The organism is Kingella pumchi, assembly GCF_022288825.1.
In the GTDB taxonomy this organism is placed as follows: Bacteria; Pseudomonadota; Gammaproteobacteria; order Burkholderiales; family Neisseriaceae; genus Kingella_D; species Kingella_D pumchi.
The window spans coordinates 324-57994 of the sequence record NZ_JAKOOW010000008.1 but is presented as its reverse complement, the minus strand read 5'-3'; the positions used below and the strand labels follow the sequence as shown (position 1 = coordinate 57994).

Sequence of the window (57671 nt, the reverse complement as noted above, 5' to 3'; positions counted from 1 at the left end):
GTGTGCGGCGTTACTTCCAATCCGGCGATTTTCCAAAAAGCCTTCGCCGGCGACGAACTCTACCGCGCCGACATCGCCCGCCTGAAAGAGCAGGGGCTGGCACCGGCGCAGATTTACGAAACGCTTGCCGTGGCCGACGTTCAGGCTGCCTGCGACATCTGCCTGGGCGAATTTCAGCGCAGCGGCGGCAACAGCGGCTGGGTGAGCCTGGAAGTCGCCCCCGAGCTGGCGCACAACGCTGCCGGCACCATCGGCGAAGCCCGACGCCTGCACACGCTGCTCGCGCGCCCCAACGCCATGATCAAAATCCCCGCCACCGATGCCGGCATCCAAGCCTTTGAAACGCTTACCGCCGAAGGCATTAGCGTTAATCTGACCCTGCTGTTTTCCCGCGCGCAAACGCTCAAAGCCTACGCCGCCTACAGCCGCGGCATCGCCAAACGTGCCGCCGCCGGCCAGCCGGTGGGTGCAGTGCGCGCCGTTGCCAGCTTCTTTATTTCCCGCGTCGATGCCGCGCTGGATGGCAAGCTGCCTGAAAACCTGCGCGGCAAAACTGCCATCGCGTTGGCCAAAGCCGCCTATCTCGACTGGCAAAACCATGTGGCCGGCGCCGAATTTCAGGCTGCCGCAGCCGCCGGCGCTGCACCGGTCAGCCTGCTGTGGGCATCCACCGGCGTGAAAAACCCTGCCTATCCCGACACCCTGTATGTGGACAGCCTGATCGGCGAGAACACCGTTAATACCGTGCCCGACGCCACGCTGGCCGCCTTTATCGACCACGGCAGCGCCCGCCCCACCCTTACCGAAAACCAAGAGCAGGCGCTCGCCGATCTGGCCGCCGCCGAAGCGGCCGGCGCCGAATTGGAAACGCTGGCGCGCCAGCTGCAGGCCGTCGGTCTGCAGCAGTTCAAACAGGCGTTTGACCAGCTGCTCGCCGCATTGGGCTAAACCGTTTTCAGGCTGCCTTGCGGTGTAAAAAACGAAAAGCAGCCTGAAAACCCGTTTTGGCGCTTTCAGGCTGCCTTCTATGCCAACCGGCTGTTGTGATTGCAGCCGGTTCCGCATGATCCGCGCCTGCGTTTTCAGGCGGATTTCGGGTAAAATGCCGCTTTTTTCAGGCTGCCTGTGCCTGCACCGTTTGTCCGATACATCAAAAAGCAACGAACCGCCATGAAACCATCCAAAATTTCTGCCCTTGCCGCCCTGTTTCTCTGCGGCTTTGCCGGCGCCGAGCCGCAGCCGCAGGTGAAAGACAGCCAGCTTTTCGGCGAATGGGCGTGCAAAATCGCAGAGCAGCGCGATCCCATCCACACTTTCGCGCCGGACTACATCGTTTTTGTCGAAGAAAAAAACCTGCCCGCGCATCTATATGTCGCTTACTTTGAGCGCACCTTGAACGACGGCAAGGACAGCGGCAAAACCGCCAAGCCGCTGCGCTACCGCGAATACTATTCTGGTTTTTGGAACATCAAAGACGGCAACCGCGTGCTGCTGACCCTGTCGCTCGACAGAGTCGAGCGCCTGTACAAGCCTGAAGACATCAAAGACACCGCCCTGCGCAAGGAAGAAAAAGAATACATGGACTTTATGGAAGAAAGCGCACGGAAAAAAAGTTTCAAATCCACCGATATGCGCGTGCTCGGCATACGCGGCAACAAAATGGCCATCACCGATGACGAATCGCTGCTGTTTTGCACCAAGCAGCCTGAAAGCGGCACCGCCGAAACCGATACCCAAAAAGGCAGCCCAAACAATCCGCAGCAGCCTGAAAATCCGAAAACCAACCGCAAAGACCTGAAATGACCACCCCCTACACCCTCAAACAAGCCTCCGAATTATTACAATCCAAACAAATCTCCGCCGTAGAGTTGGCGGGCGAATACCTTAAAGCCATTGCCGCGCGCAATGCCGCCATCAACGGCTACATCACGCTTGACGAAGAAAAAACCCTCGCCGAAGCCCGCGCCGCCGACGCGCGCATTGCCGCCGGAGAAGCCACCGCGCTTACCGGCGTGCCAATCGCCTACAAAGACATCTTCTGCCAAACCGGCTGGCGCAGCGCCTGTGCCAGCAAAATGCTCGACAACTTCGTCTCGCCCTACACCGCCACCGTGGTGCAAAACCTGCTCGACCAAGGCATGGTAACGCTCGGCCGCACCAATATGGACGAATTTGCCATGGGTTCGGCCAACGAAAATTCCTACTACGGCGCGACCAAAAACCCGTGGAACACCGCCCATGTGCCCGGCGGCTCGTCCGGCGGCTCGGCAGCCGTGATTGCCGCCCGCCTTGCCCCCGCCAGCTTAGGCTCCGACACCGGTGGCTCCATCCGCCAGCCCGCCTCCCATTGCGGCATTACCGGCTTAAAACCCACCTACGGCACCGTTTCCCGCTTCGGCATGATTGCCTACGCCTCCAGCCTCGACCAGGCCGGCCCAATGGCGCAAACCGCCGAAGACTGCGCCATCCTGCTCAACGCCATGGCAGGCTTTGACGAACGCGATTCCACCAGCCTCGAACGCGAAAACGAAGACTACACCCGCGACCTAAACCGCCCGCTCAAAGGCCTCAAAATCGGCCTGCCCAAAGAATACTTCGGCGACGGCTGCGAAGCAGACGTCAAAACCGCCCTGCACAACACCATCGCCATCCTGCGCGAACAAGGCGCCGAAACGGTAGAAGTCTCCCTGCCGCAAACCGCCCTCTCCATCCCCGCCTATTACGTGCTCGCCTCCGCCGAAGCCAGCACCAACCTCTCGCGCTACGACGGCGTGCGCTACGGCCACCGCGCCGCCGAGTTTGCCAATCTCGAAGAAATGTACGCCAACACCCGCGCCGAAGGCTTCGGCAGCGAAGTCAAACGCCGCATCATGATCGGCACTTATGTACTGAGCCACGGCTACTACGACGCCTACTACATCAAAGCGCAAAAACTGCGCCGCCTCGTCGCCAACGATTTTCAGACGGCCTTTGCCGATTGCGACCTTATCCTCGGCCCCACCGCCCCATCTTCCGCCCCGCAAATCGGCAGCCACGGCGGCGACCCCTTGAAAGCCTACCTCTCCGATATCTACACCATCGCCGTCAACCTCGCCGGCCTGCCCGCCCTCAGCCTGCCCGCCGGCTTCTGCCGCAACGGCCTGCCCATCGGCGTACAGCTTATTGGCAACCACTTTTCCGAAGCCCGCCTGCTCAACGCCGCCCACCAAATCCAGCTTGCCAGCGACTGGCATACCAAAGCGCCTGCGTTGTAAAACCCAAACGGAAACGGATTGGATGGAACAAAGCAGCCTGAAAACGCAGTTTGGCGTTTTCAGGCTGCTTTTTATCCAAAGGACAGGAACAGACAGGCATCATCCGGAAATCTCTCCCCACAACCGGCAGGCTTGCACCCTTGCACCAGGAAAAGAAAACGGCATTTCCCGTAAGAAATGCCGTTTGATTTTTGCGGCTGCTTAGTTGCCCAATTCGGCCAGCAGGGCTTTGGCCTGGTCTTGGATGCTGCTGCCGTTTGACTCGGCAATCAGCTCGCGCAGGGTTTCGCGGGCGGTAGCGGCATCGTCGATTTCCAGATACATTTTCGCCAGCTCCAGCTTGGCTTCCAGCGGGGTATCCATATCGGAAACCTCGGCGCTGGCGATGGCATCGTGCGTCTGGTAGTTGGGCACTTCCGCTGCCGGCGCGGTAAATTCGGCCAGCGCATCGGCGCTGAGACCTTCCGCTTCTGCAGCAAACGGCGCGGCAAACGGATCGGCAGCGGCAGCGGAGATTTCAGGCTGCTGTGCCTGCTCTACTTGGGCAAAATCCAAACCGTCGTCGAAGGACAAATCGGCAACAGACAAATCGGCAACCGGTGCCGCCGGCACATTCAAATCGGCGGTTTCGGCAACGGCCGGCGTATCCAGCGCGAAATCCAAAGCAGAATCGCTCTGCAGGGCAGGCTCGGCCAAAGCGCTTTCGATATCGGCCACGGTCTGCTGCGGGCTTTCAAAGTCCGCCGCAAAATCCAAGGCGCCAAAGTCATCTGCTGCCTGGGTAACTGCCGGCTGCGGTTCGGGCTCGCCAACCGGCGCGAAATCGGCTACGGCATACTGCTCAAATGTCGGCTGCTCAAATGCAGGCTGTTCAAACACCGGTTCTGCAACGGCGGCAGGCTGTTCAAATACGGGCTGCTCGAATGCTGCCGGTTCAACAGCGGCAGGCTCGGCAAACTGCACTTCTTGCTCGCCAACTGAGAAAGAAGTTTCAGGCGGCATGCTTTCGGGTTCGTCCGGCTGGATGAAGTCGAAATCGGCCATCCAGTCGTCCTGCTCTTCGCTGGCGGGGGCGGCGGCAACTGCTGCTGCGGCGCTTGCCGCGGGTTTGGCTGCAGCCTGCGTGGCGGGAGCGGCTTCGACTTCTTCCCAGTTCCAATCACCGGCATCAAATTCGGTAGCCGATTGCGATGCCGCGCGCGCCAACTCTTCCGGACGGTTTTCCTCGACAACAGTTTCGGTCTTGGTAACAACTTCGGGCTGGAAGCTGTCTAAATCGAATGTAGATGCCTGGGGTTGAACCTGCGGCTGGGCGGCAGGAGTCACGCTCTCGGCAATATAGACTTCGTCGTCATCCTCAAAATCGGCTTCGTCATCTGTCGCAGTTTGTACTGCAGCCTGAGCCGCAGCATTTTGTGCGGCAGCCGAATTCCATTTGACGCGGCTGGCCGCTTCGCTGGCGGTCGGCAGATCGTCTTCTTCGCTATCCGCTTCTTCCTTACGGCGGCGGCGGTTATTGAAGAGATAAGCGGAACCGCCCAGCACCAGCGCACCGGCGGCGCCCATCGCCGCCCATTTGGTCCAATCGACTTCTTCACCGGCTGCACCGTCTTGGCCGGCAACATCCTGCTCGGCAGGCGGTGGAACCAGTTTCGGATCAGGATTCGGCACAGGCACTTCGGAAGCCTCGCCCTGTATTTCGGGCGGAATGGCGATTGTGCCTTCGGAAGCCTGCTGGCCGGCCGGAACATTGCCTGCCGAAGCGGGCGGAGTTTCAGGCTGCGGCGGCTGTACCGGCGGCATAGGCTCTTCAGGCTGCTTCGCCTGCTCCGGTTTGGCCGGTTCGGGTTTGGTTGGCTCGGGCTTAACCGGTTCGGGTTTCACCGGCTCCGGCTTGACTGCTTCGGGTTTGGGCTGCTCTTGCGGCTTAACGGCATCCTGCTGCGGTTTTACCTGCTCACGCGGCACTGCCACGTCGTTTTTCACTTCGCCGTTCCGTCCGGCCTGGTTGTCGGCCTGACGGCTCCAATCGCTGCGGGCGGCGGCACGGGCAGCGCGCCGGTCGGCAGCGGCGGCGTAAGCCTGCCATTGCGAGGCGGACGGAATGTACAGATTGGCATTGCGGTGGATTTCATCGACACGACCGCGGCGGAACACGCCCGGGTTGGCCGCCATCAGCGCCTGTATCGCGCGGCGCTGGCTGATGCTGTGCGGACGGTAGCGGCGGGCGATGGAGGCAACGCTCTCGCCGCGTTGGACGCGGTGGTAACGGCTTTTGGCAGAAGCGCCCTGGCGCTCGCGTTCGCCGGCGCCTTCCGGACGCAAAACCCTTTCCTGCTGCAAAGCATCGCCTGATGCGGGATCGGCGATGGGAGTCAGCGTACCGCTTTTACGCGGGGCTTTGCTTGCTTTGGGTGCGGAGGCTTTGGCAGGGGTGTAACGGGGCGGATTGACCATGGCTGTGTATTGACGTGTTTGTTTGCCGGCGGAAACGGTAAAGGTCAGGATGGGTTCGTGAACGGCGGAAGAAGAATGCAGGTGCAGCAGCACATTGCCGTTGCCCTGCGGAACCACCGTTCCCTGAAGGTTGGCACCGGAAATACTGATGTTCCGGCTTTGCATTACCGCTTCGGCTTCCCGGCCGCTGATCACGATGCTGCCTGAAAACGGCTCGCCCAAATTGGATTGGACATTCAAACCGCCCAAACCGGCAAGCGCCGGCACGGAAACGGCCAAAGACAGCGAAGCGGCGATTATTTTGTTTGTTTTCAAAGTAAGTCTCCATTAGCAAAGCCCCGCCAAGGGGCGCAAACCCGATGCGGATGCTTAAAAAATTTTCGGTATGATAGCGGTTTCTTAACCTTTATGCCAAGCCAAACGGCGGTTTTTGCAGCAAATACTTGCCCTTTGGCCGTGAAAAAACGCCGTTTTTCGGCACCCGCAGCCCAAAAAACGGCACATTTGATATTAGAAACAACAAAATAAATACTTTAGCGCTTCTTAACCCATTTTATGGAAGTTTTATACAAAAAAGCTGCAGCCGCCGCCATTGCAAGCCGCGCGGCGGTTCTTTCAGGCTGCCTTTGAAGCATAGTTTAAAAAGTATTAACATAGCGCCCTTTTCCCACCCCGCAACGAAAGACAGATTATGAAAATATTGCTGCTCGGCGCCCCCGGCGCAGGCAAAGGAACACAGGCACAGTTCATCACCCGCGCCTTCGGCATTCCGCAGATTTCCACCGGCGACATGCTGCGCGCCGCCATCAAAGCCGGCACGCCGCTGGGTTTGGAAGCGAAAAAAATCATGGACGAAGGCGGCTTAGTACGCGACGACATCATCATCGGCATGGTCAAAGAGCGCATCGCCCAAGACGACTGCCGCGACGGTTTTCTGTTTGACGGCTTCCCGCGCACGCTGGCGCAGGCCGAAGCGCTGCAGCAGGCCGGAATCGCGCTGGATGCGGTGGTTGAAATCGACGTGCCCGACGCCGTGATTCTCGAGCGCATCAGCGGCCGCCGCGTGCACCCCGCTTCCGGCCGCAGCTACCACATCGTCCACAACCCGCCCAAAGTCGAAGGCAAAGATGACGAAACCGGCGAAGACCTGATCCAGCGCAGCGACGACAAAGAAGAAACCGTGCGCAAACGCCTGGATGTTTATCACGGCGAAACCGCCGTTCTAATCGGCTTTTACAGCGGCTTGAGCGGCGAGCACGCCCCGCGCTACGTGAAAGTGGACGGCACCCGTCCGGTGGACGACGTGCGCGGCGAAATCCTGGCCGCGCTGGGCAAAGCATAAGCCCCAAAGGCAGCCTGAAAACGCCTTTTGCCGTTTTCAGGCTGCCTTAAGCCTTCGCCGTTTCCCATATTGATATTCAGGACAGGAGCAGAACATGAGCAAAACCGCATACGGATTCCTACTGGCCGTTGCGCTCTGCGGCAGCGCTGCCGCCGAATCGCTGACCGAAAAGCGTTTCGACCAAATGGGCGGCGGCCGCCTTGAAACCGAAAACTTCAGCGAAAGCAAGCTGTCGCTGCCCGCCGTGCCCGATCCGGCCGACCCCGAATGGCTCGACATCTACGTTTCGCCCACCTTCCGCGGCAAACCGCGCATCCTGCTCTCCAGCATCACCACCGCCGCCGACGGCAGCGTGCGCTATCTGCTGAACAACCGCTCGGCCGCCGGCTACGACAACATCAGCGCCGAAGGCCTGCTGTGCGTAACCGGCAACAAGCTGCTCGGCTCCGAAGGCGCCAAGCTCAAAACCTTTGCCTACGCCGATTTGGAAGGCCGCCGCTGGATCACGCCGCGCCAGTCCGACTGGAAAGTCATCGGCGGCAAAATCAACGGCAGCGACCCCGTGCGCCGCGAGCTCTACATCGCCCTGTGCATCGACGGACGCGCCAAAAACGACCAGGCATTGCGCCAGCGCGTTGCCGAACAAATCGGCACCCGCCACCAGCGTGAATACAGCAAATAAACCCGGCGTTTTTCAGGCTGCCCCGTACAGGATTAAGGCAGCCTGAAAAACACTCTGCCTTTGGCATCCCCCGCCCCCTTTTTCCCTACTGCGAGCCCGTCATGACCACCCTTTCCCTGAAAAAAATCTACTCCGGCAAAGTGCGCGACCTTTACGAAATCGACGACAAAACCATGCTGATCGTCGCCAGCGACCGCCTCTCCGCCTTCGACGTCATCCTGCCCGAACCCATCCCCGGCAAAGGCGAAATCCTTACCCAAATCTCCAATTTCTGGTTCGGCAGACTCGCCCACATCATGCCCAACCACTTCACCGGCCAAAGCGTGTACGACGTGCTGCCCGAAGCCGAAGCCCGCGCCGTCGAAAAACGCGCCGTCGTCGCCAAACGCCTGACACCGGTAAAAATCGAAGCCATCGTGCGCGGCTATCTGGCCGGCAGCGGCTGGAAGGAATACCAAAAAACCGGCGCCGTCTGCGGCATCAGGCTGCCTGAAAACCTGCGCGAAGCCGAAAAACTGCCCGAAATCCTATTCACCCCATCCACCAAAGCCGAAGTTGGCGGCCACGACGAAAACATCAGCTTTGCCGAATGCGAAAGCATCATCGGCGCCGAACTGGCCGCGCAGGTGCGCGACAAAGCCGTCGCCCTTTACAGCGAAGCGGCCGCCTACGCCGAAACGCGCGGCATCATTATCTGCGACACCAAATTCGAGTTCGGCCTCGACGAAAACGGCACGCTGACCCTGATGGACGAAGTGCTGACCCCCGATTCCAGCCGCTTCTGGCCGCAAAGCCAGTACCAAACCGGCATCAGCCCGCCCTCGTTTGACAAACAGTTCGTGCGCGACTGGCTGGAAAGCAGCGGCTGGAACAAACAGCCGCCCGCCCCTGCCGTGCCCGCCGACGTGATCGCCAAAACGCTGGCCAAATACCGCGAAGCGCTGGACTTGCTGACGGCAGCCTGAAAAACAAGGCAGCCTGAAAACCCATTTCAAGGTTTTCAGGCTGCTTTTTTGGGTTTCGACAGGATACGGAAAACGCCCCCTGCCGTCATTCCCGCGCAAGCGGGAATCTTGTTTGGGCTTTTACAGGACTTGGGAAAACAAGCCTTTGCCTGGATTTAACCAAGATTCCCGCCTACGCGGTGGTAGCGTAGCGGACTTGCGTAAGCTAATGACGTTACAGAGAAAAAGGCAGCAGGTAGATTGAGGTACCAAACCCAATATTTCCCAATACCAAAAGATTTGTTGGGGCGCACCCCAAGCTACAACTGAAAAAACAGGGCAGCCTGACAGCCAAAAGGCAGCCTGAAAACCCGTTTCAAGGTTTTCAGGCTGCTTTTGCCGTTTAAAAAACATTCGCATTTGCTTGCCGATGCCGTGCGGATTTGCTACCATCCGCCCCGCATTAAGAGTTGGGACTTCCATGCCAACCTGCTTCGCGGTTTCGCCGAGTAAGGTGGACGGTTTTTCAAAACCGATGTGGTTTGCGGCAGCGCCGCAGGCAATCGAAATCCCGCTTAAATGCGGGTATTTTTTTGCCCGCCGCACCCGAAACAGGCAGCCTGAAGCCGTTTTCAGGCTGCTTTCCGCCACCCGCCAACGAAAGACCAAAGCCATGAGCGAATATCTTTTCACCTCCGAATCCGTATCCGAAGGCCATCCCGACAAAGTGGCCGACCAAATCTCCGATGCCATTCTCGACGCCGTTTTGGCGCAAGACCCCGCCGCGCGTGTCGCCGCCGAAACGCTGGTCAACACCGGCCTGTGCGTACTCGCCGGCGAAATCACCACCCATGCCCACGTCGATTACATCAAAGTCGCCCGCGATACCATCGCGCGCATCGGCTACAACGACCCCGCGCTGTGTTTCGACAGCAAAGGCTGCGCCGTCGGCGTGTATTACGACCAACAATCGCCCGACATCGCCCAAGGCGTGAACGAAGGCGAAGGCTTGGATTTAGAACAGGGCGCGGGCGACCAGGGCCTGATGTTCGGCTACGCCTGCGACGAAACGCCCACCCTGATGCCCTTTGCCATTTATTACAGCCACCGCCTGATGCAGCGTCAGAGCGAATTGCGCCGCGACGGCCGCCTGCCGTGGCTGCGCCCCGATGCCAAAGCGCAGATTACCGCCGTGTACGACAGCGCAACCGGCAAAGTCAAACGCATCGACACCGTCGTCCTTTCCACCCAGCACGACCCCGAAATCAGCCATGAAGAGCTGGAAAAACAGGTAATCGAGCAGATTATCAAGCCCGTATTGCCGCCCGAAATGCTCACGGCAGAAACCAAATATCTGATCAACCCCACCGGCAAATTCGTGATTGGCGGCCCGCACGGCGACTGCGGTTTGACCGGACGCAAAATCATCGTCGACACCTACGGCGGCGCAGCCCCGCACGGCGGCGGCGCATTCTCGGGCAAAGACCCGAGCAAAGTTGACCGCTCCGCCGCCTACGCCTGCCGCTACGTTGCCAAAAACATCGTCGCCGCCGGCCTGGCCACCCAGTGCCAAATCCAAATCTCCTACGCCATCGGCATCGCTGAGCCGACCTCGATTGCCATCGACACCTTCGGCACAGGCAAAATCAGCGAAGACAAACTGATCGCCATCGTGCGCGAACATTTCGACCTGCGCCCCAAAGGCATCGTCAAAATGCTCGATTTGCTGCGTCCGATTTACAGCAAAACCGCCGCCTACGGCCACTTCGGCCGCGAAGAGCCGGAGTTTACCTGGGAGCGCACCGACAAAGCCGCCGCGCTTAAAGCCGCTGCAGGGCTGTAAAACGCCGCAAAGGCAGCCTGAAAAACGGTTTCAAGCACCCGCCCGCGCTTTAGTGCCCGGCAGGTGCTTTTTTCAGGCTGCCTGAAACGCCCCAAGCCCCGCAGCCCCTTGCTATTTTGGCTGCGGCCGCTATAATGCACAGCCTTACGGCGGGTCTCCCCGCATGACAATTTCGAACAACGGGTCAGGGGCGGAAGCCAGCAGCCCACTCGGGAGCGTCAGTGCCGGGGGTTCGGCTCGCCACCCTTTTCCTTGCCGCCTGCCACTTGCAGGCGGCAATTTGTTTTCAGGCAGCCTGAAAACCTTTTTCCGCCACGCTTTAACCGGGAGCTTTTATGAAACGCCTGCTTGTCTTTGCCCTGTTTTCCCCTGCCCTTGCCGCCGCCGCGCCGCTGCAAGGGTTTTATACATCCTACCAAGACTGGGATGCCGCCTGCGACAACACCGGCACCTGCCGCATCGCCGGTTATCAGGACGATGGAGAAATCGAACATCCCGTATCCGTATTGTTCACACGCAAGGCGGGCGGCAATGCGCCGGTGATCGGGCAAATCGCCGTCGCCCCCGATTTCACCGACAACGAGCCCGATTTGAAGCTGGCAGCCAAAAGCGAACTGCGGCTCAACGGCAAAGCGCTGGGTACCATCCGTTTTGACAAAGACGGCTACGGCAAGCTCAGCGGCGCGCAAACCCAAGCCCTGCTGACCGCCCTGCGCCGCGACGCCAAAATCGAAGTTATATCAGGCGCAAACACCTGGACGCTGTCGGACAAAGGCGCGGCGGCAGCCATGTTGAAACTTGACGAATTCCAAGGCCGCCTGAACACGCCCTCGGCGCTGATACGCAAAGGGCGCAGCACCCGCGCCGTATTGCAGCCGCAGCCGGTGCCGACCATCCGCGCCGCCGCCGTACCGCAAAAAGGTGAATACACGCTGAAAAAAGGCACGGCCAAACATAAAGCAGTAATGGCCTTGCTGCAAAAGAGCAATCAGGGACGTAAAAACGACGATCGTTTCGAGCGCTGCGGCGATCTGCATGAACCCGATCGGCAGCGCGACATCACGGTCTATCCGCTTAACAGCAGACAGGTGCTGATTGACACTTCGTGCATATCGGGCGCGTATCAGGGCACGAGCTTCAACGCCGTGATGAACGCCAAACTCAGCCTCGTCGAACAGGTTTTGCCGCAGGAATACGGCGGCCATGCCGGCTTCGATCCGAAAACCGCCACACTGTCGGGCGGTTTCAAAGGACGCGGTCTGGGCGACTGCTGGGGCGGCCAAAGCGCGGTGTGGAACGGCAAAACCTTTGTGCGCAGCCGTGAAGACACCACCGGCCAATGCAAAGGCTTTACCGGCGGCGCGTGGACGCTGCCGATACTCCAAAGCAAAGTTATCGGCGGCAAAAAATAAGGGCCGATCTGATATGCAGGCAGCCTGAAAGCGTGAAAACGGCTTTCAGGCTGCTTTTTTGCCGTGCTGCCGGCGGCTGGCCGGATTGATGCGGACTGGCGCCGGCGGGCGTCGTGGCGGTGCTTTGGTATATAATCGGCGCTTTCGGCCGCGGCGCTGGCGCGGCGGCCGGGAATGCTGTTCTGAAGTTTGTCCGTTTGTTAGAAGAAAAAGGAACCACTATGCCCGTCCGCATGTTAAGTGCGCTGTTGATGCTGCTGCCCGCCGCCGCGCAGGCTTCCGGCGTCGATGGCGCCGCTCTGCCGCTGTGGTGGGGTCTGCCCTTTGTGCTGATCCTGCTCTCCATCGCCACCGGCCCTTTGTTTTTTTCCCATACCTGGCACCACCATTTCGGCAAGATTACCGCCGGCTGGACGCTGCTGTTTCTGATTCCTTTCAGCCTGGTGTACGGGCTGGGCGAGAGCCTGCATCTGGTGGTGCATGCGCTGGTGGGCGAATACATTCCGTTTATCCTGCTGCTGCTGGCGCTCTATACGGTATCGGGCGGCATTTTGGTGTGGGGCAACCTGCGCGGCAGCGCGCGGCTCAATACGCTGCTGCTGGCGATCGGCACGCTGCTGGCTTCGGTAATGGGCACCACCGGCGCGGCGATGCTGATGATCCGGCCGGTGCTCAAGGCCAACGAACACCGCAAGCACCGCGTGCATGTGGTGGTGTTTTTTATCTTTTTGGTGGCCAATATCGGCGGCGGCCTGACGCCGCTGGGCGATCCGCCGCTGTTTCTGGGCTTTTTGAAAGGCGTTGATTTCGGCTGGACGGTGATGCATATGGCCGCGCCGGTGCTGATCAGCGCCGCTGTGCTGCTGACGGCCTTTTACCTGCTCGATGCGCACTACTACGCCCAGGCAGACGAAGTGCTGCCGCACGAAACCGCCGACGAAGGCAAAATCAAAATCTTCGGCAAGATCAACTTTCTGCTGTTGGCCGGCGTAGTCGGCGCGGTGCTGATGTCCGGCCTGTGGAAGCCCGACCATCCCGGTTTCAATATTTTCGGCACTGCCTATCTGCTGCCCAATCTGGTGCGCGACGTCATCCTGCTGGCGCTGGCGCTGGTCTCGCTCTTGCTGACGCCCAAGCAGGTGCGCGCCGGTAACGAGTTCAACTGGGACCCGATTATGGAAGTGGGCAAACTCTTTCTCGGCATCTTTATCAGCATCTCGCCGGTTATCGCCATTTTGCAGGCGGGCGAACACGGCGCCTTCGCCCCCTTAATCGCGCTGGTGCACGATTCGGCCGGCAATCCGGTCAATACCATGTATTTCTGGATGAGCGGCCTGCTGTCGGCCTTTTTGGACAACGCGCCCACCTATCTGGTGTTCTTCAATATGGCCGGCGGCGACGCCCAAAGCCTGATGACCGGCCCGCTGTTCCACACCCTGCTGGCGATATCGATGGGCTCGGTGTTTATGGGCGCCCTAAGCTATATCGGCAATGCGCCGAACTTTATGGTCAAAGCGATTGCCGAGCAGCGCAAAGTGGCGATGCCCAGCTTTTTCGGCTATCTGGCCTGGTCCTTCGGCATACTGGTGCCGCTGTTTGTGCTGCACACGCTGATTTTCTTCGTATTCCAACTGCTTTGATTTCTTCAGGCTGCCTTTGTCCGAAGGCAGCCTGAAAACGGTTTTCCCGCATTGTTCTAGGACTTTTGTTTCATGCTGCTCGCACTGTCTTTGCAGGACTTCGTCCTGGTTGAAAAACTCGATCTCGATTTCCAAGGCGGCTTTACCGTGCTCACCGGCGAAACCGGCGCCGGCAAATCGGTTACCCTTGATGCCGTCGGCCTGCTCTTAGGCGACAAAGCCGATTACGCCCAAGTGCGCACCGGCGCCAAAGAAGCGCGCCTTTCTGCCCTGTTCGACCTTTCCGCCCTGCCCGATTTGGCCGCCGAGCTGCGCGATCAGGGGCTGCTTGACGAAGACGCCGCCGAACTCAGCCTGCGCCGGATTATCGACGCCAAAGGCCGCAGCCGCAGCTTTATCAACAACCAGACCGCCACCCTCGCCCAGCTCAAGCACATTGGCGAGCAGCTGATCGACATCCACGGCCAAAACGCCCACCACTCGCTCAATCAGGAAGCCGCCCAGCGCCACCTGCTCGATGCCTTTTCAGGCAGCCTGAAAACCGCCGACGAAGTGCGCCAGCACTACCGGCTGTGGCAGCAGGCGCTGCAGGCGCTGGAGCAGGCGCAAACCCAGTCCGAGCACATCGCCCTCGAGCGCGAGCGGCTCGAATGGCAGTTTGGCGAACTCGACAAACTCGGCGCCGCCGAAGGCGAATGGGAAAGCCTCAACCGCAGCTACGACAGCCTGGCCAACGCCGCCGAACTGCTGCAGTCCGCCGAAACCGCCCGCGAATACATCGACGGCGAAGACGGCGCCGCCAGCCTGCTCTACCGCTGCCGCCGCGAACTGGAAAACCTCGCCGCCATCGAGCCGCGCTTTGCCGAGAGCATCGAACTCATCGTCTCGGCCGAAGCCGAGCTGGAAGAAGTTTCCGCCAATCTCAGAAGTGTCGGCGGCAGCGTCGAAATCAACCCGCAGGAATTGGCGCTGCAGGAAGAGCGGATGCGCGAGCTGATGTCCGCCGCCCGCAAATACCGCGTCGAACCGGCCGAGCTGCCGGCCAAACTCGCCGAAATCCAAGCCGCCCTCAACGATTTGGACGCCGCCGCCGACACCGAAGCGCTGCGCCAAAACGCCGAGCGCTGCGAAGCCGCCTACCACGAAGCCGCCCAGCGCCTGTCCGCCCAACGGCGCCAGGGCGCCGCCAAACTGGCCGACGAAACCTGCGCCCACCTGCAAAAACTGGCGATGAAAGGCGCACGCTTTCATATCGAACTGCTGCCCTCCGCCCCCGGCGCCCACGGTTTGGAACAGGTGCAGTATCAGGTGGCCGCCAACAAAGGCAACCCGCTGCGTCCGCTGAACAAAGCCGCCTCCGGCGGCGAACTCGCCCGCATCAGCCTGTCGCTGCAGGTGGCCGCCAGCCGCTACACCCAAGTGCCGACGCTGATTTTCGACGAAGTCGATACCGGCGTCGGCGGCGGCGTGGCCGAAACCGTCGGCCGCGCCCTGCGCAGCCTCGGCGCCCGCCACCAGGTGCTGGCCGTTACCCACCTGCCCCAAGTGGCCGCCTGCGGCGAACAGCACTGGCAGGTCAGCAAACACGGTAAGGGCGGGCAGACCGTCAGCGAAATCCGCGTGCTCGAAGGCGACGCGCGCACCGCCGAAATCGCCCGCATGCTCGGCGGCGAAACCATCACCGACACCACCCGCGCCCACGCCGCCGAAATGCTGGCAATGGCGGCGCGGGATTAGGGTTTCAGCTTTTCAGGCTGCCTGAACCATGCCGATTAGGCAGCCTGAAAAGCCGTTTGACCGATACAAAATCAGCCTGAAAGACAACACCGTTTTTCAGGCTGCTTCGGACATTCGGGCAGCCTGAATGGTGCAGCGCAGTTGCGACGCCCAAACCCAATCCCGTCATTGCCCAACAGTCAAAACAGCAGCCTGAAAAGCAGCCGCAGAGCCGATTTTGAAAGCAGCCTGAAAGCATAGTTCGAACGGCACAAAGACTTCTTCAACGAACGCACGAAGAACTCCGAAACGGGCAAATCCCACTACACCCACCCAAGACTGTGCAAAGCGGCATTTGGAGTGTCATCACAGCATGAGAATAGCAAATAAGATTATATTTATTAAAGATTATTTCCCTACCTCTAGTGATGAGTAGCACCTTATTTGTTACTTATGCCCGAATCCAAGCGCCGAAAAGTTTTCAGGCTGCCTATCCGCGGTGGAATAGCAGCCTGAAAACCGTTTGACCGGTCTTGCCGCGCGTTACGCCCCGGCCGGCAGCCATACCGGCTCGGCTTCGAGTTCGACACCGAAGCGTTCTTTGACCGTGGCGCGCACTTCGTCGGACAGGCGGCGCACATCCTCGGCGGTGGCGCCGCCGCGGTTGACCAGCACCAGCGCCTGCCGCTCGTGCACCGCCGCGCCGCCGATCTGCCGCCCTTTGAGTCCGGCCTGCTCGATCAGCCAGCCGGCGGCCAGTTTCAGACTGCCGTCCGGCTGCGGGTAGTGCGGCATATCGGGATAACGCGCCAGCAGCGCGGCACCGGCGGCGGCATCGACCAGCGGGTTTTTGTAGAAACTGCCGGCATTGCCGGTTTGCGCGGGGTCGGGCAGTTTTTCGCGGCGGATGCGACACACGGCAGCGGCCACTTCGCGGGCGCTGGGCGCGGTTTTGCCCTCGGCGGCCAGAAGCGCATCGAGATTGCCGTAACCGAGCTTGGGCGTGAAGCGGCGGGAAAGGGCAAATGTAACCGCGCAAATCACATAGCAGCCTTTGCCCTCGCCTTTAAACAGGCTGTCGCGGTAGGCGAAGCGGCAGTCTACCTGCGTGAGTTCGACAAAACATCTCTGAGCCAAATCGTAGCAGCGCACGCTGTGAACCAGGTCTTTCACTTCCACGCCGTAAGCGCCGATATTCTGCACCGGCGCGGCGCCGACGGTGCCGGGTATCAGGCTCAGGTTTTCGGCACCGTACAGCTCCCGAGCAATCATCTCCTGCACAAAGTCGTGCCAGATTTCGCCCGCCTGCGCCTGCACCAACACGCGGCCGTCCTGCCGCTCGCCGATGATGCGGATGCCTTTATTCGCCATTTTGACCACCAGACCCGGATAGTCGCGCATAAACAGCACGTTGCTACCGCCGCCCAGCCACAGCACGGTGGCGGGGTCGAACTCGGGCAGATTGATAATTTCAGGCAGCTGGCTTTCGTTTTCCAGCGTGCAGAAGGCAGCGGCGCGGGCGCTCAGGCCGAAGGTGTGCAGCGGCTGCAGATCGTGGCGGGCGGATACGGCAATCATGGGCGGCATTTCCAATGCGGTGGACAAACAAAAAGATGCCGTTTCAGGCTGCCTGAAACGGCGGCGCGCATTGTACCGCCGACGGCCGATTCTGTTAAGATTGCGCCCTTTCCCCGCCACAGGTTTACCGATGAAAAAACTGCTTGTCCCGGCCTTATGCGCTCTACTCTCTTTTCCGGCTTTGGCCGCACCCAATGATGGCGAAATGATGGCGAAGAGAACGAACAGGAATGCCTGCAATCCTACCGCCGGCTGATTGCCTTGTCCGGCGGCCAGTTCTGCCACGAAGCGCAGCCCGAAATCGGCCGCTACTATAAGGAAACCGCGCTGTGGCTGGCGGTAAACGGCCCCGAAGGCGCGCGCTGCGCGGGCTATTTCGGCCGCGCCGGCCAAGACCCGCAATCGGCGTTCCGCCGCGAAATGGCCGCGGTGGAACAACAATACGGCGATGCGCCCGACAACGCCGCCACCCGATCCCGCCTGTGCCGCGAAACCAAAACCCGCCGCCTGCAGGCGCTTGATTATGCCGAAGCGCTGATGGCGCGCAGCTTCACCGAAAGACTGGCCGCCGAAATCGAGTCCGACAAACAGTCGTCCGAACCCCAAGGCGAAGCGCAAATCCGCCGGGAATTCGAGTGGCTTTACCAAAACTGGCGCAAACAAAGCGCCCAAGCCCACGCCGCCGAAGCCGGCCAAACCGTCCGCAAACCTTCTCGCAACAAAGGAAAGTCCAAATGAGAACGCCGATTCTGTCCGCCCTTGCCCTAAGCGCTGCCCTCTTCTCGGCACCGGCACTGGCCGCCGAAACCGCCGGCAGCAATGCCGAGTTGGAGCAAAGTTGCATCAAACTCTACGAGCGCAGTGTCCATTTCACCACCGGCCGCGCCTGCTATCCGCAGGGGTCGGCCAGCGCCAAATACTACAGCGACCTGTACATCATGCTGGTGGCTGCCGATCCGGAAATCGCGCAGCGCTGCGTGCAACACGATGCCGAGCTGGGAAAAAAACACCAGGCGGCCACTTTGTACGAATGGGTTGAAGCCGACTTTGAAAAACGCTATCCGATGCCCGATGCCAAAACCAGCGCCGCCAAACTCCAGCAGTATTGCCGCGATACCCAGCCGATGCGCGAAGAAGCGATAGCCCATGCCGAAGCGGCGGTGGCCAGACTGCTGCCGGCGATAATCAGCGAAAATGCCAAGCGCCAGCGGCAGGCAGGCGAAACCGTGAGCGAAGACGAAGTCCGCCGCCGGCAGCAAAAAGCTTTGCAGCAATGGGAGCGAGAGCGCGACGCCGCGCGTGCCGAAAAGCAGGATTGGAACCAGCCCGCCGCCAAGCGCAAACGCTAAACCGTTTTCAGGCTGCCTTTTTCAGCAAAAGGCAGCCTGAAAATCCATTTTAAGGAAACGCCATGTACCGCCTCGCACGCATCTACGGCTTTCAGGCTGCCCCGGGCGAAGCCGCCGTCTTTCTCGACCGCCTCTATCCGCGCGGCATCCGCAAAGAAACCATGAACCAATTCGTCTGGCTCAAAGACCTCACGCCCTCGGCCGCGCTGCGCGAGTGGTACCACCAAGACCCCGACAGCCGTTTTGCCGAATTTGCCCGCCGCTACCGCGCCGAACTGGCCGCGCCCGAGCGGCAGGCGGCGCTGGAAGAGCTGCGCCGCATCCATGCCGGACATCCCGCCACTGTGCTGTTAAGTGCCGTCAAAAATCCCGAACACTCCCATCTTTCGGTATTACGCGACTATCTGCTTTCACTCGAAGGCAGCCTGAAAAACGGGAGCGGCGCATGAGCTACTGCCGTTTTGCCAACAGCCTGCCCGCCGGCAGCAGCGACCCCAACAAACACTACCACGACCACGTTTACGGCTTTGCCGTGGCCGACGACAAGGAACTTTTCGAGCGGCTGGTGCTGGAAATCAACCAGGCCGGCCTGAGCTGGACGCTGATTCTGCGCAAGCAGCACGCCTTTCAGGCTGCCTATCGCGGCTTTGACATCGCCGCCGTCGCCGCATTTGACGACCAAGACCGCGAGCGCCTGCTTGCCGATGCCGGCATCGTCCGCAACCGCCTGAAAATCGACGCCGCCATCCACAACGCCCGCCAAGTCCTCGCCATCCAAGCCCAACACGGTTCCTTTAAAAACTGGCTCGACACCCACGCCGCCGCCGCACCCGATTTGGACGGCTGGCTGAAAATCTTTAAAAAAACCTTCAAGTTTGTCGGCCGCGAAATCGTCAACGAATTTCTGATGAGCACCGGCTACCTGCCCGGCGCCCACGATGCCGACTGCCCGGTCGCCGCCCGCTTGGGCAGGCGCTGAAACGGCGGGGCAAAACCAAAGCAGCCTGAAAACCGCAAATACGGTTTTCAGGCCGCCTTACCTTTTTCAGGCTGCCTTTGTGGGTTTCGTTTACGGTTTCTGCCAATGTTGTCCGAACGTACCAATCCGGTTTCTTCAGGCTGCCTTGCGTCCGCCGAACACCTGCACCAGCAGCGCGGCCATCACCACAGCGGCGCCGGCCCAGTGCCAGCCGTTGAGCGGTTCGTGCAAAATCAGCGCGCCCAGCAGCAGGGCGATGACCGGTATCAGCAGCGCCAGCGGGGTGATTTTGCCGGCGGGGTGGCGGGAGAGCAGGTTGCCCCAGCCGGAGTAGCAGCCCAGGCTGGCCAGATAGCTGAGAAAGGCGACGCCGACCCAGCCGCGCCAAGTCATGCCGCCGATTTGCGCGGCGATGCCGTCAAACCCGTACAGCAACCATGCGGTGAGCGCAAAGGCCGGCAGGGTAACGATATTGCCCCACACCACCAGCGACAGCGCCTGCACGCGGCCGATTTTCTTCACCAGCAGATTGCCCGCCGCCCAGGCCAGCGCGGCGGCCAGCGACAGCAGCATGCCGGTCATCGGCAATTCGCCCCGATATTGGCCGACGCCGATCAAGCCCAGCCCCGCCGCCGCCAGCAGCATCGCCGTCCAATGGTTGCCGCGCACCGGCTCGCGCCACAGCATGGCGGCGATGATAACGGTGAAAAACACCTGCGCCTGATGCACCAGCGCCGCCAGCCCGGTGGGCATGCCGACGGCCAGCGCGCCAAACAGCAGGCTGAACTGGCCGAAGCTGATGGCCAGCCCGTAGGCGGCCAGCCAGTACCAGCGCACGGCGGGGCGCGGTATGAAAAACAGCGCGGGAAACAGCATCAGGGCAAAACGCAGCACGCCCAGCACCATCGGGCTGATTTCGGCCAGCGCGAGCTTCATAAAATAAAAGCTGACGCCCCACAGGAAAATCACGGCGGCGGCAATCAGGGCGTCGGTTTTGTTTAAGGGGGTGTGGGCGGACATGAGCTTTCTCGGGCGGGGGGTAGGGGCTGTTTTCAAACCAATCCGGTTCGTGCAATATTTTTCAGGCTGCCTGCTGTGAGCCGCCGATGCTTTCAGGCTGCCTGCCGCAAGCGGCCGCAGGCAGCCTGAAAACCTTTGGGCGCGGCTATTTTAGCACCGGCCAATCGGCTATAATCCGCCGTTTTCAAATTTATCTTTTCTATTTCTTTACCTTCTTAGGCCGTTCACCATGCTCGACAAATACTCCCCCGCCGAAATCGAAACCAAACACTATCAAAACTGGGAAAAACAAGGCTATTTCGCCGCCAATTTCGCCCGCCCCGAAAGTTTCTCCATCCAGCTTCCCCCGCCCAACGTAACCGGCACGCTGCACATGGGGCACGCGTTTAACCAAACGATTATGGACGGCTTAACGCGCTACTACCGCATGAAAGGGTACAACACGGCTTGGATTCCGGGCACCGACCACGCGGGCATTGCCACGCAGATTGTGGTGGAGCGCCAGCTTGCCGCCGAAGGCGTGTCGCGCCACGATTTGGGACGCGAAGCATTCTTGGAAAAAGTGTGGGCGTGGAAAAACCTCTCCGGCGGCACGATTACCCAACAGATGCGCCGCGTCGGCTGCTCCGCCGACTGGTCGCGCGAATATTTCACCATGGACGACACGCGCGCCGAAGCCGTTACCGCCGTGTTTGTGAAGCTCTATCACCAAGGGCTGATTTACCGTGGCAAACGCTTGGTGAACTGGGACCCCGTTTTGGGCACGGCCGTTTCCGATTTGGAAGTGGAAAATATTGAAGAACAAGGATTTATGTATTACGTCCGCTATCCGTTTGTCGCAGGACAGGGGTTGGACGGCCGGTTTATGCTGATTGCAACCACACGCCCCGAAACAATTTTGGCCGACGGCGCATTGGCCGTTGCCCCCAATGACGAGCGTTACGCGCATTTGGTCGGCAAAAAAGTCCATGTTCCCATGACCGACCGCGTCATTCCGATTATTGAAGACGAATATGTGGATAAAGAATTTGGTACAGGCTGCGTCAAAATCACCCCCGCACACGACTTTAACGACTATGCAGTCGGACAACGGCATGAAATGGAAGTGATTAATCTGTTCACGCCGAAAGCAATAATGAACGAAAACGCCCCCGAAAAATATCGCGGGTTAGATCGTTTCGTGGCGCGGGACAAAATCATTGAAGATTTGAAAGAAAGCGGTTTGCTGGAAAAAATTGAGCCGCACAAACTCATGCGCCCGCGAGGCGACCGCACGGGTACGGTTATTGAACCCTATCTGACCAACCAATGGTTTGTCGCCATGTCTGCCACACCAAACGGCGGCGAGCCTGACAGCGAATTCAAAGGCATGAGCCTGGCGCAAAAAGCCAAACACGCCGTGGACAGCGGCGCAGTGCGCTTCATCCCCGAAAACTGGGTCAATACGTATAACCAATGGATGAACAACATCCAAGACTGGTGCATCTCGCGCCAACTGTGGTGGGGCCACCAAATCCCCGCGTGGTATGACGAGCAAGGCAAAATTTACGTTGCCCGCACAGAAAGTGAAGCATATCGTCAATATTTATTTGATAAGAGCCGCCAATGCACTAGCGATAAAGAAATTGAACAAACAGTTGGACCGACTATTGCCGTTCAGTTATTTAAATCCAAAGAAACTGGGGAAATTCAGCAATCAGTTATTGATGAATTAAAGGAAAAAGGATTTTACTTAACCCGCGACAACGACGTGCTAGACACATGGTTCTCCTCCGCCCTCGTCCCCTTCTCCACCCTCGGCTGGAAAGACGGCGAACCCGACACCGAAGCCATGAAAGCGTTTATCCCGTCCAGCGTGCTGGTAACGGGCTACGAAATCATCTTCTTCTGGGTCGCCCGCATGATTATGATGACCACCCACTTCACCGGCAAAGTGCCGTTTAAAGACGTGTACATCCACGGCATCGTGCGCGATCACGAAGGCAAAAAAATGTCCAAGTCCGAAGGCAACGTCATCGACCCCGTGGACTTAATCGACGGCATCGACTTGGAAAACCTGCTTGTCAAACGCACCACCGGCCTGCGCAAGCCCGAAACCGCCCCCGCCGTGAAAAAAACCACCGAAAAACTGTTCCCCGAAGGCATCCCCGCCATGGGGGCAGACGCATTGCGTTTCACCATGGCCAGCTATGCCAGCCTCGGCCGCAGCGTCAACTTCGACTTCAAACGCGCCGAAGGCTACCGCAATTTCTGCAACAAATTATGGAACGCCACCAACTTCGTCTTGATGAACACCGAAAACCAAGACTGCGGCCAAGACGAAATGCAGCCTTTGGCATTTACCTTTGCCGACCAGTGGATTATCGGCAAACTCCAACAAACCGAAGCCGCCGTAGCCGAAGCCTTTGAAACCTACCGCTTCGACCTCGCCGCGCAAACCCTGTACGAATTCGTGTGGAACGAATACTGCGACTGGTACATCGAGCTTGCCAAAGTGCAAATCCAAACCGGCTGCCCCACCACCCAACGCACCACCCGCCGCACCCTCGTGCGCGTACTCGAAGCCATCCTGCGCCTCTTGCACCCCATCATGCCCTTCATCACCGAAGAGCTGTGGCAAACCGTCGCCCCGCTCGCCAACGCCAAACACAGCGACAGCATCATGCTCGCCGCCTACCCCGAAGCCGACCCGGAGAAAATCGTCCCCGCCGCCTTCGACAAAATGGCCAGCCTGAAAGAGCTGGCCGAAGCCGTACGCAAACTGCGCGGCGAAATGGGCATCGCGCCAAACGTCAAAGCCCCGCTGTTTGTCGAAGGCGGCAGCGACTTGGCCGACTGCCTCAAATACCTGCCCGCGCTCACCCGTCTCACCGAAGCCAAGCTGGTGGACAAACTGCCCGAAGCCGAAGACGCCCCCGTCGCCGTGTGCAACGGCGCACGCCTGATGCTCAAAGTGGAAATCGACAAAGCCGCCGAAACCGCGCGCCTGACCAAAGAAGCCGAAAAACTGCAAAAAGCCTTGGACAAACTCAACGCCAAACTCGCCAAACCCGGCTACACCGACAAAGCCCCCGCGCATCTGGTGGAGAAAGACAAAGCCGATCTGGCGGAGTTGCAGGATAAGATGGCGAAAGTAGAGGCGCAGTTGGCGAAGTTGAAAGCGTAGCTGTTTGAAAGAGGCCGTCTGAAAATTAATGTTTCAGGCTGCCTCCTATCGAACCATAGATAAATAGAGGAATTATAAATGTCTAAAACTAAAACTAGTTTCAACGTGGTAGAAGAAAAAACGGTGCGTTTAGCCGTGTTGATTGATGCCGACAATGCTTCTGCTCGCGATATAGCATCTATTTTAGATGAAGTTGTCAAATTCGGAGATGTAACCGTTAAGCGGATTTATGGCAATTTTGTTGGTAACAATGGGCAATGGAAGCAAGTTATCAATGATTACGCCATCAAACCGATGCAGCAATTTGCTTTTACGACAGGGAAAAATGCAACCGATGGTTTTATGATTATTGATGCCATGGATTTATTGTACAGCGACCGATTGGACGGATTTTGTATTGTATCCAGCGACAGCGATTTCACGGCTTTGGCAATCCGTTTGAAAGAACAGGGAATGCCCGTGTACGGCTTTGGTAAAAAGCAAACGCCCAAAGCTTTTATCAATGCCTGTACGCAGTTTATCTATGTGGAAAACCTTATATCAGAAGAAATTAAAAACGATAACAAAAGCAGCGTTTCCGTCCAAACTGATACGGCAATACAAACGGAACAACCAACAGCTAATCATCAAACAGCGGTTTTGCCCATGGATACGATTAGAAAAATCTTTGAACAGTTTGACAGCGAATGGGTTGCCATGACTGCATTTGGTTCAACATGGCGGCGGTTGCAGGCAGATTTTGACCCACGCAATTATGGCTGTGCCAAATTCACAACTTTGGTTAAAAAACACCCCGAGATATTTGAATATGAAATACGAAAAAATATAGAAAGTAACCAAGAACATATGTATGTAAAACTTAAGCAAGCGTAGGTTGGGTCGAGACCCAACAGTTTCTTAAAAGCTGCAAAACCTGTTGGGTTTGCAACCCAACCTACCCAAAGGCCGTCTGAAAACCTGTTTTTCAGACGGCCTTTCTGATTTCAGGCGTGCCTCACGCACAAGGCAGCCTGAAAACCAAGCCCGCCCCGCCAAGATTCTCGCGCAGGCGGGAATCTTGGCGGGGTTTGAGCAACGGTTTGTTTTATCAGAATATTGCCGAACAACAAACAAGATTCCCGCCTGCGCGGGAATGACGGTGTTTTTTGTTTTTCAGACGGCCTCCCTGTTTTCAGGCTGCCTCGCCGCCGGGATACGGCTAAAATACCGCAGGCAAGCCCACAACCCCAAGCAGCCTGAAACCGTCCCGACTTTTCAGGCTGCCGCAAACGGAATCCCTATGGACAATCTCATCATCTACAACACCGACGACGGCCAAAGCCATGTTTCCCTGCTGGTGTCCGACGGCGAAGCTTGGCTCACGCAAAACCAGCTTGCCGAACTTTTTAGCACCTCTGTGCCCAATATCGCTACGCATATTAAAAACATATTGGAAGACAAAGAGTTGAACGAGGTTTCAGTTATTAAGGATTTCTTAATAACTGCCCAAGACGGCAAGCAGTATCAGGTCAAGCATTACGCGCTGGATATGATTCTGGCCGTCGGCTTCCGCGTCCGCAGCCCGCGTGGGGTGCAGTTCCGCCGCTGGGCAAATACGCAGCTTCGCGCTTATTTGGACAAGGGTTTTGTGCTGGACAAAGAGCGGCTGAAAAATCCGCAGGGGCGTTTCGATTATTTTGACGACCTGCTGGCGGAAATCCGCGAAATCCGCGCCAGCGAAGCACGGTTTTATCAGAAAGTGCGCGATTTGTTCGCCCTATCCAGCGACTACGACAAAACCGATAAGGCGGCGCAGATGTTTTTTGCCGAAACGCAAAACAAGCTGATTTTTGCCGTTACCCGCCAAACGGCGGCGGAACTGGTCTGCGCCCGCGCCGATGCCGCGCTGCCGAATATGGGCTTGACCTCATGGAAAGGGAGGATGGTGCGTAAAGGCGATATTGTGGTGGCGAAAAACTATCTGTCTGCCGACGAGTTGGATACGCTCAACCGTTTGGTGATGATTTTCTTGGAAAGCGCGGAGTTGCGCGTAAAAAACCGCCAAGACCTGACGCTGGATTTCTGGCGCGGCAATGTTGACAACCTGATTGATTTCAACGGCTTTCCTGTATTGGAAGACAAAGGCAGTCGCACGCACCGCCAAATGGAGCTGTTCGCCCAAGAACAATACGCGCTGTTTGACCAGGCACGCAAAGCTGCCAAACTGGCCGCCGCCGAAGCGGAAGATTTGCGCGAATTGGAAAACTGGCAGGCGGAATTGGAAAAACGCTAAACAACGGTTGGCAACGGTTGGCGCAAGCCGAGCTCGGTTGTTGGAAAATATTGGTTCTGACAACCCAAGCAGCCTGAAAACAAAAAAAGCCGTCTGAAACCCTTTTCAGACGGCCTTTTAAAATCCCAACCATACTTTCAGGCTGCTTTTAGCCTGAGGCAAAACCTACTGCACCCGTGCCCGATGTTCGCTTTCTTTGTAATCGCGGATAACGTGGTTGGTGTCGGTAATGAAATAGCGGTAGCGGGTGAAATTGGTTACGCCGCGCTCGTAGTAATCGGTGCGATCGCCATTGCTGTGGTAGCCGCTGCCGAGATAATGGGTCGATTCGCTGTTTTGGCTGACATCCGTCCAGGTGTAAATGTAGCCTTCCTGCCCTTTGAGTTTGCCTTCCTGGATAATTCCGTGCTGGATATCGTCGGCCTTGCCGAATTCCGCATACGCCGAAACAATGTGCTTGCCTTTGAAACGCGCGCCGGCCACGCCCCTGCGCGCCGCGTTGATTGCGCCGTACGGCGAGATGTCGGCACTCATAATTTTGTCCACCGTTTCGCAACCGGCAAGCGTCAGCACGGCGGCGGACAACAGCAAAACAGATTTCAAAGCGGATTTTGGTAACAACATCATTCCCCCTTAGCAAAAATAGATAACAATGAACAAACGTGCAGGGCGCGCATTATAAGGCTGCGGCGGCGGAAGCGATATGAATCTTGTATAATCGCGCGCCGCACGGCGATCCCCGTTTTTACCGTTCTATCTGAAAGGAGTTGTATCTTGTTGAATAAAAAACACCTGCTGGCGGCTGGCGCGCTAAGCCTGCTGTTGTCCGGCTGCCAAGGCTCGCTTGCTTACGAACTGATGCAGGCTGCCCGAGGCAGCGGCGGCCCTTCAGCGGAGCAAGTGCAAAATATGATGCCCATTGTGGAAGACATGGAAAAACTGCCTTCCGCCGCCGAATTGTCCAGGCGCAAAATGCGGCCGCGCAAATGGGGCGCATACGCCGCTTCGCCCGAGATAAAAATGATATGGGTAACCGACAAAGCCTATGACACCCCCGAAGCCGCGTCGGCAGATGCAGTAAAAGAATGCCGTCAAAACGGTGGCAAAAACTGCCAAACCTATATTATTTACAGCAACTTGTGTTTTGCCATGTCGCAAGGCTATAAAGGCAAGCCCATGAACGACATGGGCTACGGCCCCACCGGCGAGTTTGCCAAAAAAGTAGCGGTTGCTTCCTGCAAACACCACGGCGGCACAAACTGCATACCCGTTCCAGGTGCGCCCGCTTCGTGCGCCACACCATGCAATCTGATGACCGATCCGACCTGCCGCTACGAAGACCCCGCGTATATCTTCCCCAATAAAAACGGCGGCAGAATGCAGAAAATGCCTTCGTTTATCCGCAAAGGTAATTGAAAGCAAACTGTGTTTTTTTGCCCAGCGCCGGTCGGATCAGAATCCGGCCGGCGCTTGTTTTATCAATCCAGACCCTGCCCTCTCTTAAAACTTCCGAAAAATATTGGATTTCCAACCCAAGCTAGCCCATCAAAAGCAGCCTGAAACGGGTTTTCAAACAATCCTCGTATTTTCAGGCTGCCTCGTTTCCCCAAGCAGCCTGAAAAACGCCATCATCTCTCTGCCGTCCCCCATTCCCGCTTCGCTTAAATATCCTTTAGACTAAGCGTCCTGCAGCCGGCCGGTTTTCAGGCTGCTTTCAGGCAAAGGCAGCCTGAAAACCGGTGCGGCATTTTGCCGCTGTTTGCCACAGGAGAGCCGATATGTCCGAGTATGCCAAACCCGTTAAAACCACCGCCCTGCTCTTTGCCGGCGTGCTGGCGGCGCTGTGTTGGACGATAGGCGATATGCTGCTGGTCGGTTTTGTGCCGCAGCCCGAGCGCCATCCGCAGCTGGCGGTGCTGGCCGGTCGGATGGAAGGCGATGTGCAGATGGCGGCGCTGATGCTTGATGCCGCGCCCGCATGCCTGCTGTGGGGCGTGCTGCCCGCCACTTTCAGCGCGCCGTTTTATCTGGCCGCCGCGTTCGGCGTTTACCGCCTGCTGCGGCCGGGGCGGACGGCTGTTTTGTGCTTCGCGCTGCTGTTTTGTGCTTCGCGCTGCTGTTTTTCAGCTATGCGCTCGCGCCGCTGGCGCACGCCGGTTTCTACTATCTGGGCAGCGCCGCGCAGACACTGCTTGCCGCCCGTACCGAAGATTTAACGCTGGCGCTGGCGCAATACAACGGCCATTACCGGCTGCTTGCCCTGCATTGGGCGGCATCGGTCGGCTCTCTGGCGTTGGGCTGGCTGGTATTTCTGTTGCAGGCTGCCCGCGGCCGCAGCTATCTGCCGCGCTCTTTGTGCTGGCTGACGCCGCTGCCGGTCGGCATTGTTGTTGCCACGGTCTGCAGCGCCTTTCCCCGCTCCGAAGCGGCGGAGCTGCTTGGCGGTGCTACGTTTAATCTGGCGCAACTGGTGTTTTACACCGCAGCGCTGCTGTGGCGGCGGCGGCACAAAGCAGCCTGAAAGCCGAAAATACGGGGGCTGCGCAGCAAAACCGCTTCTGCCGGCGCAACAAGATGCGGTATGATGCGCCGCCGGCTGCACCGTGCGGCCGGCAGATGTTTTTTTAAAATTTGATGCAAAGGACAAACATGAAAAAATCCGGATTACTGCTGGCGCTGCTGCTGGCTGTGGCGCCGATGGCGCAAGCGCTGGATGCCAGCGACCAGGGCGAATACCAAATCGTCCGCGTGGACGGCACGCTGGGCACGATGCAGATGAAACTTTTCCGGCAGGGCAAGCAGTGGATGATGGACGGCCGCCAACTGCCGGAAACACAATGGTCGGAAGTCTGCCGTGCCACCGGCGAATGCAAGCTGGTCGATGCTTCGTCAGCGGATGTGGCCGAGTGGAAAAAAACGCTGCCCGAGGACGATGCCGATTTGCAAAACGCGCGTTTTAACTGCATCAAAAACATTGCCATGGGCTTTTGCCGCATCGAGAGCAAAGCGCAAAAACGGATCTATATCATGTTTGCGCTGGTTCGCGGCACGCCGCAGCCGATTGTGCTGCACCGCCTGAAATAGGCAGCCTGAAAAAACCGTCCGCCCGAACAGCCAAGCCTGCGGACGGTTTTTTCTGCGCGCCGTTTTTTCAGGCTGCCTTTGCGTTTGGGCAAATGGCAGCACGGTGCTTACGCCAAACCGGCAATATTGCGGCAAAAAGCAGCCTGAAAGGGTTTTCAGGCTGCTTTTTTGTCCTGACCAATCTTGCCGCCGTTTTCAGGCTGCCTGTGCCACGGCTTCGCTATCCGATACCGGATGCAGCGCCTGATAGCCCGGGCGCAGCTGGCCGGCGATCATGGTAAGCTGCTGCCACAGCACCTGGCGGGTTTCGCCGGCATCGGCGTCGGGGCGCAGGCTTTCCAGTTGCGACTGCAAATCGCCCAAGGCAGCCTGAAAACGGCTCTCGTCCCATTGCGGCAGGTTTTCGAGAATATCGGCGGCAGCGCTGCCGGCGGCGAGAAATTCGTGGATAAAGCCATCGGCAGCGGCGTTTTCAGGCTGCATTTTGTTGCGGTAGGCGCCGAGCGCGGCGATGTAGCTGATAAGCGAATAGTTTATTTTCAAAAGCAAAAATCCGTCGGCAAGCTTGCTGCCATGTTTGGCCGGCTCGCCGGACATATCGGATAGGGTGCTGGATAAGGCGGCGGCGCGGTCGTGGCTCAGGCGGCGGGCGATGCGGTAGTCCATATCGTCGCGGATGCCGCTTTCCAGTTCGCGCAGCACCGCGCGCAGGTAGGCGGCGTTGCTCTCTACGGCCTGGGCACCGGTTTTGTCGAGCGCCAGATATTTCCAGTCCGGCCACAGGAAATAAACGGCAAGGCCGGCCACCGAAGTGCCGATCAGGGTGTCGAGAAGGCGCGGCAGGAAGAAGGCGCGGGTGTCGGAACCAATAATCGAAAAGCCGACCACCGCCTGAATGGTGATGAAAAAGGTGGAAAAGCTCTGCTTATTGCTGCGGAAATAGAAAAACAGGGTGGTGCTGAGCACGGCGATGCCGAGTTTGTGCGCCAGCGACAGGCTCAAAAAAGGCAGCGCGGCGGCGGCGACAATACCGAAAACGGTGCCGAGAATACGCTGGATCAGGCGTTTTTTGGTGGCGGAGTAGTTGGGCTGGCAGACAAAAACGGCGGTCATCAGAATCCAGTAGCCCAGGCTCAAGTCGTCGCGGTCGAGCGCGGTGGTGTTGATCACTTGGATAATCAGGCAGCAGGCCAGCACGATGGCGGCCATGCGCACGGCGTGGCGGAACACCGGCGAATGCAGCGTGCTTTGCGCTTTCAGGCTGCGCCAGGCGCCTTTGAAGCCGCTGCTTTCGGGGGCGTGCAGGCGGGTTTGGTGGTTGTATTCGAAACTTTCGCTGCGCTCGGGGCTTTTCAGGCTGCCCAGCTGCAGGCTGACGTGCAGGATGTTGTCGAGCAGGCGCTGCACGCGGTAGGGGGCGACGGCGCCGTCGGCAGCGGTGGCGGCATAGTGCTGCAGCGACGCTTCGGCACCGCGGCCGGCGCGTTCGAGCTTGGCCGGCAGCACGAAATCGCTGTCGTCGGCCAGCGTGCGGGCAAACTCGCGGCAGGTCTGCGCCTGCAGCCGGAGCAGGCGGCGGATGCGGTAGATCAAATCGCTGTAGCGCATGGCTTCGGCGAAATCGCGGTAGTGGACGTGGCTGGAGCTGATGCGCTCGTGGATATCCTGCGCGGCGTAGTAACAGCGCAACAGCCGCACGGTGCGCGGATGGCGGTGCTGGCCGCGCATGCGGTAAAACAGGGCGCTGCGGCATTGGTTGAAGGCGGCGGTTACCGCGCTGTTGCTCATCGCCAGCGTGATTTGCTGCTGTTCGAGATGTTCGGCTTCGTCGGGGTCGAAAAAATCGGATTTGGCGGTGAGAAAGTCCGCCAGCGCGCGGTAGGCGGCGGCCATATTGTCCTGCACCGGCCGGTTGGGAAAGATGATGTGGGTCAGCAGCGCGCACAGGCTGTAGAGCAGGGTTCCACACAGAATCAGCAGCGTCGGCTGGTACCACGGCGCGGCGTCATCGTGGGTGAGCGCGGTGTACACCGCTACCGCCAGCGTGCCGAAAGCGATGGTGCGGTAGCGCTGGCCGGCGGCGCCGAGAAAGGTAAAAACAAACGCCTGCACGGTCATCACCGCGGCATAGGCCGCCGGCCGGCTGATCACCGCTTCCACCGCCAGCGACGACACGGCAAAGGCCAGCAGGGTATAGACGATGTTTTTCAGCTTGCCGGTCAGGCCGTTGTCCAAATCCACCAGGCCGCCGGCAATCACGCCCAGCACCAGCGGCGGAAACAGGTGGTTCAGCGGGCGGGCATACACCAGCGCGGCCAGCAGCGAAGTGCTCAGCAGCACCGGCACGGCGCCGATGTATCTGGATGGCAGGGAAAAGAATTTCATAAATCGTTTCGGGCAGCGGGTTTTCAGGCAGCCTGAAAGCCGCCAAACCGCGCGCTCAGGCCAAAAGCGCGCATTTTAAGCCCAATCGCTGCCGCCGTGGCGGCGCAGGCGTTTTCAGGCTGCCCTAAAGCGCCACACGATAGCCAAATCCAAACGCCTGCGATTTGCCACTTATTACCGTTTGAAGCTACAATCTGCCCACTTTCGGCGCCGTTTTCCCGCCCGCGGCCAAACGGCGCCATTTCGAATCGAACTTACAGAAAGGATGCACCATGTCCCAAACCTATAACGATATGAACGACGCTGATCCTATCGAAACCCAAGAATGGCTGGATGCGCTCAGTTCCGTGCTGGAAAACGAAGGCTCGGAGCGGGCGCATTTCTTATTGGAAAACCTGGTCAAATACACCCGCCGCCGCGGCGTGCACCTGCCGTTTGACGCCACCACCGCCTATCTGAACACCATTCCGGTGGGCAAAGAGCAAAAATCCCCCGGCAACCACGAACTCGAGCACCGCATCCGCTCGATCATCCGCTGGAATGCGGCGGCGATGGTGCTGCGCGCCGGTAAGAAAAATCTCGAACTGGGCGGCCACATCGCGTCCTTCCAGTCTTCGGCCACTTTGTACGACGTCGGTTTCAACCACTTTTGGCGTGCCAAAAACGAAGCCGCCGGCGAAGAAGGCGATCTGATCTACATCCAAGGCCACTCCGCCCCGGGATTTTACGCCCGTGCCTATGTCGAAGGCCGTCTGAGCGAAGAGCAGCTCAACAATTTCCGTCAGGAAGTCGGCGGCAACGGCCTGCCGTCCTACCCGCACCCGCACCTTCTGCCCGACTTTTGGCAGTTCCCCACCGTATCCATGGGTCTTGGCCCCCTGATGGCGATTTACCAGGCGCGCTTCCTGAAATACCTTGAATCGCGCGGCTTGGCCAAAACCAAAGGCCGCAAAGTCTGGTGCTTCTGCGGCGACGGCGAAATGGACGAACCCGAAAGCCAGGGCGCCATCGCGCTGGCCGCCCGCGAAGGCTTGGACAACCTGATTTTCGTCATCAACTGCAACCTGCAGCGCTTGGACGGCCCGGTGCGCGGCAACGGCAAAATCATCCAGGAATTGGAAGGCAACTTCCGCGGCGCCGGCTGGAACGTGCTGAAAGTGATTTGGGGCAGCCGCTGGGACGGCCTGCTCGCCCGCGACACCAACAACGTGCTCAAACAGCGCATGGAAGAGTGTCTCGACGGCGACTACCAGACCTACAAATCCAAAGACGGCGCCTATGTGCGCGAGCATTTCTTCAACACGCCCGAACTCAAAGCGATGGTCGCCGATATGTCCGACGACGAAATCTGGGCGCTGAACCGCGGCGGCCACGACCCGCACAAAGTCTATGCCGCCTACCACGAAGCGGTGAACAACGCCGGCGGCCGCCCCACCGTCATCCTGGCCAAAACCATCAAAGGCTACGGCATGGGCGCATCCGGCGAAGGCCAGAACATCGCCCACCAGGCGAAGAAAATGGACGTCAAATCGCTCAAACAGTTCCGCGACCGCTTCGGCATTCCGGTAACCGACGAGCAGATTGACAGCGGCGATCTGCCCTACTTCCGCTTCCCCGAAGACAGCGAAGAAATGAAATACCTGCGTGAGCGCCGCAACGCCCTGGGCGGCTACCTGCCCCAGCGCAACCCCAACAACGAAGCCCTGCCGATGCCCGCCTTGAGCGACTTCGACGCCCAGCTGCAATCGAGCGGCGACCGCGAATTCTCCACCACCATGGCCTTCGTGCGCATTCTCGCCACCCTGCTCAAAGACAAGCAGATCGGCCGGCGCATCGTCCCCATCGTTCCCGACGAAAGCCGCACCTTCGGCATGGAAGGCATGTTCCGCCAATACGGCATCTGGAACCCCAAAGGCCAGCAGTACACCCCGCAGGACAAAGACCAGCTGATGTTCTACAAAGAATCGGTTGACGGCCAAATCCTGCAGGAAGGCATCAACGAACCGGGCGCGATGGCCGACTGGATTGCCGCCGCCAGCAGCTACGCCAACAACCGCTTCGCCATGATTCCCTTCTACATCTATTACTCCATGTTCGGCTTCCAGCGCGTAGGCGATTTGGCCTGGGCGGCGGGCGACATGCACGCGCGCGGCTTCTTGCTCGGCGGCACTGCCGGCCGCACCACGCTCAACGGCGAAGGTTTGCAGCACGAAGACGGTCACAGCCAAATCCAGGCCGACCTGATCCCCAACTGCGTAACCTACGACCCCACCTTCTCCTACGAAGTGGCCGTAATCGTCCACAGCGGTCTGCAGAGAATGTACGTCGATAACGAAGACGTCTTCTTCTACATCACCCTGATGAACGAAAACTACACCCACCCCGCCCTGCCCCAGCGTGAAGGCATCGAAGAGCAGATACTCAAAGGCATGTACCTGCTGCGGGAAGGCGGCAAAGGCGACAAACGCGTACAACTGATGGGCTCCGGCACCATCCTGCAAGAAGTGATTGCCGCCGCCGAGCTGCTGAAAAACGATTTCAACGTCGAAGCAGACATCTGGTCCTGCCCGTCCTTCAACCTGCTGCACCGTGATGCCATCGAAGTCGAACGCCACAACCTGCTGCACCCCATGGGCGAGCAGAAAACTCCCTTCGTAACCGCCCAGCTGCAAGGCCGCGAAGGCCCCGTTGTCGCCGCCACCGACTACGTGCGCAGCTTCGCCGACCGCATCCGCGCCTACATCCCCAACGACTACCACGTCCTGGGCACCGACGGTTTCGGCCGCTCCGACAGCCGCGCCAACCTGCGCTCCTTCTTTGAAGTCGACCGCTACCACGTCGCCATAACCGCGCTCAACGCCCTGGCCGAGCAAGGCAAAATCGGCAAAGAAACCGTGCAGCAGGCCATCGCCAAATACGGCATCCAGACCGACACCGCGCCGAGCTGGAAACGCTAAGGCGGATAAGGCAGCCTGAAAACCGTATCCCAAAGTTTTCAGGCTGCCGCCTTCAAGCTTTTCAAAAAGATTCTCAGACAGCCTTCTGGCAACTATTCAAAGGTCGTCTGAAAAAACCGAAAACCGCCAGATAAGGCAGCCTGAAAAGGCCGTCTGAAAAGAGAAATCTGCTTTCAGGCTGCCTTTAAACACTTCAAGGCAGCCTGAAAGCCCATCTTGGAAACCGCCATGAAACTTTCGTTTACCGGCACTGCCGCAATCCTGCTGCTGGCCGCCTGTTCCAGCCCCGCCCCCGTCGTCCAACAGGGCGGCGGCTACGACAGCGGCACGCAGGCGCGCATCCGCCTGTACGGCCAAAACCAAAAGCCCACCCTGATCACCAGCGGCATCGACTGCGCCGCCGGCGAGCGCGGGCAAAAAAGCAATATCGGCGGCAGCATGGGCGACGCCTTCGGCTCGCTGGTCGGCTCGGTGAAAAGCCACAGCATCGGCATTCCCGCCACCGAAAACAGCAAAGCCCTCGGCAGCAAAAACGGCATTCTTTCGCGCGCCTTCTTCCGCGAAATGGCCGTGCCCGCAGGCAAAGCCGTCAACGTGGAAACCGCCTTTGTCGGCCTGACCAACACGCTTCAAACGCCTGCTTACACCGTCCACACCAACGAAGGCAGCTGCACTTCGCGCGCCGCTTCTTTCGTGCCCGAAGCCGGACACGACTATGAAGTGGTCGGCGTGAGCGGCAAAGCCTGCGGCGTCGCCGTGTACGACATCGCCGCCGACGGCAGCCTGAAAGCCGTGCCGCTGGCAAACGCCGTCAAATGCAGCAGGCGTTAGAAAGCCTGTTTTTCAGACGGCCCCAAGCAGCCTGAAACCCTTTCCCTAAACAAATAACCTAAGGAAAAACATGAGCATCGTAGAAATCAAAGTCCCCGATATCGGCGGACACGAAAACGTCGACATCATCGCCGTCGAAGTCAAAGCCGGCGACACCATCGCCGTGGACGACACCCTGATCACCCTGGAAACCGACAAGGCGACTATGGACGTGCCCGCCACCGATGCCGGCGTGGTCAAAGAAGTCAAAGTCAAAGTCGGCGACAAAATCTCCGAAGGCGGCGTGATTCTGCTGGTGGAAACCGACGGCGCAGGCACAGCCGCCGCTCCGGCTGCCGCGCCCGCACCGGCCGAACAGCCCGCCGCCGCGCCCGTTCAGGCTGCCCCTGCCGCAGGCGGCGCCACCGTACAGGTGGTCGTGCCCGATATCGGCGGCCACAGCGATGTGGACGTGATCGCCGTCGAAATCAAAGTCGGCGACAGCGTGGCCGAAGACCAAACCCTGATTACCTTGGAAACCGACAAAGCCACCATGGACGTGCCCTGCACCGCCGCCGGCACCGTTACCGCCGTGCACGTGAAAGTGGGCGACAAAGTTTCCGAAGGCAGCCTGATTATCGACGTTGCCGCCAGCGGTGCCGCCGCAGCCGCACCCGTTCAGGCTGCTCCTGCCGCACAGGCCGCCGCGCCTGCTCCCGCACCCGTTCAGACGGCCGCTCCCGCACCGGCTGCCGCTCCCGCCGTACCGGTGGCCGCCTTCGGCAGCACCCCTGTCAACGAAGCCGGTTTCGCCAAAGCCCACGCCGGCCCTTCCGCCCGCAAACTGGCGCGCGAACTGGGCGTCGATCTGAGCCTGGTCAAAGGCAGCGGCACCAAAGGCCGCATCACCAAAGACGACATCAAAGCCTTCGTCAAATCCGCCATGCAGGGCGGCGCGGGCAAACCCGCAGCGGCCGGCGCATCGCTCGGCGGCGGTTTGGATCTGCTGCCGTGGCCGAAAGTGGATTTTGCCAAGTTCGGCGAAATCGAAGTCAAAGAACTCTCCCGCATCAAAAAAATCTCCGGCCAAAACCTGTCGCGCAACTGGGTGGTGATTCCGCACGTTACCGTTCACGACGAAGCCGACATGACCGAGCTGGAAGAATTCCGCAAACAGCTCAACAAAGAGTGGGAGCGCGAAGGCGTGAAACTCTCGCCGCTGGCCTTTATCATCAAGGCTTCCGTGGCCGCGCTCAAAGCCTTCCCCGAGTTCAACTCCTCGCTGGATGGCGATAATCTGGTGCTGAAAAAATACTTCCACATCGGCTTTGCCGCCGACACGCCCAACGGCTTGGTTGTACCGGTAATCAAAGACGTGGACAAAAAAGGCCTGAAAGAAATCAGTCAAGAGCTGACCGAGTTGAGCAAAAAAGCCCGTGAAGGCAAGCTCAAACCGCAGGAAATGCAGGGCGCGTGCTTTACCATTTCCAGCCTCGGCGGCATCGGCGGCACCGGCTTCACCCCGATTGTCAACGCCCCCGAAGTCGCCATCTTGGGCGTGTGCAAATCGCAGATGAAACCGGTTTGGAACGGCTCCGCATTCGAGCCGCGCCTGATGTGCCCGCTGTCGCTCTCGTTCGACCACCGCGTCATCGACGGCGCCGCCGGTATGCGCTTCACCGTGTTCCTCGCCAAGCTGTTGCAGGACTTCCGCCGCATTATGCTGTAAAACGCGCGGACAATACAAAGGCAGCCTGAAAAGTTTTCAGGCTGCTTTTTTTGCGCCCTGCTCCGTTTTATCCGTGGTCGGTATTGGGCATACAAACAAACCCCGCTGCTTTTCAGGCTGCCTGAAAACCAGCGGGGTTTGGTGCGATTGTGCGTTTAGTTGGAGATGGCGTCCATGCGGTTGCGGACGCGTTTTTCCAAAGTCAGCAGTTCGCCGATTACGCTTTCCTGATCGGTTTCCTTGCCGGCGGCCGTCCACCATTTGTGGCTGATTTCGCCGCCTTTGGGCGTGAAGGTCTCGGCAAGTTTGGAGCCGTTGCTGCGGTAGGCAACGGTTTTGACACCCTTGCCTGTCTCTTCAATCTCCATCAAGACCTGGCCGTGCTCATCATAAATAATCTGGCTTTCGCGGCTTTTGTCGCGCGGGTCTTTGCGGATTTCCAGCGCCGGCTTGCCGTCAACATAAGAAACCGAGTAAACCAGCTCGCCTTTTTCATGGTCGGCAAAATTGGTCAGCTTGCCTTCGGGCGAATACCAAATGGTGCGCCCTTCGGTACTTTCGGCATCAAAGTCAGTAGGATCGGCGTCTTTGCGCATGGCAACGGGATCGATCTGTTTGGCTTTGCTGTCCTGATAAAAATCCTGAACCACGGCTGCGCCGTCTTTGGTGTGGCCGAGCAGCACGCGGTAATAGCCGCCGGCCTGCGGGCCGTCGGCGCGTTCGCTGTCGGCGCTGTAGTAGGCGATGATTTGGTTGGCGGGCGCCGGTTTGGCAATCTTCGGCGCTTTGTTGTGGCGCACGGCCTGCTCGACCGTCGGAACGGCACGGGAAATGTCTTTGGCGGTAGCCTGCAGCGGCAGCGCGGCAGCGGCGGAAAGTGCCGCCAGCATCAGCAGTTTTTTCATGGGTTTCTCGTTTACGGTGGTTTGGGGAAAACAATCCGGCTTTCAGGCTGCCGGATTCGCAACAGCTACAAATAAGGCTACCTGAAAACTCAGGCAGCCTGAAAACGCAGGTCTTATTTGCGCAGACCCAGACGGGAAATCACGTTGCGGTAAGTTTCCGCATCGGTGCGGCGCAGGTAGGCCAGCAGGCGGCGGCGGGCGCTGACCATTTTCAGCAGGCCGCGGCGGCTGTGTTTGTCTTTGGGGTTTGCTTTGAAGTGGGGCGCCAAGTCGTTGATACGGAAAGTCAGAAGGGCGATTTGCACTTCTGAAGAGCCGGTATCGCCTTCTTTGCGTTGGAAGTCTTTAACGATTTGCGCTTTTTGTTCTACGGACAGAGCCATGATGAATTTCCTAAAATAAAAAAAGCCTTGCGGCGACAAGTTTGGCCAGCTGGCAAAGCAACCTGCTCAAACTCCGAACCCGCCGCGCTCGTGCGCCGACGGGAGCGCGGATTATGCCACAAAACGCGGCGGCGTACAGGGGATTTTCTGCTTTTTTTCAGGCTGCCTTTGTCCTTTGTTGCACGACTCCAGACAAGGCAGCCTGAAAACTATTTTTTGCCGCCCGGCAGCTGGGTTTTGGGCAGGATAAAGTGGATCTTCAGGCCGCTTGGGCTGACGTTTTCGGCCAGGATTTTGCCATCGTGCTGCTCGGCAATGTGCCGCGCCAGCGCCAGCCCCAGGCCGGTGCCGGGTTTGTTGCCGCTGCTGTCGGCGCGGTAAAAGGCGGTGAAGATGTGCGGAATCTGGTCTTCGCGGATGCCCGGGCCGTTGTCGGTGATTTCGATGTGCAGGTGGTGGCGGTCTTCGTGGCAGCTCAAAAGAATGGTGCTGCCGGCGGGGCTGTAGTTCATCGCGTTGCGGATAACGTTATCAAAAGCGCGGTAGAGATAGCCTTCGTTGCCGTTAAAGCGGGCTTCCGGATTGATGCCGCGCACTTCGAGCGATACGGTCTGCTCGTTTTGCTGCGCCACCGGCTGGCTGTCTTCTACCAGCTGCTCTAAAAAGGGCAGCAGGGCGAAGGGTTCTTTTTCCAGCGGGGTGTTGGCGGTTTCCAGCCGCGACAGGGTCAAGAGTTCGCCCACCAAAGCATCCATCCGTGTCAGTTCGCTTTCGAGCTTGCCCAGATACACTTCCTGCTTTTGCGGCTGCATGTGCAACAAGCCAAGCAGCGCCTGTATCCGCGCCAGCGGCGAGCGCATCTCGTGGGAAACGTGGTGCAGCAGGTGGCGCTCTTTTTCCACCAGCTTCTGCAACTGCGCGGCCATGCGGTCAAAATGCACGCCCAGGCTGGCCAGCTCGTCTTTGCGATCGTCCAGCTGCTGCGAGACGCGGGCGTTCAAATCGCCGGATGCCAGCCGGTTCATGCCTTTTTCCAAAATTCGGATCGGGCGGGAAATATTGCTGGCCAGGATATAGGCCAGCAGCAGGCCGACAATCAGGGTAACCGCCAAAATGATGAATTCGTGCCATACCGGCGCCACCGACAGACCGGGAATCAGCAGGCCGGGCATCGGTTTGACGGTGTTTTTGTCGAAATCGCGGATAAAAAACAGATACTCTTCGCCAAAGGGGTCGTAATAGATGGCCGACAGATTGGAATTGGGGTTTTTCAGGGCGAAATCATAGGCGTGCGCCACTTCGTCCGGCTGCACGCTGCGGCCGAGAATGTCCTGTTTGTTGTCGCCGGTGATGATGATGACGTTCTGCGCCGACGGATCGCTGCGCCAGCGCTCGAGCAGGTTGCGCGTGGCGTCTTCGCCCTGCGCCTGAAAGGTGGTGAGCGCGTTGGAGAGCAGGTTGATTTCCATGGTGCGCGTACGCTGGAAATGGTTTTCCACCATGCGGGTCTGCAAGAGCCACACAGAAAAACTCGCCACGAAGATGGCGCAGATGATGACCATACAGAACGTGGCGAAAATTCTTTGAAATAATTTCATGTTGCGCTAAAGCACGGAACGTTTAGTTTTTAACAAACAGATAACCCAAACCGCGCACCGTTTGAATCAGCGACGCGTCGCCCAATTTGTGACGGATGCTGGAAATGTGCACATCGATGCTGCGGTCGAACTTGGCCAGCTTGCGGTCGAGCGCTTCTTCCGAAAGCGTGTCTTTGCTGACCACTTGTCCGGCGTGGCGCATCAGCACTTCCAAAAGGTTGAATTCGGTGCTGGTCAGCTCCAGCGGCTTGTCGCCGACTTCCGCCTGCCGTTTGGCCGGGTAAAGGGTAACGTTGCTGGCGGTAATGCTGCTGGCGTTGCTCGCCGGATTTTCACCGCTCTGCTGGGCGCGGCGCAAAATGGCATTGATGCGCGCCAAAAGTTCGCGCGGCTGGCAGGGTTTGGGAACGTAGTCGTCGGCACCCATTTCCAAGCCGATGATGCGGTCGATGTCGTCGCCTTTGGCGGTGAGCATGATGATGGGGATTTTGCTCTGCGCGCGCACGGTTTTGAGTACGTCCAAACCGTTCATTTTCGGCATCATCGAATCCAATACCACCACATCGTAGGGATTGTTCAGGATTTCCTGCACGCCTTTTTCGCCGTCGGGCGCACGGCTGACTTCCAAACCTTCGGCGCCGAGATATTCGGCCAGAAGTTCGGTCAGGGTATCGTCGTCGTCTACCAATAATACGCGGCTCATGGGGGTTTCCTTTCGTTCAACTGGAAAATCTGCGGTTTCAGGCTGCCTGAAACCTGCTTGCGCTTATCTTAACAGTATTGTCTTTACATTCCTAGCGCGGCTGCTTCGGGCTTTGCGCTTTTTTGCAAAGCGCGGCGGCGCCTTAACAATCATCCAACTCCGAAATATAAGGCAGCCTGAAAGCGTTGGCGGGGCATTTTCGCTTTCAGGCTGCCTGAAAAATCATTGTGCAGAGAGCAGACGGTTTAATACTTCAGCAGCACCGCTCCCCAGGCAAAACCGCCGCCGATGCCTTCGAGCAGCAGATGCTGGCCGCGGACGATTTTGCCGCTGCGGATGCCGTCGTCCAGTGCCAGCGGCACCGATGCGGCGGAAGTGTTGGCGTGCTCGGCCACGGTAAGGATGACTTTTTCCATGCTGATGCCCAAATGTTTGGCGGTGGCTTCGATGATGCGGCGGTTGGCCTGGTGCGGCACGATCCAGTCGAGCTTTTCGGCGGAGAAGCCGGCTTCGGCCAGCACTTCGTCGGCAACGGCGGCCAGCTGCTTGACGGCGAATTTGAACACGCCCTGCCCGTCCATTTTCAAAAAGGGCAGGCCGGTTACGCCGCCGTCGGCGATTTGCGCGGGCACGTTGAGCAGGTCGAGGTAGTTGCCGTCGGCGTGCAGTTTGCTGCGGATCAGGCCGGGTTCGTCGGAGGCGCCGAGCACCACCGCGCCGGCGCCGTCGCCAAAGAGCACGCAGGTGCTGCGGTCGTTCCAGTCGAGGATACGACTGAACACTTCGGCGCCGATAACCAGCGCGCGTTTGGCCATGCCGCTGCGGATGTAGGCGTCGGCGGTGGTGATGGCATAGATGAAGCCGGCACAGACGGCCTGCAAGTCGAATGCGGGGCAGCCTGAAATGCCGAGCTTCTGCTGGACGATGGTGGCGGTGGAGGGAAACTGCATGTCGGGGGTGGCGGTGGCAACGATAATCAAATCGATATCCTGCGGCTGCAGGCCTGCCGCTTCCAAGGCGCGGCGGCCGGCGGCGGCGGCCAGGTCGCTGGTTTTCTCGTCGTCAGCGGCCAGACGGCGGGCTTTGATGCCGGTGCGGCTGCTGATCCATTCGTCGGAGGTATCGACGCGCTGGGCGAGGTCGTCGTTGCTGACGCGGTTGGCGGGCAGGTAACTGCCGGTACCGAGAATTTTGGCATAGGTCATGGCGTGTTCTTCGACAATGGGTAAATGAAATAAAGTCGGCTATTGTACGCGAATAGCGCCCCGCTCCTCAAATAAGCGGCACACGCCGCCCCCCGCCAGCCGGCTTCAGGCAGCCTGAAACGGTTTTTCAGGCTGCCTGAAGCCGCATCGGCTATAATCGGCGACACACACACTTAGCCAAAACCGGAACCGAACAATGGACAAAACGACAATCAACGAATGGCTCTCGGCACATATGGTCAGCCGCGACGAGTTCGCCTTCCAGCTTTTGCAGCGCAGCTTCAGGCAGCCTTCGGGCTGGGTGGAGCTGGCGCTGGCGACGGCCTTGGCCGGCGGCGCCTTCATGCTGTGCCGCTTTATCGAAAAACGCGGCTATCTGGAAAAATTCATCCACTGGCATCCGCTGCGGCATATCGTGGCGCGGATTTTGTGGCCGCTGCTGATGCTGGCCGCTGCCGCAGTGGCGCTGGTTATCTGGCCGCTGGCCGGCTTTCCGGCCGTCTGGCTGCAGTTTCTGGCGCTGGCCGCGTACTGGATGATTATGATCCGGCTGGTGCTGGCGGTTATCAACCAGGCCTTGCCGGAAAACAATTTCTCCAACCGCCTCGAACGCACGGCCTCCACAACGCTGTGGGTGTGCTTCCTGCTGTGGGTGTCGAGCGTGGACGATCTGATTATCCGATGGATGAAATCGCTGAAGTTTTCCGTCGGATCGTCGCACCTGAGCCTCTACACCATCCTGACCGGCCTGCTGTGGGTGGGCATCGTGATGGTGCTGATGATGTGGCTGGCCAAGTGGATCAACACGCAGCTGATGCGCACCACCCGCCTGGACATCAACCTGCGCATCGTGCTGGGCAAAGCGGTGAAAACCCTGCTGATGATCCTTTCGGTGCTGATTGCCCTGCCGCTGGTGGGCATCGACCTGACGGTATTGTCGGTATTCGGCGGCGCGCTCGGCGTCGGCCTCGGCTTCGGCTTGCAGAAAATCGCCAGCAACTACGTTTCCGGCTTCATCATCCTGGCCGACCGTTCCATCCGCCCCAACGACCGGCTCACGGTAAACAACTTCACCGGCTACGTCAGCGAAATCACCGCCCGCTACGTGGTACTCAGAAGCGGCAGCGGGCAGGAAGCGCTGATTCCGAACGAAACCTTCGTTACCTCCACCGTTATCAACGAGTCCTACACCGCCCGCTCACTCAAACACAGCCTGAACATCCAAGTCGGCTACCAGACCGACCTGCCACAGGCGCTCGAAATCCTCAAAGCCGCCGCTGCCGCCGAGCCGCGCGTGCAGGAGAACCCCGACCCCAGCGCCTATCTGGTGGGCTTCGGCGACAACGGCATCGACCTCACCCTCGGTTTTTGGGTCAGCGACCCCGAAAACGGCTTTCTCGACCTCTCCTCGCGCATCCTGCTCACCATCTGGCAGCGCTTCCGAGAAGAAGGCATCGAATTCCCCTACCCGCAGCGCGAAGTCCGCATCCTCAACGACAACCCCGCCCCTGCCGTTACCTTACAGAAAAGCGCAACCGCCGCAGAAAGCCCGTCTGATGCAGCCTGAAACACCCAAGCCGCCCAAACGCCCCGTTTCCGTACTGGTGCTGCTGCACGACGGCCAAGGCAGCGCCCTGCTGCTCGAGCGCGCCGACCGCGCCGGCTACTGGCAGTCGGTAACCGGCAGCCTGGAAGCAGGCGAAACCCCGTTTCAGGCTGCCTTGCGCGAAACTGCCGAAGAAACCGGCCTTATCCTTTCGGCAGATCAGCTGCGCGACTGGCAGCACCACACCGAATACGAAATCTACAGCCACTGGCGCCACCGCTACCCGCCCGGCACCACCCGCAACACCGAGCACTGGTTTTCCGCCCGCGTGGCCGATCCCGCGCAGGTGCGGCTGTCGGCCGAACACACCGCCAGCCGCTGGCTGCCGCTGGCCGAAGCCGCCGCTATCGTGTTCTCGCCCTCCAACCGCGACGCGCTGCTGCGGCTGGCCGCCGAAGAAGTAGCCTGAAAACCGTCCGCCGCCGCTGAACCGTTCCGCTAGCGCCCGCCTTAGCGCCGGCAGTTTCGAGCATTCCCTCGAAAAAAGCAGCCTGAAAAACCGCAAAAAACATGGCAAACCGCCGGCAGGCGCTTTAGAATGGCGGCTTTTTGCTTTCAGGCTGCCTTCTGCCGCCCGAAAACGAAAACCGCCCACACCATTGCAAACACCATGAAAAACCGCGTCAAGAAAATCCACTTCGTCGGCATCGGCGGCTCCGGCATGTGCGGCATCGCCGAAGTGCTGCACAACCTGAACTTCCGCGTTTCCGGCTCCGATCAAAGCCCCAGCGCCGTAACCGAACGCCTGCAGCAGGCCGGCATCCGCATTTTCCACGGCCACCGCGCCGATCAGGTGGAAGACGTGGACGTCGTCGTTACCTCCACCGCCGTTAAAGCCGACAATCCCGAAGTGCAAGCCGCCGTTGCCCAGCACATTCCGGTGATTCCGCGCGCGCTGATGCTGGCCGAACTGATGCGCCTGCGCGAAGGCATTGCCATCGCCGGCACCCACGGCAAAACCACCACCACCAGTCTCACCGCCTCGATACTCAGTGCCGCCGGCCTCGATCCCACTTTTGTTATCGGCGGCAAACTCACCGCCGCCGGCAGCAACGCCAAACTCGGTCAGGGCGACTACATCGTTGCCGAAGCCGACGAAAGCGACGCCTCCTTCCTTTACTTAAGCCCCGTGCTCACTGTGGTTACCAATATCGACGAAGACCACATGGACACCTACGGCCACGACGCCCAGCGCCTGCACCAGGCCTTTATCGACTTCGTCCACCGCATCCCCTTTTACGGCAAAGCCTTTTTGTGCAGCGACAGCGCCAACGTCCGCGCCATCCTGCCGGAAATCCGCCGCCCCTACTCCACCTACGCCATCGACGACGAAAACGCCGACTTGCGCGCCTACGACATCGAAGCCGCCGGCGCACAGATGCGTTTCAAAGTCGCCTACCGCGGCAAAACCGGCAACCTGAATTTCGACGTGCGCCTCAATCTGCCCGGCCGCCACAATATTCTCAACGCGCTGGCCAGCATCGGCATCGCCCTCGAATGCGGCGTGCCGGTAAGCGCCATCCAAGACAGCCTGCGCCACTTCGCCGGCGTCAACCGCCGCTTCCAGCACTACGGCGAAATCCCGCTGCCCAACGGCGGCAGCGCGCTGGTCATCGACGACTACGGCCACCACCCCGCGGAAATGTCCGCCACCCTGGCCGCCGCCCGCGGCGCCTATCCCGACCGCCGTCTGGTGCTCGCTTTCCAGCCGCACCGCTACAGCCGCACCCGCGATTTGTTCGACTCTTTCGTCAGCATTCTCGCCAGCGCCGATGCGCTGGCACTCACCGAAGTCTATGCCGCCGGCGAAGCGCCCATCGAAGGCGCCGATAGCCGCGCTTTGGCGCGCGCGCTGCAGGATAACGGCGCCGGCGAGCCGCTCTACTGCGAAAACATCGCCGCCCTGCCCCACGCCCTGCTGGGCTTTCTGCAGGATGGCGACGTACTCTTGGCAATGGGCGCCGGCAGCATCAGCAAAACCGCGCAGGCGCTGGTCGATCTCACCGCCAAAACTGCCTGATCCTTTCAGGCTGCTTTCCTGCATACGGCAAAAGCAGCCTGAAAAAACGGCCGCGCCCCGTTTTTTCCGTTTTCCACCGTTTTCAGGCAGCCTGAAAGTTTCAGGCTGCCGCACGCACAGAAAGTTCCACCATGCACAGTATCGGTAAAGTAGCCGTACTCGCCGGCGGTTTTTCCGCCGAGCGCGAAGTGTCGCTCAATAGCGGCCGCGCCATTCTCGCCGCCCTGCAAAGCAAGGGCGTCGATGCCCATTTGTTCGACCCTGCCGAACGCGGTTTGTCCGCACTCAAAACCGAAGGTTTTCAGGCTGCCTTCAACATTCTGCACGGCACCTACGGCGAAGACGGCACCGTACAGGGCGCGCTCGAAGCGCTGGGCATCCCCTACACCGGCAGCGGCGTGCTCACCTCGGCGCTGGGCATGGACAAATACCGCAGCAAACTGATCTGGCAGGCGCTCGGCCTGCCGGTGCCGCCCTTTGCCGTGCTGCACGATGACAGCGACTTTGCCGCCGTTGCCGCCGAACTCGGCCTGCCGCTGTTTATCAAACCCGCCGCCGAAGGCAGCAGCGTCGGCGTTTATAAAGTCAAAACCACCGCCGAACTCGAAACCCGCTACCGCGAACTGCGCGGGCAAAACCTGCACGGCGAAATTCTTGCCGAGCGCTTTATGTCCGGCGGCGAATACACCTGCGCCATCGTCGGCGGCCAGGCGCTGCCCACCATCCGCATCATCCCCGCCAACGAGTTTTACGACTACGAAGCCAAATACCTGCTCGACAATACCGTTTACCAATGCCCGTCGGATTTGGACGAAGCGCAAGAAAAAGAAATGCGCTCGCTGGCGCTGCGTGCCTTCGAAGCCCTCGGCGGCCGCGATTCGTGGGCGCGCGTCGATTTTCTGCGCGATGAAAACGGCAAACTCTATCTGCTGGAAATCAACACCGTCCCCGGCATGACCGACCACAGCCTGGTGCCCAAAGCCGCGCTGGAAGCGGGCATCGGCTTTGCCGATTTGTGCCTGATCATCCTGCAAACCGCCCGCGCCTGATTCGGAGAGCCGCCGTGAAGCTGTTTTATTACGCCGCCTGGCTTGCCGTCTTAATCGCCGGTGCGCTGTGGCTGAACAAGCACCCCTATTTCCGCATCGCCAGCATCGACATCGTTCCCACCGAAGGGCAGGCCGCCCTGCAATACGCCAGCAAGGAAAAACTGTTTGAGCGCGTGCGCCCCAGCCTGACCGGCAGCTTTTTCAGCGTCGATGTCGGCCGCGCGCAGAGCATTGTCCAAAGCGACCCGTGGGTGGCCGACGCCAAAGCCGAGCGCGTTCCGCCGCACACCATCAGAATCCGCGTCAGCGAACACAAACCCTTTGCCCGCTGGCTGCGCGACAACGAACACGCCGGACTGGTCGATGATAAAGGCCGCATTTTTCAGGCTGCCTACGATGCCGAACTGCCCGAGTTTGACGGCGAATCGCGCGATATGCCGCTGATGATTGAGAACTACCGCGCCTTCAGCACCAAGCTGCAGCCTTTGCGTTTGAAGATTCTGCGTTTACAATACAGCCCGCGCTCGGCTTGGACGCTGATGCTCGACAACGGTGTCGAAGTGCGTCTGGGTCGGGAAAACATCCACCACCGCATCGGCCGCTTCGCCGAATACTGGTCCGGCCATCTGGCGGCGCACGCCCATGCGCTCGATTATGTCGATATGCGCTATAAAGACGGTTTCGCCGTCGGCTACCGCAGCAAATCCGAGCGCCCCGCCCTACCCAAAGACGACGATGCCGAAGCACCCGATACCGAAGCGGCCGAGAGCGCCGCACCGAAAAACAACAACAAAGCCAAAACCCGCCGCCGCTGAGTTTCAGGCAGCCTGAAAAGCATCCGCGACGGCATTTTTCCGGGAAACCGCCCTATATGGAAAACAAACAATACGTCTGTGCCCTAGACATCGGCACCTCGAAAGTCATCGCCCTGATCGGCGAAATCATCGACGAAGAAATCCACATCGTCGGCTTAGGCCAGGTCGAATCGCGCGGCCTCAAAGCCGGTATGGTCAACAATATCGACGCCACCGCCCAGGCCATCCGCCAGGCGGTCGGCGAAGCCGAACACATGGCCGACTGCAAAATCCGCAGCGTAACCATCGGCATCTCCGGCAACCACATCAGCAGCCGCAATTCGCAAGGCGTGGTCAAAATCAAAGACGGCGAAGTCACCCAGGCCGACATCGAGCGCGCCAAAGAAACCGCCAAAGCCGTCAATATTCCGCCCGACCACCAGGTGCTGCACACCGTGGTGCAGGAATACATCATCGACAACCAGCCCGGCGTGCGCGAACCCATCGGCATGAGCGGCATCCGCCTCGATACCCGCGTCCACATCATCACCGGCGCCGCCACCGCATTGCAAAACCTGCAAAAATGCATCGAGCGCTGCGGCCTGAAAGTGGACGAAGTGGTGCTGCAGCCCTTGGCCAGCGCCGATGCGGTGCTCACCGAAGACGAAAAAGAACTCGGCGTGTGCGTGCTCGACATCGGCGGCGGCACCACCGACATCGCCGTTTACACCAACGGCGCCATCCGCCACACCGCCGTTATCCCGATTGCCGGCGACCTGATTACCCGCGACCTCGCCCAGGCGCTACGCACGCCCTACGGCGCCGCCGAGCGCATCAAAATCTTCCACGGCGTCGCCACCGACCATCCCGATATCGAAGGTTTGGACGAAATGGTCGAAGTCCCCAGCGTTGGCGATCGTCCGCCGCGCCAGATCGCCCGCCGCGTGCTCGCCAGCATCATCGGCCCGCGCGTCGAAGAAATTTTGGAACTGGCACTGAACGAATTGCGCCGCTCCGGCTTCCCCGAAGACGTGCTTACCTCCGGCGTGGTGCTTACCGGCGGCGCTTCGCTGCTCAACGGCTGCACCGATCTGGCCGAAAACGTCTTCAACCTGCCCGCCCGCGTCGGCGTGCCGCAGGAAATCAGCGGCGTTTCCGAACGCATCCGCAACCCGCGCTACGCCACCGTTATCGGCCTGCTGCAAACCGCGCAGGAGCGCGCCCTGCACCACGGCAGCAGCGCCGGCGTTCCCGTGCGCCGCCGCGACAGCGAAGCGCCAGCCGATCATACGCCGGCACCGCAGCGCAGCCATGCCGTCCACGAAGAAGACGACGGCGAAAGCTGGTGGACGCGCACCAAACAGTGGATAAACGAAAAATTCTGATCCGCCCTCCCCTTTCAGGCTGCCCCGGCCGCCGCCCGATTACCATTACCATCACCCGCCCCGAGCGTTAAGGAGCTTGCACTATTATGGAAAACACCGCCAACCCCACCATCGAAACCGTCGTCGGTTCGACTGTCATCAAAGTCATCGGCGTCGGCGGCGGCGGCTGCAACGCCATCAACCACATGATCGAAAATCCGATCCAGGGCGTCGAATACATCAGCGCCAACACCGATGCCCAATCGCTGCAGGGCAATCTGGCGAAAAACAAAATCCAGCTCGGCGTCAACCTGACCCGCGGTTTGGGTGCCGGCGCCAATCCCGAAGTCGGCCGCGATGCCGCGCTGGAAGACCGTGAAGCGATTGCCAAACTGATCAGCGGCGCCGATATGCTGTTCATCACCACCGGTATGGGCGGCGGCACCGGCACCGGCGCCACTCCGGTGATTGCCGAAGTGGCCAAAGAACTCGGCATCCTGACCGTGGCCGTGGTTACCCGCCCCTTCAAACACGAAGGTCGCCGCACCGCCATCGCCCAGGAAGGCATCGACAATCTCAAACGCCACGTCGATTCGCTGATCGTAGTGCCCAACGACAAACTGCTCGCCGCGCTGGGCAAAGGCGTAACCGTACGCGCCGCTTTCCGCGCCGCCAACAACGTGCTGCGCAACGCCGTGGCCGGCATCTCTGAAATCGTTACCTACCGCGGCCTGATCAACGTTGATTTTGCCGACGTCAAAAACATGATGAGCATCACCGGCATGGCGATGATGGGCATCGGCGAAGCCAGCGGCCCCGACCGCGCCCGCATCGCCGTACAGGAAGCTATCTCCAGCCCGCTTCTGGACGATATCAACCTCAACGGCGCCAAAGGCGTGCTGGTCAACATCACCACCGCGCCCGAATGCTTCATTCTCGACGAATACGAAGAAATCATGGCCAAGGTTACCGAATACGCGCTGCCGGATGCCGAACTCAAATTCGGCAACGTCGAAGACGAGAACATGGACGAAGACGCCATCCGCATCACCATCATCGCCACCGGTCTTGAAGACCAAAACCAGCCGCGTCCCGCAGCGCCCGTGCGCAGCACCCCCCGCCACGACGCGCTGGGCGGCGACGGCGCCGGCATGATTATCTCCGGCCGCAAAACCCGCAGCATGAACCTGGTGGCCGCCGACTTCTCCAGTCAGTCGGTACTCGACGATTTTGAAGTTCCCGCCGTCGTCCGCCGCCAAGGCCTCAACAACAATAACGGCGGCAACAACTAAAGCGCCGCACCGCCCGCAGGCAGCCTGAAAACCTTTCAGGCTGCCTGTTTCCCGAAAGCAGCCTGAAAAGGCACCATGCGCTTTTCGCGCAAACCACAACGACAAGGGCGCGAAACGCCGCAATCCCGACGGATTGCCGGCAGCCCCGCCACCACACCACTGCCATGAAATCTTTGAATCCCGAACCCAAGCCGGCAGCCGGCGGCCGGCAGAAAACCGGCGTGCTGCTGATCAATCTCGGCACCCCCGCCGCTCCCACCGCCGCCGCCGTGCGCCCCTATCTGCGCAGCTTTCTTTCCGACCGGCGCATCGTCGAGCTGCCCGCCCTGCTGTGGCAGCCGCTGCTGCGCGGCGTGATTCTGCCGCTGCGCGCCAAAAAAAGCGCCGCCAACTACGCCAAAGTGTGGTTTAAGGAAGGCTCGCCGCTGGAAGTGTTTACCCGCCGCCAGTGCGAAGGGCTGCAAAGCCGGCTGCCTGAAGATGTCGCCGTCGCCTATGCGATGAGCTACAGCGAACCGTCCATCCCCTCGGCCATCGAAGCACTCAAAGCGCAGGGCGTCGGCCGGCTGATTGTGCTGCCGCTGTATCCGCAATACGCCGGCAGCAGCAGCGGCGCCGCGCTTGACCAGGTGCACGATGCCTTGAAGCGCCAGCGCAACCAGATGTCGCTGCGCACCGTCAGCCGCTTTTACGACCATCCCGCCTACATCGGCGCCCAAGCCGCGCAAATCCGCAATTACCGCGCCCAACACGGCAGCGGAGGCAAACTGCTGTTCAGCTTCCACGGCATCCCGCTGCGCCACGAGCGCAACGGCGACCCCTACCAGTCGGAATGCCGCCACAGCGCCCGCCTGATTGCCGCCGAACTCGGTTTGGGCGAACAGGATTACGAAGTCTGCTTCCAAAGCCGCTTCGGCCCCGCCAAATGGCTGGAACCCAACACCCAGCAGCTGATAAAACAGCTGGCGAAAAAAAACGCGGGCGGCCGCATCGACATCGCCTGCCCCGGCTTTGTTGCCGACTGCCTCGAAACCATGGAAGAAATCGCCATCAGCGGCCGCGAGCTTTTCCATGCCGCCGGCGGCAGCGACTACCACTACATCCCCTGCCTCAACGACAACCCCGACTGGCTCGACGCGCTGGCGCAAATCGTGCGCGAAAACGGCGCCGGCTGGCTGTAATCCGTTTTTTAGGCTGCCTGCAAAGCAGCCTGAAACCCGTTTCGGAAGCACCCGCACCATGACCCTGACCCTGATGTTCCGCGAATACTGCGGCCTGTGCCACCAGATGCGCGACGCGCTGCGCCCCCTACAAGAGCGCTGGGGCTTTGAGATTGAAATCGTCGATGTCGATGACGACTCCGCGCTCGAAGAAAAGTACAACGAGCTGGTGCCGGTGCTGCTGCATGGCGCCCACCAAATCTGCCACTGGCATCTCGATGCCGCCGCGCTCGAAGCCTATCTTGCCGCGCAGGCAGCCTGAAAAACGCCCGCCGCGTTTTCAGGCTGCTTTTCCCATTGTTTTCCCGTTTACCGCCATGACCGCCACCGCCCTTATCGCCTTCGGCAGCAATCTCGAAAATCCTGTCGAACAGGTGCGCCGCGCCATTGCCGCCGTTGCCGCCCTGCCCGTTATCCGCAGCCTGCAAGCCTCGTCGCTGTATTTGAGTGCGCCCGTCGGCTATGCCGACCAGCCCGATTTCGTCAATGCCGTCGCTCTCGTTGAAGCCGACTGCGGCGCGCGCAAGCTGCTGCACCTGCTGCAGGACATCGAAACCCGTTTCGGCCGCGTGCGCAGCTTTCGCAACGCCCCGCGCACTCTGGATTTGGACTTAATCGACTTTGCCGGCAGTACATCCGACGACGCCGAACTCACCCTGCCCCACCCGCGCGCCCACCAGCGCAGTTTCGTGATGCTGCCGCTAGCGGAAATTGCTCCCGACTACCCGATCGGCAGCCACGGCCGCGCCCGCGATCTGGTGCAGGCACTCGGCAGCACCGGCATTGAAAAACTTGGCGCCGCCGCCGCAAAAAGCGCTGCCGAAAACCGCTGAAACCTTTATAATCCGCAGCGGCTTTCAGGCTGCCTGAAAGCCGTTTTCCCCCATCCAAACCGACAACAAAGGACTGTTTACATGAAATTCTGGCAAAACCTCGGCAAAAACCTCTCCAAAGCTGCCCTGCTGCTGGGCAGCATTGCTCTGCTCGCCGCCTGCAGCAACCCTGAAGTGGAAGATTTGAAAGCCATCAGCGAAGCGGTGAAAGCAACCGGCTACAGCAAAGAAGCCAACCAAAAATTCCAAGACCGGCTGATGGCCGCCAAGAGCGAAGAAGAACAAAAAGCCATTGTTGAAGAAATGCTGGTCTTCTTCCGCCCGCTGCCGGAAAAATTGAACGCACTGAACCTGCAATCGGAAGAAGGCAAAGCCATCCGCAACAACCTCTCGCAGGGTATGGGCGAAATGGTTGCCGGCATCGAAAAAGGCTTTAAGCTCGATGCAAAAGATCCTAATAATGCCGCCGCGATGATGGAAGCACAAAAGCAAATGATGAGCGGCCAGCAGAAGCTGATGGCCGCCCAAACCCAACTGGCCGCCGCTGCCGCCAAACACAAACTGAAATTTGAAGAGTAAAACCTTTCAGGCTGCCCTGCTTGAAGCAGCCTGAAAACTGATGCGCCGCCCGAGTTATCCCGGGCGGCGTGTTTTATTCGGCTGTTGCCCAAACAATTTTCAGGCTGCCCGCTAAAGGCAGCCTGAAAACAAAAAATCCTTAAGAACCGATGCCGTACTGCACCGCCAGCGCGGTAAACCACAGCCAGCCGATTTTGTTGTTGTCGAGAAAAACGGCAAAACACTCGTCGCGATCCCGCCCCTGAATGCGCAGATAGTGGCGCCATTGCCAGTAAACCGTCAGCACCAGCGCCGCCCAAAACGGCCAGCCGGCACCAACGGCCATGCCCACCTGCATCATCAGCAGATCAAACAGGCCGTGACAGAGCATCGCCATTTCGGCATCGAGCCGGCCGAAAGTGATGGCCGAAGTTTTGATGCCGATTTTCAAATCGTCTTCCTTATCGGCCATCGCGTAGATGGTGTCATACGCCAGCGTCCAGCACAGATTGGCGGCAAACAGCCACCAGGCATAGCCCGGCACGCGCCCCTGCACAGCGGCAAAAGCCATCGGAATACCGAAAGAAAAAGCAATGCCCAGATAAAGCTGCGGCAGCGGGAAAAAGCGCTTGGCAAAAGGATAGCTGAAAGCGACAAACAGCGCCGGCAGGGCAAACAGCCAAACGGTGCGGTTCAGGGGAATCAAACAGCAGGCGGCCAGTAGCACCAGCACCGCCGCCAGCCGCAGCGCTTCTTTTTCCGCCACTTCGCCGCGGGAAAACGGCCGGCCGGCGGTGCGCGCCACGCTGCCGTCGAAATCGCGGTCGGCCCAGTCGTTGATCACGCAGCCGGCGCTGCGCATCAGCAGCGTGCCCAGCGCAAAGCACAGCAGCACGGTATTGTCCGGCCGCCCCTGCGCCGCCAGCCACAGCGCCCACAGCGTCGGCCACAGCAGCAGCAGCGTGCCGATGGGTTTGTCCAAACGCATCAGGCGGGCGTAAACGCCGGCCTTGTGCAGCCATGTGCCGGCTTTCAGGCTGCCGGCAAGCGGTTTGTCGCTCATGTTTTCTCCTTGCTGAAACTGGCGCGGATTATAACGCAGCCGCAGCACGGCGCCCCTGAGATTTTCCGCACAAAGCGGCGCAAACGTGCTTTAATCGCGCTTTGTCCGCAACATCCAAGCCCTTATGCCGATTATCCGCTCCCTGCTCGATACCGACCTTTACAAATTCACCATGCTGCAGGTGGTGCTGCACCAGTTTCCCGAAACCCACAGCGTTTACGAATTCCGCTGCCGCAACAACGACCAGACCGTCTATCCGCTCTCCGAAATCCGCGACGACTTCGAGCGCGAACTCGACGATCTGTGCAACCTGCAGTTTAGCGCCGACGAGCTGGACTACCTGCGCGGCCTGCGCTTTATCAAAAGCGACTTTGTCGATTATCTCGAACTCTTTCAGCTCAAACGCCGCTTCGTGCACGTGCACATCGACGACGAAAACCGTCTCAACATCCGCATCGAAGGGCCGATGATTCAGGCGATGTTCTTTGAAATCTACATTCTGGCCATCGTCAACGAACTCTATTTCCGCCGTCTCGAAACCCCCGCCGTGCTCGCCGAAGGCGAAAAGCGCCTGCGCGACAAAGCCACGCTGCTTACCGCCTATGCCCAGCACCAGCAGCCGGGCGATCCCGAATTTCTGGTGTCCGACTTCGGCACCCGCCGCCGCTACAATCCGGCCTGGCAGGAACATGTGGTGCGCACCCTGCACCAGGCCGCGCCGCAGGTGTTTCGCGGCACCAGCAACGTCTATCTGGCCAAAACCCTCGGCCTTACCCCCATCGGCACCATGGCGCACGAATTTCTGCAGGCCTTCCAGGCGCTCGACGTGCGCCTGCGCGACTTCCAAAAAGCCGCCCTCGATGCCTGGGTGCACGAATACCGCGGCGATTTGGGCATCGCGCTCACCGACGTTGTCGGCATGGACGCCTTTTTGCGCGATTTCGACCTTTACTTCGCCAAACTTTTCGACGGCCTGCGCCACGACAGCGGCGACCCCTATGTTTGGGGCGACAAAGCCTATGCCCACTACCGCAAGCTCAAAATCGACAGCCGCACCAAAATGCTCACCTTCTCCGACGGCCTGACGCTGGAGAAAGCCTGGGATTTGCACCAGTATTTCAAAGACCGCTTCAAAACCAGCTTCGGCATCGGCACCAATCTCACCAATGACATGGGGCACACCCCGCTCAACATCGTGTTGAAACTGGTCGAATGCAACGGCCAGTCGGTGGCCAAACTCTCCGACAGCCCTGGCAAAACCGTTACCGACAACAACACTTTCCTCGCCTATCTGCGCCAAGTATTCGGCATCGGCAGCGAAGCAGCCTGAAAAGTTTTCAGGCAGCCTGAAAAAACGCCACACTCCCGAAAAACCTTTGAAAAATCGACGCAAAGTCTTTATCATGCCGCCCTTTTGCGCTGCAGCTGCAGCAAACACACACGGAAGGAAAAAACATGACCGAAAAACAAATCCGCATTCTCGGCACCATCGGCAGCATCATGGCCGTTGCCATGTATGTGGCCTATGTTCCGCAAATCGCCGCCAATCTCAAAGGCCGCGAAGTAACTTTCTTAGAACTGCTGCAGCCCTTGGTGGCCAGCATCAACTGCACCATCTGGGTGGCCTACGGCCTGTTCAAACAGCCGCGCGACTGGCCGATCGCCGTCGCCAACGCCCCGGGCATCGTGCTGGGTCTGGTCGCTTTTATCACCGGCCTGTAAGCACACGGCAAAATACAGCAAAAAGGCAGCCTGAAAACTTTTCAGGCTGCCTTTTTGCCGTTTATTACGCTTCAGGACTGGTGCCGCGCAGCTCGTGAAAATGCGCCCGCCAGTCGGCGAATTTTCCCTGTTCGATGGCTTCGCGCATTTCTTCCATGATTACCTGATAAAAATGCAGATTGTGGATGGTATTGAGCTGTGCGCCCAGGATTTCGCCGGCGCGGTGCAGGTGGTGCAGATAGGCGCGGCTGAAATTTTGACAGGTATAACAGGTACAGCTTGCGTCCAGCGGCGCGGTGTCGTGTTTGTGCTTGGCGTTTTTGATTTTCACGTCGCCAAAGCGGGTAAACAGCCAGCCGTTGCGGGCGTTGCGCGTGGGCATTACGCAGTCGAACATATCCACGCCGTGTGCCACGCCGTACACCAAATCTTCGGGCGTGCCCACGCCCATCAGATAATGCGGTTTGTGCGCGGGCAGCATCGGGCCGACGGCGCGCAGCATGCGGTACATCTCGGGCTTGGGTTCGCCGACACTCAAACCGCCGATGGCCAGCCCCGGGAAGTCAAATTCTTCCAGCCCGCGCAGCGACTGTTCGCGCAAGTCTTCATACATCGCGCCCTGCACGATGCCGAAGAGCGCGTTGGGGTTTTTTAGGTCTTCAAACGCCTTTTTCGAGCGCTCCGCCCAGCGCAGACTCATTTGCAGCGATGCTTCGGCCTGCGAGCGTGTGGCTTCGCCGGGCGTGCATTCGTCCAGCTGCATGGCGATGTCGGAATTCAACACGGTTTGGATTTTCATCGAGATTTCGGGCGAGAGAAACAATTTGTCGCCGTTAATCGGGCTTTTGAAGGTGCAGCCCTCTTCGGTGAGCTTGCGCATATCGGCGAGCGAAAACACTTGGAAGCCGCCCGAGTCGGTGAGTATCGGCTTGTCCCAGCCGATAAAGCGGTGCAGGCCGCCGAATTGTTCGATGACTTCCAGCCCGGGGCGCAGCCACAAGTGATAAGTGTTGCCGAGAATAATCTGCGCTTTGATGTCGTGCAGATTGGCGGGCGACATGGCTTTGACCGAGCCGTAAGTACCCACCGGCATGAAAACGGGTGTTTCGATGCTGCCGTGGTTGAGTTCGAGCGTGCCGCGGCGGGCGTGACCGTCGGTGTTGTGCAGGGTGAATTTGAGCATGGTGTGCCTGATGGCGGGGAAACAAAGGGGCGGATTATAAACGAATCGGGCTTTCAGGCTGCCGCCAAAGCAGCCTGAAAGCCGTTTTTCTGCCGTTTCGCCGTTTTCAGGCTGCTTTTAACCAAAACCGCCCCTGCGCAATCCGCAGCGCCGTCATCAGCACCAACAGCGCAATCAGCGCATTGGCAAACCAAAACACGCCCGTCCAAAACAGCGGATACGCCGTTTGCGCGCGCATGGACAGCGCCACCGCCGCCATCGACGCCGCGCCGAACGAGAACGACCAATGTCCCACGGCAAAGCCGTATTCCAAAATCCACGGCAGCAGGCGCAGCAGGTAAAACAGCTGCAAAAAGCCGTAGCCGACCAAGATTTTGACCACGTTGTCCACCTGCCCGCCCGTAAGCGCCAGATACGCCGCCGCGCCAACAAAAGCGGGCGCCAGCACGATGCCGATGGCGGGGCGCTGGTCTTTTTCCAAACGGAACAGCCGCATGCGCTGCAACAGCAGCGGTTCAAACATGATCCACGCCAGCGTGCCCGCGCCCCAAAACATCCAGCCGAAATCGTGATGCCCGAGCACCACCATCGCGCCGGTGCTGGTGTAGTTGGCGGCGACCGCGGGCAGGTAAAACGGCGGCTGCACTGATTTTTCGGTAAACACGTCGCCCTGCCACAGCGAACCGATGCGGATGCTGGAATACACCAGCTGGCCGGCAACGCCAGCCCAAATCAGCGCTTCGCCCCAGCCCGTCCAGCGGCGCAGCACTTCGCCGACGATAATCGTGCTGATCGCCACCAGCGCGATATAGGAAAAGCGCACGGGGCAGCGCCATTCGTCCAGCAGCTGCTCGCGGTAGGCAAGCCATTTGTAGGCGAACATCAGCGCAAACAGCGCCCAGCTGCCCACCGACAATACGCCCGCTGCGGTGCCGAACCACGCCGCCAGCTGCGGATAAACGTCCGCCGCGTGCGACCACGCCAGCGATAATGCGCCCAGGCCCAGGGGGATGCCGAAATAGCCCGTCGGCATCGGAAACGGTTTTTTGGCTGATGCCATTGTTTGCTCCTTTGGCAGCCTCCTGCGCTGCCGATTAAAAAGCGGCGATGGTACGGCTTTGCGGCGGGGCAGACTTCGCCCTAAGGCTCAGGATATGGTCTTAAGCACTCATTATGTTTTCAGGCTGCCTTGCAAAGTGCAAGGCAGCCTGAAAATGTGGGGGGCTGTTGAGCGGCGGCGTAGCGGGCAGATTGGCGCTGGTTTGTTTAAGGGCTTCTTGTCATACACACGGGCAGCCAGTTGGGCGTAGGTTTTTACATCGATTGCCATGATTCTCTCCTAAGTTTATGAAATAAAATTACCAGTATTTGGTGTCAAGATTAATATACTTATACCTAGATTGAACATTACTTTTAAACTCTTTAGGGTGTACTCTATTCAATGGTTTGTCATGTAGGAAAATTTCTTTCGGCATTTTTCCTACTTTTAGAGTGTACTCCAAATTGGCATCCCTACCATCCAGCGATTTGTCAAACTCCACCTGCTGCCATTTC

Annotated in this window: 53 protein-coding genes and 1 other RNA gene (1 of these 54 only partly in view); 39 read left to right on the top strand and 15 right to left on the bottom strand. The window is 59.3% G+C overall.

The window, feature by feature from the left end; all coding sequences use genetic code 11:
* The 4 genes from tal to MB824_RS02670 all read left to right on the top strand — a co-directional run.
* A protein-coding gene (tal, locus tag MB824_RS02685) for a transaldolase (RefSeq protein ID WP_238745724.1) crosses the window boundary here: on the top strand, nt 1-948 show its 3' portion. The gene continues 108 nt to the left of window position 1, outside the view; 948 of the gene's 1056 nt are visible here — the last part of the coding sequence; the start codon falls outside the window, past its left edge; it ends in the stop codon at nt 946-948.
* 222 nt (nt 949-1170) lie between these two features.
* The gene (locus MB824_RS02680; RefSeq protein ID WP_238745722.1) at nt 1171-1803 is read left to right on the top strand and encodes a hypothetical protein; all 633 of its coding nucleotides are present in this window, start codon (nt 1171-1173) and stop codon (nt 1801-1803) included.
* Nucleotides 1800-3254, top strand: a complete 1455-nt coding sequence (gene gatA / locus MB824_RS02675; RefSeq protein ID WP_238745720.1) for an Asp-tRNA(Asn)/Glu-tRNA(Gln) amidotransferase subunit GatA — start codon at nt 1800-1802, stop codon at nt 3252-3254. The genes MB824_RS02680 and gatA overlap by 4 nt, the downstream gene beginning before the upstream one ends.
* A 22-nt stretch (nt 3255-3276) precedes the next feature.
* Entirely contained in the window at nt 3277-3459 is a 183-nt protein-coding gene (locus MB824_RS02670) for a hypothetical protein (protein ID WP_238745718.1), read from the top strand.
* Here the strand turns inward: MB824_RS02670 and MB824_RS02665 are convergent.
* Complete coding sequence (locus tag MB824_RS02665) at nt 3456-6026, bottom strand: FimV/HubP family polar landmark protein (RefSeq protein ID WP_238745716.1); 2571 nt, start codon at nt 6024-6026, stop codon at nt 3456-3458. The genes MB824_RS02670 and MB824_RS02665 overlap by 4 nt on opposite strands.
* A 376-nt stretch (nt 6027-6402) precedes the next feature.
* Here MB824_RS02665 and adk point away from each other — a divergent pair, with 376 nt between their 5' ends.
* The 3 genes from adk to MB824_RS02650 all read left to right on the top strand — a co-directional run bounded on the left by adk (nt 6403) and on the right by MB824_RS02650 (nt 8700).
* The gene (gene adk, locus MB824_RS02660) at nt 6403-7053 is read left to right on the top strand and encodes an adenylate kinase (protein ID WP_238745714.1); all 651 of its coding nucleotides are present in this window, start codon (nt 6403-6405) and stop codon (nt 7051-7053) included.
* Nucleotides 7054-7147: 94 nt separating this feature from the next.
* Entirely contained in the window at nt 7148-7735 is a 588-nt protein-coding gene (locus MB824_RS02655; protein ID WP_238745712.1) for a CNP1-like family protein, read from the top strand.
* Between the two features lie 101 nt (nt 7736-7836).
* Entirely contained in the window at nt 7837-8700 is an 864-nt protein-coding gene (locus MB824_RS02650; protein WP_238745711.1) for a phosphoribosylaminoimidazolesuccinocarboxamide synthase, read from the top strand.
* A 120-nt stretch (nt 8701-8820) separates the two neighbouring features.
* Here the strand turns inward: MB824_RS02650 and MB824_RS02645 are convergent, their stop codons facing one another.
* A complete protein-coding gene (locus tag MB824_RS02645; RefSeq protein ID WP_238745710.1) occupies nt 8821-9354 on the bottom strand; it encodes a hypothetical protein in 534 nt (177 codons plus the stop codon).
* On the opposite strand from MB824_RS02645, the gene metK reads away from it, so the two are divergent.
* From metK to recN, 5 genes are all read left to right on the top strand, one after another.
* Nucleotides 9353-10522: a methionine adenosyltransferase gene (gene metK, locus MB824_RS02640; RefSeq protein ID WP_238745709.1), complete on the top strand. Its 1170-nt coding sequence runs from the start codon at nt 9353-9355 to the stop codon at nt 10520-10522. The two genes, MB824_RS02645 and metK, sit on opposite strands and share 2 nt — an antisense overlap.
* 148 nt (nt 10523-10670) lie before the next feature.
* An RNA gene (ffs, locus tag MB824_RS02635) (signal recognition particle sRNA small type) lies at nt 10671-10767 on the top strand.
* A gap of 90 nt (nt 10768-10857) precedes the next feature.
* On the top strand, nt 10858-11934 hold the full coding sequence (locus tag MB824_RS02630) for a DUF1176 domain-containing protein (protein WP_238745708.1): 1077 nt from the start codon (nt 10858-10860) through the stop codon (nt 11932-11934).
* Between the two features lie 221 nt (nt 11935-12155).
* Nucleotides 12156-13574 (top strand): sodium:proton antiporter, encoded by a 1419-nt coding sequence (locus MB824_RS02625; protein ID WP_238745707.1) that lies wholly within the window; start codon nt 12156-12158, stop codon nt 13572-13574.
* Nucleotides 13575-13646: 72 nt separating this feature from the next.
* Nucleotides 13647-15311 carry a DNA repair protein RecN gene (recN, locus tag MB824_RS02620; protein ID WP_238745705.1) on the top strand — a complete coding sequence of 555 codons (1665 nt, stop codon included), beginning with the start codon at nt 13647-13649 and terminating at the stop codon, nt 15309-15311.
* A gap of 522 nt (nt 15312-15833) precedes the next feature.
* On the opposite strand, the gene murB is transcribed toward recN, so the two are convergent.
* Nucleotides 15834-16868, bottom strand: a complete 1035-nt coding sequence (gene murB / locus MB824_RS02615) for a UDP-N-acetylmuramate dehydrogenase (protein WP_238745736.1) — start codon at nt 16866-16868, stop codon at nt 15834-15836.
* A gap of 261 nt (nt 16869-17129) precedes the next feature.
* Here murB and MB824_RS02610 point away from each other — a divergent pair, with 261 nt between their 5' ends.
* From MB824_RS02610 to MB824_RS02595, 4 genes are all read left to right on the top strand, one after another.
* On the top strand, nt 17130-17606 hold the full coding sequence (locus MB824_RS02610; protein ID WP_238745703.1) for a hypothetical protein: 477 nt from the start codon (nt 17130-17132) through the stop codon (nt 17604-17606).
* A complete protein-coding gene (locus MB824_RS02605; protein ID WP_238745701.1) occupies nt 17603-18217 on the top strand; it encodes a hypothetical protein in 615 nt (204 codons plus the stop codon). The genes MB824_RS02610 and MB824_RS02605 overlap by 4 nt, the downstream gene beginning before the upstream one ends.
* A gap of 62 nt (nt 18218-18279) precedes the next feature.
* Nucleotides 18280-18666: a DUF488 domain-containing protein gene (locus MB824_RS02600; RefSeq protein WP_238745699.1), complete on the top strand. Its 387-nt coding sequence runs from the start codon at nt 18280-18282 to the stop codon at nt 18664-18666.
* Complete coding sequence (locus MB824_RS02595) at nt 18663-19196, top strand: DNA-3-methyladenine glycosylase I (protein WP_238745697.1); 534 nt, start codon at nt 18663-18665, stop codon at nt 19194-19196. Before MB824_RS02600 ends, MB824_RS02595 begins: the two co-directional genes overlap by 4 nt.
* 135 nt (nt 19197-19331) lie before the next feature.
* Here the strand turns inward: MB824_RS02595 and MB824_RS02590 are convergent, their stop codons facing one another.
* Nucleotides 19332-20216: an EamA family transporter gene (locus MB824_RS02590; RefSeq protein ID WP_238745696.1), complete on the bottom strand. Its 885-nt coding sequence runs from the start codon at nt 20214-20216 to the stop codon at nt 19332-19334.
* Between the two features lie 229 nt (nt 20217-20445).
* On the opposite strand from MB824_RS02590, the gene MB824_RS02585 reads away from it, so the two are divergent.
* The 3 genes from MB824_RS02585 to MB824_RS02575 all read left to right on the top strand — a co-directional run bounded on the left by MB824_RS02585 (nt 20446) and on the right by MB824_RS02575 (nt 25654).
* A complete protein-coding gene (locus tag MB824_RS02585; RefSeq protein ID WP_238745694.1) occupies nt 20446-23382 on the top strand; it encodes a valine--tRNA ligase in 2937 nt (978 codons plus the stop codon).
* 78 nt (nt 23383-23460) lie between these two features.
* The gene (locus tag MB824_RS02580; RefSeq protein WP_238745692.1) at nt 23461-24255 is read left to right on the top strand and encodes an NYN domain-containing protein; all 795 of its coding nucleotides are present in this window, start codon (nt 23461-23463) and stop codon (nt 24253-24255) included.
* A 406-nt stretch (nt 24256-24661) separates the two neighbouring features.
* Nucleotides 24662-25654, top strand: coding sequence for a virulence RhuM family protein (locus tag MB824_RS02575; protein ID WP_238745690.1), 993 nt, complete (start codon nt 24662-24664; stop codon nt 25652-25654).
* A gap of 165 nt (nt 25655-25819) precedes the next feature.
* Here the strand turns inward: MB824_RS02575 and MB824_RS02570 are convergent, their stop codons facing one another.
* Entirely contained in the window at nt 25820-26257 is a 438-nt protein-coding gene (locus MB824_RS02570; protein WP_238745688.1) for a hypothetical protein, read from the bottom strand.
* A gap of 174 nt (nt 26258-26431) precedes the next feature.
* Here MB824_RS02570 and MB824_RS02565 point away from each other — a divergent pair, with 174 nt between their 5' ends.
* From MB824_RS02565 to MB824_RS02550, 4 genes are all read left to right on the top strand, one after another.
* Nucleotides 26432-27070, top strand: coding sequence for a DUF4189 domain-containing protein (locus MB824_RS02565; protein ID WP_238745686.1), 639 nt, complete (start codon nt 26432-26434; stop codon nt 27068-27070).
* 362 nt (nt 27071-27432) lie between these two features.
* Nucleotides 27433-27870: a hypothetical protein gene (locus MB824_RS02560; protein ID WP_238745684.1), complete on the top strand. Its 438-nt coding sequence runs from the start codon at nt 27433-27435 to the stop codon at nt 27868-27870.
* Complete coding sequence (locus MB824_RS02555; protein ID WP_238745682.1) at nt 27756-28175, top strand: hypothetical protein; 420 nt, start codon at nt 27756-27758, stop codon at nt 28173-28175. The genes MB824_RS02560 and MB824_RS02555 overlap by 115 nt, the downstream gene beginning before the upstream one ends.
* 128 nt (nt 28176-28303) lie before the next feature.
* Entirely contained in the window at nt 28304-28738 is a 435-nt protein-coding gene (locus MB824_RS02550; protein ID WP_238745680.1) for a hypothetical protein, read from the top strand.
* Nucleotides 28739-28933: 195 nt separating this feature from the next.
* Here the strand turns inward: MB824_RS02550 and yccS are convergent, their stop codons facing one another.
* Nucleotides 28934-31123 (bottom strand): YccS family putative transporter, encoded by a 2190-nt coding sequence (gene yccS / locus MB824_RS02545; RefSeq protein ID WP_238745678.1) that lies wholly within the window; start codon nt 31121-31123, stop codon nt 28934-28936.
* 272 nt (nt 31124-31395) lie between these two features.
* Here yccS and aceE point away from each other — a divergent pair, with 272 nt between their 5' ends.
* The 3 genes from aceE (at nt 31396) to aceF (ending at nt 36619) form a co-directional block, all read left to right on the top strand.
* Complete coding sequence (gene aceE, locus MB824_RS02540) at nt 31396-34080, top strand: pyruvate dehydrogenase (acetyl-transferring), homodimeric type (RefSeq protein WP_238745676.1); 2685 nt, start codon at nt 31396-31398, stop codon at nt 34078-34080.
* Nucleotides 34081-34308: 228 nt separating this feature from the next.
* Nucleotides 34309-34911 (top strand): hypothetical protein, encoded by a 603-nt coding sequence (locus MB824_RS02535; RefSeq protein WP_238745674.1) that lies wholly within the window; start codon nt 34309-34311, stop codon nt 34909-34911.
* 70 nt (nt 34912-34981) lie between these two features.
* The gene (gene aceF, locus MB824_RS02530) at nt 34982-36619 is read left to right on the top strand and encodes a dihydrolipoyllysine-residue acetyltransferase (protein ID WP_238745672.1); all 1638 of its coding nucleotides are present in this window, start codon (nt 34982-34984) and stop codon (nt 36617-36619) included.
* Nucleotides 36620-36774: 155 nt separating this feature from the next.
* Here the strand turns inward: aceF and MB824_RS02525 are convergent, their stop codons facing one another.
* The 5 genes from MB824_RS02525 to MB824_RS02505 form a co-directional block, all read right to left on the bottom strand.
* Nucleotides 36775-37524, bottom strand: a complete 750-nt coding sequence (locus MB824_RS02525) for a hypothetical protein (protein ID WP_238745671.1) — start codon at nt 37522-37524, stop codon at nt 36775-36777.
* Nucleotides 37525-37637: 113 nt separating this feature from the next.
* Complete coding sequence (gene rpsO / locus MB824_RS02520) at nt 37638-37907, bottom strand: 30S ribosomal protein S15 (protein ID WP_238745670.1); 270 nt, start codon at nt 37905-37907, stop codon at nt 37638-37640.
* A gap of 209 nt (nt 37908-38116) precedes the next feature.
* A complete protein-coding gene (locus MB824_RS02515; protein WP_238745669.1) occupies nt 38117-39505 on the bottom strand; it encodes a HAMP domain-containing sensor histidine kinase in 1389 nt (462 codons plus the stop codon).
* Nucleotides 39506-39527: 22 nt separating this feature from the next.
* Nucleotides 39528-40208, bottom strand: a complete 681-nt coding sequence (locus tag MB824_RS02510) for a response regulator transcription factor (protein ID WP_238745668.1) — start codon at nt 40206-40208, stop codon at nt 39528-39530.
* A gap of 245 nt (nt 40209-40453) precedes the next feature.
* On the bottom strand, nt 40454-41413 hold the full coding sequence (locus tag MB824_RS02505; protein WP_238745667.1) for a beta-ketoacyl-ACP synthase III: 960 nt from the start codon (nt 41411-41413) through the stop codon (nt 40454-40456).
* 196 nt (nt 41414-41609) lie between these two features.
* Here MB824_RS02505 and MB824_RS02500 point away from each other — a divergent pair, with 196 nt between their 5' ends.
* The 11 genes from MB824_RS02500 to MB824_RS02450 all read left to right on the top strand — a co-directional run bounded on the left by MB824_RS02500 (nt 41610) and on the right by MB824_RS02450 (nt 52170).
* Nucleotides 41610-42980: a mechanosensitive ion channel family protein gene (locus MB824_RS02500; protein ID WP_238745665.1), complete on the top strand. Its 1371-nt coding sequence runs from the start codon at nt 41610-41612 to the stop codon at nt 42978-42980.
* Complete coding sequence (gene nudB, locus MB824_RS02495) at nt 42970-43428, top strand: dihydroneopterin triphosphate diphosphatase (protein ID WP_238745664.1); 459 nt, start codon at nt 42970-42972, stop codon at nt 43426-43428. Before MB824_RS02500 ends, nudB begins: the two co-directional genes overlap by 11 nt.
* A gap of 201 nt (nt 43429-43629) precedes the next feature.
* Nucleotides 43630-45039, top strand: coding sequence for a UDP-N-acetylmuramate--L-alanine ligase (murC, locus tag MB824_RS02490; protein WP_238745734.1), 1410 nt, complete (start codon nt 43630-43632; stop codon nt 45037-45039).
* Nucleotides 45040-45170: 131 nt separating this feature from the next.
* The gene (locus MB824_RS02485; protein ID WP_238745662.1) at nt 45171-46088 is read left to right on the top strand and encodes a D-alanine--D-alanine ligase; all 918 of its coding nucleotides are present in this window, start codon (nt 45171-45173) and stop codon (nt 46086-46088) included.
* Between the two features lie 14 nt (nt 46089-46102).
* Nucleotides 46103-46903, top strand: coding sequence for a cell division protein FtsQ/DivIB (locus MB824_RS02480; protein WP_238745659.1), 801 nt, complete (start codon nt 46103-46105; stop codon nt 46901-46903).
* A 56-nt stretch (nt 46904-46959) separates the two neighbouring features.
* Complete coding sequence (gene ftsA, locus MB824_RS02475; RefSeq protein WP_238745657.1) at nt 46960-48267, top strand: cell division protein FtsA; 1308 nt, start codon at nt 46960-46962, stop codon at nt 48265-48267.
* Between the two features lie 86 nt (nt 48268-48353).
* Entirely contained in the window at nt 48354-49538 is a 1185-nt protein-coding gene (gene ftsZ, locus MB824_RS02470) for a cell division protein FtsZ (RefSeq protein ID WP_238745655.1), read from the top strand.
* Between the two features lie 164 nt (nt 49539-49702).
* Nucleotides 49703-50719 carry a ferrochelatase gene (gene hemH / locus MB824_RS02465; RefSeq protein WP_238745653.1) on the top strand — a complete coding sequence of 339 codons (1017 nt, stop codon included), beginning with the start codon at nt 49703-49705 and terminating at the stop codon, nt 50717-50719.
* A 58-nt stretch (nt 50720-50777) separates the two neighbouring features.
* A complete protein-coding gene (locus MB824_RS02460; RefSeq protein WP_238745650.1) occupies nt 50778-51020 on the top strand; it encodes a glutaredoxin family protein in 243 nt (80 codons plus the stop codon).
* Nucleotides 51021-51075: 55 nt separating this feature from the next.
* Nucleotides 51076-51591, top strand: a complete 516-nt coding sequence (folK, locus tag MB824_RS02455) for a 2-amino-4-hydroxy-6-hydroxymethyldihydropteridine diphosphokinase (protein WP_238745732.1) — start codon at nt 51076-51078, stop codon at nt 51589-51591.
* 81 nt (nt 51592-51672) lie between these two features.
* Nucleotides 51673-52170, top strand: a complete 498-nt coding sequence (locus MB824_RS02450) for a hypothetical protein (RefSeq protein WP_238745648.1) — start codon at nt 51673-51675, stop codon at nt 52168-52170.
* Nucleotides 52171-52309: 139 nt separating this feature from the next.
* On the opposite strand, the gene ubiA is transcribed toward MB824_RS02450, so the two are convergent.
* Nucleotides 52310-53212 (bottom strand): 4-hydroxybenzoate octaprenyltransferase, encoded by a 903-nt coding sequence (gene ubiA, locus MB824_RS02445; RefSeq protein WP_238745646.1) that lies wholly within the window; start codon nt 53210-53212, stop codon nt 52310-52312.
* A gap of 124 nt (nt 53213-53336) precedes the next feature.
* Between ubiA and pncB the strand changes: the two genes are divergently transcribed.
* On the top strand, nt 53337-54542 hold the full coding sequence (gene pncB / locus MB824_RS02440) for a nicotinate phosphoribosyltransferase (RefSeq protein WP_238745644.1): 1206 nt from the start codon (nt 53337-53339) through the stop codon (nt 54540-54542).
* Nucleotides 54543-54667: 125 nt separating this feature from the next.
* On the top strand, nt 54668-54934 hold the full coding sequence (locus MB824_RS02435; protein ID WP_238745642.1) for an SWEET family sugar transporter: 267 nt from the start codon (nt 54668-54670) through the stop codon (nt 54932-54934).
* Nucleotides 54935-54998: 64 nt separating this feature from the next.
* Here the strand turns inward: MB824_RS02435 and tgt are convergent, their stop codons facing one another.
* The 3 genes from tgt to MB824_RS02420 form a co-directional block, all read right to left on the bottom strand.
* The gene (tgt, locus tag MB824_RS02430) at nt 54999-56117 is read right to left on the bottom strand and encodes a tRNA guanosine(34) transglycosylase Tgt (RefSeq protein ID WP_238745640.1); all 1119 of its coding nucleotides are present in this window, start codon (nt 56115-56117) and stop codon (nt 54999-55001) included.
* A 106-nt stretch (nt 56118-56223) separates the two neighbouring features.
* A complete protein-coding gene (locus MB824_RS02425) occupies nt 56224-57177 on the bottom strand; it encodes an SLAC1 family transporter (RefSeq protein WP_238745639.1) in 954 nt (317 codons plus the stop codon).
* A 298-nt stretch (nt 57178-57475) separates the two neighbouring features.
* A partial coding sequence (locus tag MB824_RS02420; protein ID WP_238745637.1) for a hypothetical protein occupies nt 57476-57671 on the bottom strand: 196 nt, incomplete at its 5' end.

Coding starts and splice junctions, on each gene's coding strand:
- MB824_RS02680 (WP_238745722.1), top strand. CDS start 1,171: ATGAAACCATCCAAAATTTCTGCCCTTGCCGCCCTGTTTCTCTGCGGC.
- gatA (WP_238745720.1), top strand. CDS start 1,800: ATGACCACCCCCTACACCCTCAAACAAGCCTCCGAATTATTACAATCC.
- MB824_RS02670 (WP_238745718.1), top strand. CDS start 3,277: ATGGAACAAAGCAGCCTGAAAACGCAGTTTGGCGTTTTCAGGCTGCTT.
- adk (WP_238745714.1), top strand. CDS start 6,403: ATGAAAATATTGCTGCTCGGCGCCCCCGGCGCAGGCAAAGGAACACAG.
- MB824_RS02655 (WP_238745712.1), top strand. CDS start 7,148: ATGAGCAAAACCGCATACGGATTCCTACTGGCCGTTGCGCTCTGCGGC.
- MB824_RS02650 (WP_238745711.1), top strand. CDS start 7,837: ATGACCACCCTTTCCCTGAAAAAAATCTACTCCGGCAAAGTGCGCGAC.
- metK (WP_238745709.1), top strand. CDS start 9,353: ATGAGCGAATATCTTTTCACCTCCGAATCCGTATCCGAAGGCCATCCC.
- MB824_RS02645 (WP_238745710.1), bottom strand. CDS start 9,354: ATGGCTTTGGTCTTTCGTTGGCGGGTGGCGGAAAGCAGCCTGAAAACG.
- MB824_RS02630 (WP_238745708.1), top strand. CDS start 10,858: ATGAAACGCCTGCTTGTCTTTGCCCTGTTTTCCCCTGCCCTTGCCGCC.
- MB824_RS02625 (WP_238745707.1), top strand. CDS start 12,156: ATGCCCGTCCGCATGTTAAGTGCGCTGTTGATGCTGCTGCCCGCCGCC.
- recN (WP_238745705.1), top strand. CDS start 13,647: ATGCTGCTCGCACTGTCTTTGCAGGACTTCGTCCTGGTTGAAAAACTC.
- murB (WP_238745736.1), bottom strand. CDS start 16,868: ATGATTGCCGTATCCGCCCGCCACGATCTGCAGCCGCTGCACACCTTC.
- MB824_RS02605 (WP_238745701.1), top strand. CDS start 17,603: ATGAGAACGCCGATTCTGTCCGCCCTTGCCCTAAGCGCTGCCCTCTTC.
- MB824_RS02600 (WP_238745699.1), top strand. CDS start 18,280: ATGTACCGCCTCGCACGCATCTACGGCTTTCAGGCTGCCCCGGGCGAA.
- MB824_RS02595 (WP_238745697.1), top strand. CDS start 18,663: ATGAGCTACTGCCGTTTTGCCAACAGCCTGCCCGCCGGCAGCAGCGAC.
- MB824_RS02590 (WP_238745696.1), bottom strand. CDS start 20,216: ATGTCCGCCCACACCCCCTTAAACAAAACCGACGCCCTGATTGCCGCC.
- MB824_RS02585 (WP_238745694.1), top strand. CDS start 20,446: ATGCTCGACAAATACTCCCCCGCCGAAATCGAAACCAAACACTATCAA.
- MB824_RS02580 (WP_238745692.1), top strand. CDS start 23,461: ATGTCTAAAACTAAAACTAGTTTCAACGTGGTAGAAGAAAAAACGGTG.
- MB824_RS02575 (WP_238745690.1), top strand. CDS start 24,662: ATGGACAATCTCATCATCTACAACACCGACGACGGCCAAAGCCATGTT.
- MB824_RS02560 (WP_238745684.1), top strand. CDS start 27,433: ATGTCCGAGTATGCCAAACCCGTTAAAACCACCGCCCTGCTCTTTGCC.
- MB824_RS02550 (WP_238745680.1), top strand. CDS start 28,304: ATGAAAAAATCCGGATTACTGCTGGCGCTGCTGCTGGCTGTGGCGCCG.
- yccS (WP_238745678.1), bottom strand. CDS start 31,123: ATGAAATTCTTTTCCCTGCCATCCAGATACATCGGCGCCGTGCCGGTG.
- aceE (WP_238745676.1), top strand. CDS start 31,396: ATGTCCCAAACCTATAACGATATGAACGACGCTGATCCTATCGAAACC.
- MB824_RS02535 (WP_238745674.1), top strand. CDS start 34,309: ATGAAACTTTCGTTTACCGGCACTGCCGCAATCCTGCTGCTGGCCGCC.
- aceF (WP_238745672.1), top strand. CDS start 34,982: ATGAGCATCGTAGAAATCAAAGTCCCCGATATCGGCGGACACGAAAAC.
- MB824_RS02525 (WP_238745671.1), bottom strand. CDS start 37,524: ATGAAAAAACTGCTGATGCTGGCGGCACTTTCCGCCGCTGCCGCGCTG.
- rpsO (WP_238745670.1), bottom strand. CDS start 37,907: ATGGCTCTGTCCGTAGAACAAAAAGCGCAAATCGTTAAAGACTTCCAA.
- MB824_RS02515 (WP_238745669.1), bottom strand. CDS start 39,505: ATGAAATTATTTCAAAGAATTTTCGCCACGTTCTGTATGGTCATCATC.
- MB824_RS02510 (WP_238745668.1), bottom strand. CDS start 40,208: ATGAGCCGCGTATTATTGGTAGACGACGACGATACCCTGACCGAACTT.
- MB824_RS02505 (WP_238745667.1), bottom strand. CDS start 41,413: ATGACCTATGCCAAAATTCTCGGTACCGGCAGTTACCTGCCCGCCAAC.
- MB824_RS02500 (WP_238745665.1), top strand. CDS start 41,610: ATGGACAAAACGACAATCAACGAATGGCTCTCGGCACATATGGTCAGC.
- nudB (WP_238745664.1), top strand. CDS start 42,970: ATGCAGCCTGAAACACCCAAGCCGCCCAAACGCCCCGTTTCCGTACTG.
- murC (WP_238745734.1), top strand. CDS start 43,630: ATGAAAAACCGCGTCAAGAAAATCCACTTCGTCGGCATCGGCGGCTCC.
- MB824_RS02485 (WP_238745662.1), top strand. CDS start 45,171: ATGCACAGTATCGGTAAAGTAGCCGTACTCGCCGGCGGTTTTTCCGCC.
- ftsA (WP_238745657.1), top strand. CDS start 46,960: ATGGAAAACAAACAATACGTCTGTGCCCTAGACATCGGCACCTCGAAA.
- ftsZ (WP_238745655.1), top strand. CDS start 48,354: ATGGAAAACACCGCCAACCCCACCATCGAAACCGTCGTCGGTTCGACT.
- hemH (WP_238745653.1), top strand. CDS start 49,703: ATGAAATCTTTGAATCCCGAACCCAAGCCGGCAGCCGGCGGCCGGCAG.
- MB824_RS02460 (WP_238745650.1), top strand. CDS start 50,778: ATGACCCTGACCCTGATGTTCCGCGAATACTGCGGCCTGTGCCACCAG.
- folK (WP_238745732.1), top strand. CDS start 51,076: ATGACCGCCACCGCCCTTATCGCCTTCGGCAGCAATCTCGAAAATCCT.
- MB824_RS02450 (WP_238745648.1), top strand. CDS start 51,673: ATGAAATTCTGGCAAAACCTCGGCAAAAACCTCTCCAAAGCTGCCCTG.
- ubiA (WP_238745646.1), bottom strand. CDS start 53,212: ATGAGCGACAAACCGCTTGCCGGCAGCCTGAAAGCCGGCACATGGCTG.
- pncB (WP_238745644.1), top strand. CDS start 53,337: ATGCCGATTATCCGCTCCCTGCTCGATACCGACCTTTACAAATTCACC.
- MB824_RS02435 (WP_238745642.1), top strand. CDS start 54,668: ATGACCGAAAAACAAATCCGCATTCTCGGCACCATCGGCAGCATCATG.
- tgt (WP_238745640.1), bottom strand. CDS start 56,117: ATGCTCAAATTCACCCTGCACAACACCGACGGTCACGCCCGCCGCGGC.
- MB824_RS02425 (WP_238745639.1), bottom strand. CDS start 57,177: ATGGCATCAGCCAAAAAACCGTTTCCGATGCCGACGGGCTATTTCGGC.